Below are 57,671 nucleotides of genomic sequence, written 5' to 3' on the forward strand. Positions count from 1 at the left end.
CATGCTCTTCTCGATCACCTCAAAGCGTCCCCGTTTTTGCGCATGATCAAACTCAGGATTGATGGAAAAACCCAGATTCTTGCCCAGTACCTTGCCGTCCAAATCCTCCAGGCTGTAAAAAACGATAGGCCGCTCCGGGTTAACAAACACGCAATAGGTGCTCAGATGAATCGGCGGATCGAGAAAAATCGCATACGCCTCCCGCTCCGGCGTACGAAAAGCGGAGAAGCCGCCATCAATGGACCCCGCCGCCACCTCATGCAGCACTCTTTTCCAGGGATAGAGCTTGATATCGACCTTCCAGCCCAAACGACGCGCCATTTCTTCGACGATATCCACGTCCAGGCCTTTGACCTGATCGCCATCGCGCCATTCATATGGCTTGAAGTCCTCCTGTGAAGCCAGCACCAGCGACATTTCCGCCGCTGACGGCTGCATCAGTAGCGCGAGCAGCCCACTAAACACCAATACTGACAGTCTCATTTGGCCTTTTCTCCGCAATGATAATAGCGCCTTATCATCCTTTCGGCCGACCCTACCAACCCAAAAGCCTATTGTAGCTGATTCTTTTTTAATCTATTTATATAGCAACTTTACAAACGGTTACATATTTACAACAGACAACTTTATAACAGACAACCGGGATGTCACGAATGAGCGCATTCGACCACCGGCCGGCGGCGAGAAGAGAACAGTTATGCACGTAGTAAGCTACACCGAACCCCAACTCCCTGATTTACTGACGCTTTACGCAAAGACCTTGCTAAAGCGGGAGCTGACCTACACTCGCCTGCCCGAATTATGCGTTGAGGTTTTCGATATCACTCTTTGCCGCAGCCATCTGGAAAAATATCTGCACTTCTTTGAGTTTAGTCCGCAATACCGACAAACTGAACGCGCGCCCCTACCGTTTCTGTATGTTTTTACCCAAAAACCCCAGCTGACCCTGCTGACCCGGCCGGAATTCCCTCTCAAACTGCTGGGTCTGGTGCACCTGGGCGTCAAGTTTATCCAGCGTTTTCCAGTATGCGCCCAGGACCGATTGACTGTACGCGCGTATTTATCCGGTCAGGAAGAATGCGCGCATGGACAAAGCTTCACGGTGACGACGGAAATCTGGACCCGCGGTCAGGTGGCGGTGGAAATGGTCAATCATTACCTGAGCAAACGCCCTGGCAATCATCGCCCCGCCCGTAACGGACCACGCACGCCGTTTTCCGACGCGGCTCCGCAGACGACCTTCTATTTCGGCAGCGCCGATATTCGCCGTTATGCGCGACTGTCCGGCGACTTCAATCCGATCCACCTGTACCAGTGGACCGCGCGTCTGTGCGGCATGAAGAAACCGATAGTGCATGGCATGTATTCCGTCGGCAAAATCATGGGCTATCTGAGCAATCAGAATGAACGTGAGATTCGCCAGGCGTCCTTTAAGTTCACCCGTCCCGTCTACGTGCCCAATGACTTATCCTTGTGGACCCACGCTTTCGATAATCGCACCATGGTGACCCTGGGCAGCCGCTCCAACGCCCCCAGCGTCTCCGCCGAGATCGAATACAAGCTGGGCTGAACCTGCTCCGCCGCGTCCTGCGGCGGAATAATCCTGAAAAGTATGCTACTTAATTAATAGGCGTTATTTTTGATGCGCCGCATTGCGTCGCGCCGGCATCAACGGCGGAAAGCGCGCAAGGCCTTATTCCAACTTATTTTTTGCACCCGCTGTGGAGCCTTTATTCATGTCCAGCGAAGTCAACGATCTGGCGCATACGCTGTTCGCTTTTATAGAAAGCAGCGACGAAGCTTACGCCCTCTTCAACGACCAGGATCTTCTTGAGTACTGCAACGCCGCTTTCGCCCGGCTTTTCAATGCTGAATGCGACTTTCTCGCCGGTTTCAGCTTTCGTCGTCTGGCGGAACGTTGCTACGACACCCGGCAAGGGATTCACATTGAGTCCGACGATCTTGAGGGGTGGTTGCGATACGCACAGGAATTACGTCGCACGCGCCAGTTCCGCAGCTATGAGGTGGAGATCAGCGGCGGTCGCTGGTTCTTATTCTCGGAACAGATCGACAAACAGGGCCGCATGCTGGTGCGCGCCCGCGATCTCACCGCGCAGAAGCAACTGGAAGGCCGCATCAATCACGCCAACCAGAAGTTACGCCATATGGCGATGACGGATGAACTCACGCATGTCTCCAACTATCGCGGCTTTTTCGAAGCGGCGGAAGCGGAGGCGAATCGCTGCTGGCGCACCGGTGCGCCCATGACGCTGATGCTGCTGGACATGGACCATTTCACAAAGGTCAACGACAACTATGGCTATCCGGTGGGTGACGCAATATTGCGCCGCATCGCGGAAATGACCCGGGACGCGTTGCGTGAATACGATGTGTTTGGACGTATCGCCGGCGAAGAATTCGCCATTTTCCTCAGTCAGGCCAATGATAAGGTCGGCATGCAGATCGCTGGACGCCTCATCGAATCCATAGCCGACATGGTTTTCACCGGGCCCGAGGATGGCGATCCGGAAGTACGCGTCACCGCGTCTATCGGGCTGTGTATCGGAGAGTGCGATACGCCGTTCGAGCAGCTTTTCAAACAAGCGGAAGTGGCCTTGCAGCAGGCCAAAGATCAAGGCAGGAATCGTGTGGAGGTGTTCCACATGAAAAAAAACTGATAGTGGTTTTCCAGAATTAGAAAAAGGATCTGCGACCATCCGCCGTCAGTGTCGTGCTCCTTGCGCTTGTCATGAGATCGCAAAAAGGACCGCAAAGCGCGCGACGACATCAGATGGCCGCAGAAAACAGGGGGCTAGCCTCGTGTGAACGCCTCCGAGCCGGTCGCGGCGACATTATCCGCCGGCGCTTCCCAGCCGCCGCCCAAAGAGCGGTAAATTTCCACAACGCCTTTCATGATATCCGTCTCCGCCTGCATGGCTGCGTCTTCCGCCGCCAGACGGGTGCGCTCCGTGTCCAGCAACACCAGCAGGTCGATAAAGCCTTCCTTGTATTGCGCCTGGGCGATTTCCTGAGCCCGCGCGCTGCTCTCCACCTGCGCCTGCAAGTGCAGATAACGCTGTTGGCTCTGATGATAATTAACAAAGCTGAGCTGTGCGTCTTCCAAAGCCCTCAGCACTGTCTGTTGATAGTCTTCCAAAGCCGCTTCGTTCTGCGCCTCGGCCACTCGCACCCGCGCCTTCAGGGAAGCCCAATCCAGCACCGCCCAGTTCAGGCTGGGCGCCACGGACCAAGCGCCGGAGGAGGATTTCAGCAGTTCACTGCCGGAGCCGGAAATAAAGCCCAGGAAACCCGTCATCTCCACCTTGGGAAACAGGTCCGCCGTCGCCACGCCAACTCGGGCGGTGGCCGACGCCAAACGCCGTTCAGCGACGCGCACGTCAGGACGGCGACGCAACAAGGTCGCGGGGTCGCCAATAGCCAGCGCCGTGGCCACCTGGGGAATGGGCTGATAACTCAAGTCCATCGCCAGCTTGCCGGGCTCGGAGCCAGTCAGCACCGCCAGCCGATATTCATCACGGGCGATACGCGCCTCTAATGGAGCCAGAGTGGCTTGAGCGCCGGCATACTGCGCCTTACTACGCACCACATCCAGCTCTGCGCCGACGCCCGTCTTGTACTTGGCTTCCGTCAGATCCACGACGGATTTCAGATTCTCCAGATTGCGCTGCGCCACTTGAATCTGCGCCTGGGCGCCGCGCAAGTCCGCGTAGACGCGGACGACTTCGGCGATGATCTCCACCTGCACATTGCGTAACGCCGCGTCGCTGGACAGCGCTTCCGCCTCCGCCGCTTCGATCAACCGCGTCACGCGGCCGAAGAAGTCCAGATTCCAGCTCAGGTTGCCTCCAGCGGAATACTGCTCCACCTTGGCCGCGTCAGAGAAAGTCGGCGCCGACTTGGCGCGCGAAGCGCTGTATTCGGCGCCCACGCCGCCTTTCGGAAAGCGGTCGTCGCGACTGTCGTCAAAGGCAGCGTATGCCGCCTTCACATTGGCCCGCGCCTTGGCGATGTCATGGTTGTCAGCAAGGGCGAGATCCACCAGTTTCTCAATACGGGGATCGTTGAATTGTCCCCACCAGTTTTCCTCCATACGCTGGAAGTCGAACTGCTGCTGATTAAACGTCTGCAATTGCGCCGCAGGCTGTTCCGGAGCCTGATAATCAGGCCCCACTGTCATGCATCCCGCCATAGCCAGAGTCAGCGCGGAGACCAGGAAAAACTTCGCCTTACGCATGAGCCGCCTCCCCTTGCGCTGCGTCCTGTGGATCGCGCTTTTTCACCCAGCGACGAATCAGGTGATAGAACAACGGCGTCAGCAACAATCCAAAGATCGTTACCCCGATCATGCCGGAGAACACCGCAACGCCCATGGCGTGACGCATTTCCGCGCCAGCGCCGCTGGAGTACACCAATGGAGCCACGCCCATGATGAACGCCAGAGACGTCATCAGAATCGGACGCAGACGCAGGCGACAGGCTTCCAGAATGGCGTCCATCAGACTGAGACCCGCATCCTGACGCTCCTTGGCGAACTCCACGATCAGAATCGCGTTTTTGGTCGCCAGTCCCACCAGCACGATAAGTCCAATCTGGGTGAAGATATTGTTATCGCCGCCGGACAGAATCACCCCGGTCATGGCTGACAACAACGTCATCGGTACGATCAGAATAATCGCCAATGGCAACGACCAGCTTTCGTACTGCGCCGCCAGCACCAGGAAGACCAGCAGAACAACCAGCGGGAAGACGAATATTGCCGTGTTGCCCGCCAGAATCTGCTGATAGGTCAGCTCGGTCCACTCAAAGGTCATGCCGTTGGGCAACTCGTCTTTGAGCAGCTTTTCAATCGCCGCCTGGGCCTGACCGGAGCTGTAGCCCGGCGCCGGCGCGCCATTGATTTCCGCGGTGGGGTATCCGTTGTAGTGCATGACCCGATCCGGACCCGCCGTATGAGTGACGTTCACAAAGGAACCGATAGGAATCATGTCGCCCTGGCCGTTGCGCACTTTCAAGCGGCTGATCTGATCCGCTTCCTGACGGAAGTCATCCTCCGCCTGCACATTCACCTGATAGGTGCGACCGAACTGGTTGTAGTCGTTCACATACAGCGAGCCCATGTAGACCTGCATGGTTTCGAACACGTCGTTCAGAGACACGTTGTGCGACTTGGCTTTCTCGCGATCCACGTCTACGTCGATCTGCGGCACATTGACCTGGAAGCTGCTGAACAGGCCAGTCAGTCCAGGAGTCGCCCAGGCTTTCTGCACGATATTCTGGGTTTGCGCATACAGCTCGTTGTAGCCCATGCTGGCGCGATCTTCGACCTGCAGGCGGAAACCGCCGATGGTGCCCAGCCCCATGACCGGAGGCGGCGGGAATATCGCCACAAAAGCTTCCTTGATGGCGCTGTATTCGCCGTTCAACTGTCCTGCGATAGCGCCTGCGGACAGAGAGGGGTCCTTACGTTCTTCGAAGGGCTTCAGCGTCACGAATACGATGCCGCTGTTAGGGGCGTTCACAAAACCGTTCACGGACAAACCAGGGAACGCGACAGCGGATTCCACGCCGGGATGCTTCAGCGCGATGGCGGACATTTCCCGAATCACGTCTTCCGTACGATCCAGCGAGGCCGCGTCCGGCAACTGCGCGAAGGACACCAGATACTGCTTGTCCTGCTGCGGCACGAAGCCCACGGGCGTGGTCTGGAACTGATGATAGGTCAGGCCGATCAGACCGCCGTACACCACCAGGATCACCAGGCCGCCACGAATGATGCGCTTCACGCCCCAGGTATAGGCATTGGAGGCCTTCGCAAAGAACTTGTTGAAAGGCGCGAACAACCAGCGTCCAAGCAGGCCGTCGATCATGCGGCTCAGCAGATCTTTCTTGGCGCCATGCGGCTTCAGCAGCACTGCAGATAACGCCGGACTCAGGGTCAGGGAGTTGATGGTCGAAATGATCGTGGAAATCGCAATGGTCAACGCAAACTGTTTATAAAACTGGCCGGTCAATCCAGAAATAAACGCAGTAGGAATAAACACCGCGCTCAACACCAGAGAGGTTGCGATAATCGGACCGGTCACTTCTTTCATGGCCTGCTTGGTGGCGTCCACCGGCGTCATGCCCAGCTCGATATTACGCTCGACGTTTTCCACTACCACGATGGCGTCATCCACCACGATGCCGATGGCCAACACCAGTCCAAACAAGGACAGCGCGTTCAGAGAGAAACCGAACAGATACATCACTGCAAAGGTGCCCACCAGGGATACCGGCACCGCCACCAATGGGATAATCGAGGCGCGCCAGGTCTGCAGGAACAACACCACAACGATAACCACCAGCAGAATGGCTTCCAGCAGGGTTTGCACCACCGCTTTGATGGAGCCTTTTACGAAAACCGTAGGATCGTAAACGATGGAGTAGTCCACGCCTTCCGGAAACGACTTCTTCAATTCCGCCATGGTGGCGCGCACGTTGTCGGAAATCTCAATGGCGTTGGAGCCAGGGCGCTGGAATATCGGCAACGCCGCAGCGGGCTTGTTGTTCAGCAAAGAGCGCAATGCATAGGTGCTGGAACCCAGCTCCACGCGGCCGACGTCTTTCAAACGGGTCATTTCCCCATTCGGGCCGACGCGGACAATGATGTTTTCAAACTCTTCCGTGGATTCCAGGCGGCCTTTCACGTTGATCAGCAACTGGAAATCACTGGCGCTGGGAGATGGCGGAGCCGCCAGGGTGCCCGCCGCCACCGCGCGGTTCTGTTCACGAATGGCTTGCAGCACGTCGCTGGTGGTCAGATTCAACGCAGCCACTTTTTCCGGGTCCAGCCAGATGCGCAGAGAGTAATCTCCGGCGCCGAACACACGTACTGCGCCCACGCCTTCAATCCGCGACAGCGCGTCTTTCACGTTCAAGGTGGCGTAGTTCGCCAGGTAGAGCGTGTCATAACGGTTATCCGGCGACACCATGTGCACAACCATGGTCAGGTCCGGCGAGGATTTCTCCGTCGTCACGCCTAGACGCTGTACTTCATTGGGCAGGCGCGGCAAAGCGCGGCTGACGCGGTTCTGCACGTCCACCTGCGCTTCGTCCAGGTCTGTGCCCAAGGCGAAGGTCACCGTCAATGCCATGCGGCCGTCAGAAGACGCCTGGGAAGACATATAGAGCATGTTCTCCACGCCGTTGATCTCTTGCTCCAACGGCGAGGCGACAGTTTCAGCGATCACCTTGGGGTTGGCGCCGGGATAGGTGGCGTTCACCACCACCGTGGGCGGAACCACTTCGGGATATTCCGTAATAGGCAGCTCGAACACCGCCAATGCGCCGGCGATAAATATCATTATCGACAACACGCCGGCCAATATGGGCCGATGGATGAAATATTGCGACAGATTCATAACTGCTTACCTTTAGCCGCGAGGCTGTTCCAGTGCGGCGTTGGGAGAGGCTTTCGCCGGGGCGGCCGCTTGCGCCGCTTCCAGACGGGCCTGCTCCGTCAAATATTTTTCCACGATCTGTTGTTGCGCGTAGAAACGCTCCAGCGCAGCGGGCTCCGCCATGGCGGTTTCCTGCGGCGTCACTTCAGCACCGGGACGCACCCGTTGCAGCCCATTCACCACGATTTTCTCGCCAGGTTGCAGCCCCTTGCGGATCAGACGCAGGCCATCCACTTTCGGGCCCAGCTCCACCGGACGGTAGGTCACCTTGTTATCTTCGCCGAGCACCAGCACGAATTTGTTGCTCAGGTCCGTATTGATGGCGCGATCGTTGATCAAGATGCCTTCATGACGGCCACTGGCGATAATTCTGACGCGAGCGAACAGACCCGGCGTGAATTCATCGTTCTGGTTATCGAACACCGCCCGTCCACGAATAGTTCCAGTCTCCGGATTTACCCGGTTATCCAGGAAGTCGATGTAGCCGGTATGAGAATAGTCCTGCTCGTTCGCCAGACTCATCAGCGCAGGGTTATCGCCGTCACGGGCGCTGGGACGATCACCCCGGGCGACCTGATCGCGGTATTTCAGATACGTGCGCTCATCAGCGTCGAAATAGGCGTAAACCTTGTCCGTAGACACCAATGTTGTCAGCAGGCTCTGACCAGCCTGCACATAGTTGCCTTCAGTAATCACAGCGCGGGAGACGCGACCGGATATTGGCGCCGTCACTTTGGTGAAGCTCAGATTCAACTTGGCCGATTCAAGCGCAGCCCGAGTAGACTGCACCTGGGCGCGAGCCTGACTCAACTGGCTCTCGCGGCTGTCCACCTGCTCTACGGAAATCGCGTTCTGTTTTTTCAGGCTTTGCGCCCGCTTCATGTCGCGATCGGCAAGTTCCAGGCGCGCCTCGGCGCTGGCCAGGTCAGCGTTCAAGCGATTCACTTCCGCCTGAAAAGAGCGAGGATCGATTTCAAACAGCAGATCGCCTTTGTTGACTTGCGCGCCTTCTTCGAAGGTCACCTTATCGATGTAACCTGACACCCGCGGGCGCAACTCAACTGTTTGCGTCGCCTCCAGGCGACCGGTGAATTCGTCCCATTCCGTAACGGGCTCGTTCAGCACGGTGGCGACGTCCACCATTGGCGGCGCCATAGCGTGGCCTTGCTGTTGTGGAGGTTCAGCGGGCTGGCAGGCGCTCAACAGGACTGCCGCCGACACTGCCGCTCCGTATAGAATGAGAAATCTGGAAAATTTCATGACAAGCTCCTTTGACTGACAGGCGCACAATAACCGGCCTCTACTGACAACCTGCTGTCAGTAGCTCCGTTAGCGCCTCAGGTTTTTTGCGATGCTTGCATTCTGTTCGCAATCATTGATATCGTCTAATTTATATTTGATATTCGATACATCATTAATTTTTATATGAAGGCTCGATATGCGTAATATAGATTTGAATTTGCTCGTTATTTTCGACGCCATCATGACCGAGAATTCCATTAGCGGCGCGGCGGAGCGGCTTTCCATGACCCAGCCCGCGGTGTCCAATGCGGTGGCGCGTATGCGTCAGGTCTGGAACGATCCCTTGTTCGTGAAAAACGGGCGCGGCATCCAGCCCACCACCCACGCGCTCAGTCTATGGCACCAGGTGAGCGGCCCATTGATTCAACTGAAGGACGCCGTCAACCCGCAGGATTTCGACCCATCGTCGACTCGCAGACGCTTCCGCGTGGGCATGAGCGACATCACGACAGATCTGATCTGGCTGCCCATGCGCAGAATGGTGGAGACGGAAGCGCCGAACATTGATCTGCATGCGGTTCCCGCCAACGGCAATAACTCGGAAAGTATCCTGACCAACGGTGAAGTGGATATTATCGTGGGCGTGATGCAGGAGTTCCGCACTTCGTTCCGCAACGATTTTCTGTTTGAGAGCGATTATGTGTGCGCCATGCGCAAAGACCATCCATTGGCGGCAGAACCGCTGACCCTAGAGAAATATCTGAAGGCGGATCATTTGCTGGTGTCTTTAACAGGAGAAGCCACCGGTTTCGTCGATATTACGCTCAGTCAGCAGGGGTTGAGTCGTCGCGTGGCGATGACGGTGAATCATTTCGCCTCTGTGCCGGCGCTGTTGGAAGGCAGCGACCTGATTTCCGTCGTTCCCAATATGGTGATCGCCAAAGGCGCCAAATGCGGATCACTGCATGTCACCAAGCCGCCTCTGGAGATACGCCCCACCCCCGTGTCCATGATCTGGCACGCCCGCCATGATCGTGATCCCGGGGTGCTGTGGTTGAGAGAGAAGATCAAGTTTTTCACTATCGCCGAGTGGCTTAAATACCTGCCAAGCTGTTGTCCGCAGGTGTGTCATTTACATCAATGGAATGATGTCGAGGCGGAAGGGGAAACAGCCATCATGGACTGACCGCCATGGGCGGCCAGTCCGTCGGGAAATTACTTGTCGGAAGGTACGAACACCAGTTTGCCCGGCGCCACTTTCAAATCCATATTGGTCAGAGACATGAACTGTCCCGCCAAGTTAGCGTCATCCAAGCGGTACACTGGCATGGTCTCCAGCATTTGCGCCAGGAAGCGCATGGCGTTGTCCGTCACAGGCTTGAAATCGCCCTTGAAGTAAGGAGAGTCGATACGGCTGTCCAGCAAGCGCAGGCGACGGATATACACTGCTTTCTCCTGGCTGTTGTAATAGGGCGCGCCCTCTACTTTCAGGAAAACGCCCACCGGCAGTTTCGCCATCAGCGCGTTGACCGCGACTTCTCCGTTCAGCTCCAACACCGCTACATCACGGCCTTCCGGCCCCAGGGTGACATCCACTTTATCCAGCGCCAATGACAGTGGCGATCCGGATTCCAGTTGCTGGCGGTCATAGCGACTCACCTGCTCCTGCATGTAACTTTCCAGTGTGGCCTCGCTGATGCTGAAAGGCGATAACGCCGCACAACCACTCAACAGAGACATCAAAACCAATATCGGTAAAAACAGTTTTTTCATGTGGATTATTTCCAGAGTTCTTTGTCGTCCATCCTGCAATATGCCGACGCGGGGAGCAATAGCGTATATCCGCGTCATCCGCAGGGCGATGAATCAGTCCGGGATCAACCGCTTGCCCATGCTGATGGACTGATCCTCCAAATAGCCCAGGGCAGTATAAAACCCGATGGCGGCCAGATTATCCTTACGAATCTGTAAGTTTATTTTCGGACACCCCAGCGCCAGCAAACGCCTCTGCAGCTCATCCATCAATGCGCGCCCCCAGCCCGAACCCTGATGTTGAGGGTCCACCGCCAGGTAATTCACCCAGCCGCGATGCCCCTCGTAGCCGCCCATTACCGTCGCCGCCGGATGTCCACGCCACTCTCCCACCAGAAATAAATCAGGATCGACTTTAAGTTTGCGATGAATATCCTTGCGCGGATCGTTCCAGGGGCGCACCAAGTCGCATTTTTCCCATAAAACGACGACCTCGTCCTCATCTTTCAACTGGAAAGTTCTTATTATCAGTTCAGACTCATTACTGGTTACCATGATCAAACGTCTCCGCCGGGGATTGAACATGGCGCTTAAAACAACATAATCAGCAGCGGTATGCAAAATTTAAGGCTCGCGTGGACTTATAAAATCAGTCGCAGCATCGTCAGAGCGCTGGCTTACAGGCTGGCGCTGACCGAGCTGGATTTGCAGCGCTATCTCACCGCGCACTTCCCTATTGAAACCAGAAAATACCTGTTGGGAGTCAGGCTGCATGATCCCTGGGTGCGCCTGGACGACGCCCGCAATCGCATCGCCGTGGGAGCGAAGGTGGAACTGCAACTTCCCGGCGGCTTTATCTCCACTGGCGTCGTGGAGATGGAGGGCGTTCTCTCCTACTCGTCGCAGGAAGGCGCGTTTTATCTCTTCGACCCGCAAATCACCGACCTACAGCTACATCCCATCCCCGGCCGCTACCTTAAGCCAGCCCGCGCCGCCGTGCGTATTGCGCTATCCCGTTATGTCGCCGGCGCTCCGGTTTTCCAATTCCGCGTGGACAGCCTTCGCCACCGACTGGCGCGCGCTCTGGTGAAGAACGTCGAGGTGCGTCGCGGCAAGCTGCGCGTGCGCTTTCGGGCCTCACGACAAAACTACGAGACCTGAGTCAGCGGCGCCTAGGCTATACAGGTGATACATAGTCTCAAATTCACCGCTATATTGATTTGCAGGCCAAGCCGATAAGACCCTGACATAGACCCCTGAACCTAAGACATTCGACCGAATTGAAGGCATTCAGAGGTGGATGTATGGTTTATTATCTGAACACCAATAAATATAAAGGAGCCGCGGGAGCGCAGTCCCCTCTCGCCTTGGTGCACAGCCGACGGGGAGCAATCAGTACAACTAAGAAAAAGCTCTCTTTAATTAAAACAATCTCATGCAATGGAATCGACAATGAAACTGTGCAAAAAACCCCTGCTAGTAGGGATGATGACCGGACTGACGTTCGCCGCCAATGTCTACGCCAGCGGTCCCGACAATATTGAATCCTACCGTAGCATTACCGCGAAAATCGTGGGCGGAGAAGAAGCGTCTGAAGGCGAATTCCCGTTCATGGTGTACCTGCAGTACAACGGCGGACAATGGTGCGGCGCATCCGTAGTCAGCGACTACTATGTCCTCACCGCCGCTCACTGTACATCCGGACGCTCCGCCAGCAGCTTCAAGGCGGTTGTTGGTCTGCATCGTCAGAATGACATGAGCGACGCCCAGGTCATTCAGGTGACGGAAGTCATCAACCACCCGGGCTATAACTCCAACACCATGCAAAACGATATTGCGTTGTTGAAAGTCGCGCAAAAAATCGACGAGAAATACACCCGCATCACATTGGGCGCGCCCAACGATATCTATGACGGCCTCATGACCACAGTCATCGGCTGGGGAGATACGTCCGAAGGCGGCAATTCTCCCAACGCTCTGCAGAAAGTAGACGTGCCGGTCGTGTCTCTGGATGAGTGTCGCAGCGCCTACGGCAGCAGCAATATCCATGACCATAACGTCTGCGCAGGCCTCAAACAAGGCGGCAAAGATTCCTGTCAGGGCGACTCCGGCGGTCCGTTGTTCATCAACCAGGCGGGCGAATTCCGGCAATTGGGCGTCGTCAGCTGGGGCGATGGCTGCGCGCGGCCGAACAAGTATGGCGTCTATACGGCGGTGCCCAGCTTCGCCAGCTGGATCAACACTCATACCGGCGGAGATGACGGTGGTGACGACGGCGGCGATGATGGCGGAGATAACGGCGACGCCACCAGCCTGAGCAACGGCAAAGCCCTGACGGATCTGAGCGGCTCCGCCGGCAGCTCGAAATACTATGTGCTGGATGTGCCTGCTGGCGCCAGCGACATTTCCTTCAAGATTGCAGGCGGCTCAGGCGACGCCGACCTCTATGTAAAGGCGGGCGAGAAGCCGACTTCCTCCAGCTATGACTGCCGTCCCTACAAAAACGGCAATGATGAAACCTGCTCCGATCTGCCTGTTAAGCCCGGCAAATACTACGTCATGCTGCAGGGCTACAGCGCCTACAGCGGACTGAGCCTGACCGGTTCATACAGCGGCGGCGGTGATGACGGCGGAGACAACGGAGACGGCAGCGAAGGCAATGGCGTTGAAAGTGGTCTGAGCGGCGGTTCTGGCGAATGGCTGCATTTCAGCGACGTCATCCCAGAAGGCGTATCCACACTAACCGTTAAGATTTCCGGTGGCAGCGGCGATGCGGACCTGTACGTGCGCAAGGGCAGACAGCCCAGCGGCAGTCGTTTCCAGTGTCGTCCTTATAAAGACGGCAACAACGAGTCCTGCGACATTCCTAACCCTTCAGCCGGCGAATGGTTTATGAGCCTTCGCGGTTACACCGATTTCAGCGGCGTCACCCTGGAGTGGACCTCTCAATAATCTCTCTCAGGCGGCGCCCAAACGCCGCCTTTTCTCCTCCATCTCTCATGTTAGCGCCCTGTTCCGATACGCAAGTTTGCGGGAAGAGTGCGGCCGTCCGCCCCTGCATCGCCACGTTTTAGGTAGTTCAAAAGGCGTAGTTAATAAAAATTAACAAAATTAATGTTTTAGCAAAACCCAGCAACCACGCGCCCTCTCGGGCAGCACGCCTAAAAAACAAACAGCCACGGTAATTTACGCCAATTGGCGGAAGCGGGCCTCACGCCTACCCTGTATCCTCTCTTTTCAAGAGACGGGTAAATCGCCCGTTACACGACATCGTAAAAAATCTAAAAAAAGCGTGGAAATTGATGAAGCACTTTCAAGATAAAGTAGTTAGATCTCTAGTGACTGGCGCAGCGCTGGCGCTGAGTAATTCCGCCCTGGCGGCAGGTTTCCAACTTGTGGAGCACAGCGCGTCAGGTATGGGCCGGGCATACGCCGGCGAAGCAGCAATCGCCGATGACGCCAGTGTACTGGCGGCCAACCCGGCGGCAATGTCGCTGATCGAAAAAACCACATTCAGCGGCGCATTGAGTTATATCGATCCTAACGTTGAGGTTGATGGTGAAAGAAGCTTCACAGCATTCCCTCTACCCTCTCGCGATGCAGGCAAGGACAGTGCGGCGCCTAGCGCTTTAGTCCCTGCAGTTTATTTCGTTCACCCTCTTAATGATCAAGTAACTGTTGGTATCGGCGCATTCTCAAATTTCGGATTGGAGACTGATTACGGTGACAGTTTTGGCGCTAGCGATATCGCCAATAAAACCAGCATCACCACCGTCAATATCAATCCCAGCATCGCTTACAAGCTGAGCGACCAATTCAGCCTGGGCTTTGGTATTAACTACGTAAAAGCCGAGGCGGAGCTTTTATCTACTGTTCCTGATGGGGTTCCTGGATTGGCTCGAGCCAAAAACGTAGACCTTTCCGGCGACGGCGATGCTTGGGGCTGGAATGCAGGCGTACTTTGGAACCTCAGCCAGAATACCCGCTTGGGCCTGGCGTATCGCTCCAAGCTGTCCATCAAACTGGAAGGTGACATTAAGTCCGACACAATCCTCGCATTTAACGACAGCGGTTCGTTAACTGTAGATTTGCCCGACATTACTGAGCTGTCTCTGTTCCAACGTATAAACGACCAGTTCGCCGTTCACGCCAGCGTCACTTACATGGGCTGGGAGAACTTCGATAACCTGGAAGTTAAACTGAACAGCGGTGTTGACAAGGTACTGAAAGAAGAAAACTGGGACGATTCCATCCGCTATGCCCTCGGCGCAACTTATGATGTCGATAGCAACCTGACTTTGAGAGCAGGTCTGGCCCTCGACGAAACGCCTGTGGCGGAAGAGAATCGCAGCCTGAGCATCCCTGATGCAGACCGTATGTGGTACAGCATCGGAGCGACCTACAGAGTTAATGCTAATCTTAGCGTAGACGCAGGTTATACCCATCTGAACGGCGACAAGGTTTACCTGTCTGAAGAGTCCACTTTAGGTGAGTTCAACGGCTCCTCCGAAGGCGACGCCAACCTGTATTCCGTACAGTTGAACTGGGTATTGTAATCCCTTCCTTCAAAGCGCCTGTCTCACAGGCGCTTTACCTCTTTCTCTCTTTCCTCTCTCGTGGGCGACAGCCTTACTTCACATCCAATACTTCATTGGGATCAAGGAAGAACATTTTCTTCCAGCCCTGGGTGGCGTCGTCCGCTCGCCATGGGTAAGGAAGCAATGTCACAGCCGAGTAGTGCAAATGCGGCGGCTTGCCTTTTGCGTTGCCGGTATCTCCCACAGATCCTACCTTCGTTCCCGTGCGCACCAGATAGCCGGGATAAACCGACTGATCTTTGAGGTGAGCGAAGTAGTGTATTCGCCATTTTGGCCCCAACACCGCCACGACTTTCCCGCCCAAACCGAGTTCGCCGCGGAACACCACCACACCATAGGTGGGCGACACTACCGGCGTTCCCGCGTCAGCGAAAATATCAATCCCCTTATGCACGCCGGATTTACCCCAGGGCTCGTACCAGAAGGCATTGGGATGCCAGTCTTTACTGGTCGCTCCCTGCACCGGTATGGTCGGAGACTCCGGCGCCGCCATCCAGACAATGAATATTCCCAACAGAATTAACAGCGCGCGTTTCTTTTTCACAAGTCGTTCCCGGTTACATTTAGGCGGCTTCACTGGCGATAGCCAGGGAACCTCTGAAAAACGTTGGCGAGGCCGCCAGTGCAAGGAAAAGTCGGCGAAAAAGCGCACTTTATCGTAAATAAATGAGCATTTTGAGCCGACTTTTGACGCAGCAATGGCAACGCAGGTAGTTTTTCAGAGGTTCCCTAGGTCGCGAAGCAGGATAGTAGCGCAGACCTTACAAAGTCCCTGGACCAGGCGCAACCGAAAGTAGAGAGCGTCAGAGTTAACGCCGCCGCAATACGGCGACGTTAAAGAGAGGAAGTTAAGACCTAAGGCCGTGAGCCAGAATCTTCAGCCTTGCCAAGAAACAGGGTGACGCCGGCGTCGCGGATCTGCAGCCCTTCAATGGTGATCAAACCATTTGGGTCCGCCTTTGCCAACCCGCTCTGATAGATTTCCGAGGGGTTGTCCGGATTGGTCGCTTTATACAGATAAACGCCTTTCGGTTCCGCCTCGAAACTCTGCAGACCACGTAAGCTGACATCCGCCGTCAAAATGCTGGAAGGGGCGTTCGCCCTGCCCATCTGCAGGCACTCCCGCTCTGGATTAAAGCGAACGCACTTACGCAGGCTGCGCAGCTTCAACGTCATGCGAAAACGCACTGGCGTATCGACAATCGTATGCGTCTCCCACGTCAAATACCCATTGAGAACGCCCACTGCGTCGCCGTCCATCGGCGAACCGGAGCCAGGATTATCCGCGCCCTGTACATGGGTGAACACCGGGTAACTCTGGTTCTTGCGATAGGCGTAAATTGTGGAGAAGTCGATCATGGGGTCCCACTCGCCGCCCACGGGCGTATGGGTCTTACCGTTTTTGACGCGCTGGTCCCAAAAGAAATAGCCCAACTGCTTATTGGCTTCCATCGTCTGGTAGAACTCCGGTTTTTCATCCCAACTGACGACGTTGTCGTTCTTACCATTGATGACATACATAATCGGTAAGTCTACGCGGGCGTGATCCACCAGATAATTCAGGTTCAGACGGTCGTAAATCCATAATCCATCCGGGTCGACAAATACCGTACTGGAAGGCATATCCCCCCATAAATGATCGCCGTAGCAGCGCTCGGTTTCCCCAATATCCCATTGGTCGGACTGCTCGCTGTAGGAAGCGGAGAAATTGAATTTGGGAGCGCTGGCCATGACCGCCGCAAAGACGTCCGGCGACGCAACCGCCGTGAACAGAGCGCCGATACCGCCCATGGAATAGCCGCCGGCGTACACTCTGTCAGGATCAATGACTGACTTCAGTTCGCCGTCGTTCTTGACCAATAACCCCTTCAGCCAGCCAATAATATGCAGCACCCGCTGCCGACTGTAATCGCGGATAATCACTTGTCCGTTGCTATTACGAGGCAGCTCCTGCGCGCTGCAATTACGAATGCCGAGGCGATCAGGATAGCCGTACCAGAAGTCATTCACGAACTCTACCGGTCCTCTTTCACAGGAAGGTTGAGTGTCGTCTCCGCCACAGGCGTCGAGCAGGTTAGTGTTGAAGTCTTCCGGATAGTAGACAATCTCATCCTCGGCGGGATTATCAAAAGAGCCTGGCTTCACTTCAAATTCAGGGGTCTTGGTCGGGTCCGCCCTGCGCGGGTGGAAGCCGACAAACAAAGGCTGGCCGGTCTTGCTGAGATCGCCTTCAATGCCAAAGGTGAATGGAGAGCTGGGCGTGTTGGAGAAGGCTTTCTGCACGGCGGTGTCATAGTGCGCGCCCCAATGAGTAAAGTATCGCACGCCCCCTACGTTTTCCTGCAGAAAAGGCACGGTTTTCGCGACGCTCTCATTACTGACCGCGCAACCGAAGGAGACGTCCTCTACAGACTCCAGGCGCTGACCGCCGCGATTGGGAAATACGGCGTAATAAGCGATGGCGGTATCCTGCCTGATCGTGTGCACATACAGGCCTTCGCCTTTGGTCATCGGAAAGAACGGCGTGAGGAACGGTCGTCCCGATCTTCGCTTATTCAACCCTGAAGCGAATGCGGCATCGCCGAGCAGCTCGGCGTCTCCCACTAATACGGTCTGTGAAGCTTGATCCACCTGAAACGGCTGCGTTCCCCGATATATCTGATAGCGGACGCTGGGATCGTTGATTTCATTCCATTTGAGGAAAGTCTGGCCGTCGCCATAAGCGCAGACGAGGTCTGCGGCGAGGGCCGGGGCGGATATCATGGCGGTGATAAAAAAAGCGCCGACAACTTTCCTCAAAGCCAGACGTTCGCCTGACTTTTCCTGATCCATGTTCATAAATCATTCCCTTCTTGTTGTGATATGACATCATCGGTAAGACGCGTCGGAGATATCCAACCGTCTACAAAGGGAACGTAAACCGCAGACTGCGAACTTCTAACCTGGACCGGGTCGTCGCATCCATTACTACGTTAACAACTCATTCGTCACTGCTCAGTGGGCGGTCACAATATTACGTACGCATCCCACAGGGAGAGATTTCCTTCCTCCCCGGTCTCCGGGCCGTCGCCGTTCGCGTCCCCATCTGACCGACATCATGTTTCATTAACCAGGCAGACAAATAGCCTCCTTCTGTTTGTCTGCAACGACAGGGCCTGCACATGTCAGGTCCTGTCTCCCGCGGCTAAGCGCCGCGCAGGCGCATCCATGCGCCTCACTATTAACAAGAAGCTGACTTCTGGAACCGTTCCTTCGCGCCATCCTCAACGATTGGAAGATGTCCCCAGCCTCATCGCAATTGTAACGGGGTAAAATGATAATTCCACTCTTTTCAAAAGCTTAGCAAAGATCAGACCGATATCTGGAGACTCCGTATTTTTTACCCAAGCATTGACCGCAATCCCTCGCCTTTTCACTCGTCAGCGCGCCAACGCCTTGTCACCAGCCCTGTTTGGTCACCATCAGATAGAAAATACCCATAACGGCGATAAAGGCCGGCCAACCCAGCGCATACCAGATACGCATGTAGGCGCGGTGGGGATAATTGAATCCTGTCCCCTCCCGCACCGACGCTTCCGCTCCGCGGGCGACCTTTATCTGCAGCCAGACCACTGGCAGCCAACACAACCCCACCAAGACAAACAGCGCCAGACTTATCCCTATCCAGGGCGTGCTGTATGGAATATTCAACCAATGCAGCATCAGAAAACCGGTCAACGGCTGAATAATTACCGCCGGAGTGGTGAACAGCCAGTCCGCCAGCACCACGTTGCGTGCCACTACGGCGATAACCCGCACGTCGCCACTACAGTCCGCCCGCCACATGTAGAACGCCGTCCCCAGCCCCGTACCAAACAGCAAGGTGGAGGAAAGAATATGAATCAGTTTGATCAGGGGATACCACTCCATACGACAACGCCTCTTTCAACGCAGCTTTTCCACCACCAGAAATACGCTCAGCAGGCATAGCAGCGGTAAGTTCTTCAACAACCCGCCCAGAGGCTCCAGCCATACAGCCGGCGCCAGCAGGCCCAGCGCCAGCGTATATCCCAACGTGCACGCCAACATCAGCTGTCCCGCCAACGCCATATGACGACGGCTCAGCAAAAACGCCCCCAGCGCGAGGTCCACTGCGCTGGTGAACCAGACCATAGGACGCCATAGAAATTCGGGTAAGCCCATCGCCTTCAATATAGGCGAGAATGTCTCGGGTTGAGCGACGAACCCCGCGACGCCGGACAGCAGCCACACCACAACCAGCGTCAACCATATGGGCTCCCGCAACAGGTACAGTCTGGCGTGCCAGCGGTCCTGCACAAAACTGGCGGACGTTTGCAGATATCCCTTTACGGAACGCGGCGCATAGTCGAATTTTTCACAGGAGCATTCATAGGCTCCCGACTCGGCATAGTTACCCCGCTGCAACATGCCCCATACCGTATCATTAAGCGGACCGGCCCCCAGTCGACGCCCAATCCATGCCGCCAGCCCCACCAATGAAAGCGGAACCGAAACTATCCGCGCATCGGGAAACTTCAACCATCGCCTCACCAAGGTAAGATACTCTTTCAGCGTAACAACTTCCGGCCCGACGGTATACGCCACGCCACTGGCTTGCTCCAGACTCTGCGCATCGCCGGCGCCGGTCGCCGCCTGTGCAACCACGCACGCCAGATCCTCCAGCAGGATCGGCTGAATCTTCTGGTCGCCATCGCCAGGAACGAACAGCGCACCAGGTAAAGCCGCCAACGCCCGCAACAGAGAGGTGCCGCCATATGAGCCTCTCTCTGACAACACTACGGATGGCCGCAACACCACCGCCGTGGGTAGCGCCCGCATTAGGTAATCATCAAACTTGTGCTTGGAGGTGATAAAACCGCCATCCAGCTCCGTTCCCAGGGCCGAGATTTGCACAAATCGCTCTACGCCGTTCTGTATGCAGGCTTCCGCCAACGCTTTCGGCGCATCAAAGTGCACCAGCTCGAAGTCGCCCTTGTGCGTCTCCCGCAGGATGCCCGCACAGTTAATGACGGCGTCCACGCCGCGCAGCATCGGGGACCAGTCTTCCATTCGGGTGAGATTTTGCAAATCCGCCTGGATAAAACTGACTGCTCCAGATACGGGAATGTTCGCACGCCGCCGCGCCACCGCCACCACCTGACATCCCTGCTCCAGAAGTTTCTCCAGAACGACACTGGCGATAAACCCGCCTGCGCCAGTCAAAAGAATTTTCATGACCGCTTTCCTCCGTCGCTGAGCCGCGTCCACAACTCATGGCTGACTTTGGCTTGCAATACGTCGGCTACATCCGCAGTAAAACCCTTACTTTTCCCGTATTTTCCTACATAATCACGCCATTTTGCGTCATATTCGCGCCAGAACCGCTGCGCGGCCTCATCGAAGCGCCAGCCTTCGCCAATAACCAATCGATACATGGCGATAGCTTCATCACACCACCAGTTTTCGTTTAGCACGCGCCACAGAACGGACTCATCCTCACACTCCGGCATAACCGGGTTTTGCGCCCTGAGCCAGTCATCGATGACGGCGTCAATGAGCTGGGATTTGTCGGGAAAATGGTTGTATACCGTGGGTTTGGATACTTTGCAGGCATTGACCACCATATCGATCGATGTGCCCTTGAAGCCCTGCTCCAGAAAAATCCCTGTCGCCGTCTCAACAATAAAATCTCGCTTCGATGCTCTTGCCATGCTCAGAATTTCACTTTATTTTAACTAAACAGTTTAGTTTAATTTGAACTGTTTCCATTATGCCTTATGGGCCCGAATAATACAGGAGAAAATCGCCATGATCCGCAGCAACAACGGTATGTTCGGCAGCTTCGGCGGCCGTTACGCCCCGGAAATACTGACGCCCGCTCTGATGGAGCTGGAACGCCTATTTTTCAGTTTGCGCGACGATCCTGACTTTTGGCGAGAATATCAGACCCTGGCGCAGCAATTCAGCGGCAGGCCCACGCCTCTCACGCCCTGCGAACGCCTGTCTAAGGCGATTGGCGGCGCGCAAATCTGGTTAAAACGGGAAGACCTCAACCATTCCGGCGCCCACAAAGTGAATAACGTACTGGGCCAAGGCCTTCTGGTGCGGCGTATGGGCAAGCGCCGGGTAATCGCAGAAACCGGCGCAGGACAGCATGGGTTGGCCACGGCGATCATGGCCGCTCGCCTGGGTCTGGAGTGCCGCATTTATATGGGAGCGGACGACATTGAGCGTCAGTACGGCAATGTATTCTGGATGCGTCGCCTGGGCGCAGAAGTTATTCCGGTCGCCACCGGCGCTCGCACCTTGAAAGAAGCCATGGACGAAGCGCTGCGCGACTGGGCCGCCAGTTTCGAAGACACCCATTACGTGCTCGGCACCGCCTGCGGACCTGCGCCTTTCCCGGAGCTGGTGGCTTATTTCCAGAGTATTATCGGCAGAGAGCTACAGCAACAGGCTCTGTCCCAAATCGGTCGCAATCCGGACAGCGTCGTGGCCTGCGTCGGAGGCGGCAGTAACGCCCTTGGCGCGTTCGCGCCGTATATCGATCAAGGTGACGTCGAGTTGATAGGCGTAGAAGCTGGCGGACGCAGTCGCGAAGAAGGCCAGCACTCTATCCGACTTCAGGAAGGAACCGGCGAAGACGGCATCGCCCAAGGCTTCAAAACACTTTTCTTACAGGACGCCGACGGACAACTTGGACACACGCACAGCGTAGCGGCGGGACTGGACTACGTCGGCGTATCGCCGATCCTGGCCGACCTCACCCAACGCGGGCGATTGACGCCAGATTCCGCAACCGACGAGGAAGCCCTGACGGCGTTTGAGACATTACTACGCCACGAAGGCATCATCCCTGCGCTGGAATCCTCCCATGCATTGGCGGGCGGGTTCCGCCGCGCGGCCCAGATGTCGCCCAGCGAACATGTGGTGATTAATTTGAGCGGACGCGGCGACAAAGACATTTTCAATGTGGCCCGCGCTTTCCCGCATCCGGATTGGTCCGCCTTCCTGCAACGCGAGCTGGCTCGCCAACCGGATTTCACAACGCAAACAACGCAAGGGGAGAACGCCGCCGATGTTGCCTGAGAAAAAACCACAAGAACTGCTAGTCATGTCCCATGCGGTGGTGGGCTATCCCTCTCTTGAAGCCAACCTGCCTGCGATTGACGGATTGGTCGCCGCTGGCGTGAAAATGATCGAGCTGCAAATTCCATTCAGCGACCCGGTAGCGGACGGCCCGACACTGGCTCACGCCTGCCATGTCGCCCTCAAGAACGGCGGCGGCGTCAAACAAGCGCTGGCGCTGGCGGAGCAAGTCTCACGACGTCACCCACAGGTGAGCTTTCTATTGATGAGCTACCTCAACCCTCTCTACCGTTACGGCCTTGACCGTTTATTCACCGATGCGGCCGAAGCTGGCGTAAAAGGGTTGATCATCCCCGACCTGCCCGTGGAGGCCCTGGAGCCGCACTTGCCACTGCTGGATAAGCTTGATTTGGCGCCAATCATGATGGTGACGCCCGTGACGCCTCCCGAGCGCCTGCAACGAATCAGCGCCGCCGCCCGGGGCATGGTGTATGTCGTAGCGCGCACTGGCGTCACTGGCTCACAAACCCGCTGGGACGCCGAGTTCGATGACTATATCGCGCGCCTCAAGCGCTACACGGACCTGCCTCTCGCCGTCGGTTTCGGCGTGCGCAGCGCAGAGGATTTGCGCCAGTTACGAGGACGCGTGGAGGTAGCTGCGGTGTGTTCCCGCTACATAGAATGGCAAGGAAAACTAGGCAGTGACGCCGCCGCGGAACGCATGGCGGAGCTATGTGAGGCGGCGGGCGGAATGGAGGCGACGGCGTAAGCCGTCGCGCCGATCAAGGCTTACTCGCTTTCGCCAGAAAACGGTCCAGTTGATTGGCGAACTCCATGCGGTCGCCGTGGTTGAACGCCGCGGGGCCGCCAGTGTGTTCGCCGCTGCTGCGCATAGTTTCCATGAAGTCTCGCATCATCAGGCGCTGACGAATGTTTTCCTTACTGTAAAACTCGCCCCTGGGATTCAACGCATGAGCGCCTTTGTCTATCACTTCCGCCGCCAGGGGAATGTCGGCGGTGATCACCAGCTCGCCCTGTTCGACATGCTGCACGATATGGTTGTCCGCCACGTCAAATCCCGGCGCCACCTGCAAACTGCGGATATATTGCGACGGCGGCGTCTTAAGCGGCTGGTTGGCCACCAGAATCAAGGGAACTTTCACCCTTTCCGCCGCCCGAAACAGAATCTCTTTGATGACGTTCGGGCATGCATCGGCGTCTACCCATATACGCATGATTATTTCTCTTCAGTAAAACGTTAAAACACAGAGTCTAAGCGATGCCGCTCAGAAACGGAAAAGAAAGCTGCGTGCGCATAAGGACGGGGCTCGTAACGATATAAGGTAGTCGCAATTGATTATTTATTGATCTAAAATGGCCTGAGGCTATGGATTATAGAGGTACTTCATGGCGATCACGATTAACGGCCCGGCGCTACCTTCGCCGAACGACGCGCAAATTCAGCGGAGCTTCGCCCGCATCAGTTCAGGTTCGCGTATTAACAGCGCGGCTGACGACCCCGCCGGTCTGTCCATCGCCACCCGTATCAGCAGCCGTATCAGCGGTTTCTCCACCGCTATTCGCAACGCCGGCGACGGCATTTCCCTCTCTCAGACAGCTCAAGGCTCATTGGGCCAAGTTACCGACAATTTACAGCGTATCCGCCAACTCGCCCTGCAAGCCAGCAACGGCGTATACAACGACAGTGACCGCGCCGCCTTGCAGCAGGAAGCCGCACAGATTTTGGAAAGTACGCGTCAGTTGTTGAAGCAGTCCAACTTCAATGGCGTCAATCTGTTCGATTCCAGTGATGAACACCGTTTCCAGGCTGGCGCAGAAGGTGGAGAACAGATCGTTCTGGAAGGCCGTAATCTGGTGCAGGAGTTGAGCAACTTCGGTTTGGAAAGCCTGGATATCTCCAGCCAACAGGGCGCCATCAGCGCCGTATCCGTCATTGACGACAGCCTGCAAGCGACGGTTGATCGGGCGGCGCAATTCGGGGCCTTGTCGAACCGTTTCGAGGCTGGCATACGCGAACTGGAAACCGCGCATCTTAATGCGACCGAGGCGCGCAGCCGCATCGCGGATACCGATATCGCCGCTGAAAGCGCCAATCTGGCGACCCAAAAAATACTTACGCAAGCCCAGATAGCCATCCGCGCCCAAGCCAACGCGCAGGCGAGATTCGTTCTTAACCTGTTGTCCGGATAAGAATTCCCGCCTTTTCGAGGGAAGTACTATTACTGGTTTCGCCCTGGGTAATTTTCTACTAACATTTCGTTTTATCATTTGCGCACGAAAATAAAACGAACATGTCCGCTGACAAGCCTTTAAATGCGCGGCAAACCGCGATTCTCAAACTCATTGAAAAGAACGGCGTCGCCACTATAGACGAACTGGTGGAGGCCTTCGACGTCACTCCCCAAACGCTGCGACGGGATCTTAACCTGCTGGCGGATTACAATCTGATCCAACGCTTTCACGGCGGCGCCACCTCCATTACGTCTACGGAGAACCTGTCCTACCAGGACCGACAAATCCGCAATCTGGAGGAAAAGGAAGCCATCGCCCGGGAAATTGCGCTGCATGTTCCTGATCACAGCAGTATGTTCATCAATATCGGCACCACTACCGAAACCATCGCCAAAGCGCTGATGAACCACAAAGGTTTGCAGGTAGTGACCAACAATCTGCACGTCGCCAGTATGATGAGCCAAAAGGAAGACTTTCGCGTGATCGTCACCTCCGGCGAGGTTCGCGCGCGTGACGGCGGTATTGTAGGTGAAGCCACCATGGACTTCGTACAACAGTTTCGCCTGGACTTCGGCATCATCGGCATCAGCGCCATTGACGAAGACGGAGCCCTGCTGGACTACGATTATCGCGAAGTGCGAGTCGCCCAGGCGATCATCCAACAGAGCCGACATGTGTTTCTGGCGGCGGACCATTCCAAGTTCGGTCGCAGAGCCATGGTGCGCCTTGGCAGCATCACCCAGGCCAACATGTTCTTCACCGATCAGCGTCCCAGTGAAGAAATAGAAACCATGATGAAGAATCACGACGTACGCCTGCATATCTGTACGCCTTAACAGCGTCATCCGGGAACGGGCCAGGGAACGCCCGCTCGCCGTTACTACTTTTACTGCTCACAGACCTATCTTCGTTTTTTTTCTTTTCTCTCCGCATCGCGTCTATTCCGCCGCTACAGGGCAAGTAATCCACTTCCGACTATAGACCTGACGTTTTATTTTCTCTTCTTCGAAGCTATTCGAAGTCCGTTTTTCAGGCCGCCGCTAACTTGCTGAATTTAATGATTTATTTTCATTTCATTTCATCATGGCGCTCTAAAAAGCAGAAAATATTTAGAAACTGTCACAAAATAATTCGTAAATTTTCCTTTTATTTTCTTTTTTCTTTCGTTTAAACTTTAGTCAATTTTTAACCGCACGGAAAGGTTCCGAATAATGAGTGAGAAAATTTACGATCTTCTCGTAATCGGCGGAGGCATCAATGGCGTCGGCGTCGCCGTAGACGCCCAGGGCCGCGGATTGCAAACCGCCTTGGTGGAAATGCGCGATCTCGCATGGGCCACCTCTTCCGCAAGCAGCAAATTGATTCATGGCGGCCTGCGCTACCTGGAACATTACGAGTTCCGCTTGGTGAAAGAAGCGCTGAACGAGCGCGAAACGGTCTACCGCAAGGCGCCCCATATCGTAAAACCCATGAGGTTCCGCCTGCCTCATCGCCCTCACCTGCGTCCCGCCTGGATGATTCGCATCGGACTTTTCCTCTATGACATGCTGGGCAAACGCGACATTCTTCCAGGCAGCAAATTCATTCGTTTCAATCAGCCTGCCGCAGCGTTGAAACCAGAGATCACCAAAGGCTTCGAATACTCAGACTGCTGGGTGGATGACGCACGTCTGGTGGTGCTGAACGCAATGCAATTCCGTTCACTGGGCGGAGATGTTTTCGTACAGACCAAATGCGTGGGCGTATCCCAGGAAAAAGGCCTGTGGCATGTACAATTGCGCAATGAAGCCACCGGCGAAGAACACACCATGAAAGCCAAAGGACTGGTAAACGCCGCCGGCCCCTGGGTTAAAACGCTGCTGACGAAAGAAATGCATCGCAGTAGCCCACGCGGCATTCGCCTGATCAAAGGCAGCCACATGGTGGTTCCAAAACTACATGACGAAGATGAAGCCTTTATTCTGCAAAACGAAGATGGGCGTATTGTGTTCGTGATTCCTTATCTGGATGAGTTCTCCATCGTCGGCACCACGGATGTGGAGCACAAAGACGCGCCGGAAACCGTCGCCATTTCCAATGAAGAAATAGATTACCTTTGCGATATAGTGAACGCTCACTTCAAGAAGCAGATTTCACCCGCTGACGTCGTGTGGACCTATGCTGGCGTACGCCCTCTGTGCGACGATGAATCCGATTCCGCCCAGGCGATCACTCGCGATTACACCGTCGAGCTGGAGACTGAAGGCGAACTTCCGCTGCTCTCCATTTTTGGCGGCAAGCTGACCACGTATCGAAAACTGGCGGAGTCAGCTCTGAAAACTCTCAAGCCGTTCTACCCACAAATGGGCGCGCCATGGACTGCTGACAGCGTATTGCCTGGCGGAGATCTGCCCGGCACAGTCGCCAACTACAGCCAGGGGCTGCAGAATCGTTATCCATTCCTGACCGCCCGCACGGCAAAACGCTTCGCCACGACTTATGGCAGCCGCTGTGAGATGTTCCTGAAAGACGCGCAATCAGAAGCGGATATGGGTCAGAAGTTCGGAGAAGGCTTTTTCCAAAAAGAGGTGGACTATCTGCTAGAGTATGAGTTTGCGATGAACGCTGACGATATCCTGTGGCGCCGCACGAAGATGGGTCTGTTCCTGAATGAAGATCAACAGGCCGCCCTAGCGGAATACCTCGCGGGTAAGCGCCCCCGGGCCGCTGAGCCTTATCAGCCCATGCAAGCAAGCGCATGAGCGGGAGGACAAAACAGAGCGGATAGACGGAACTGACGGAAAGTAACGCAAGCGACCGAAAGGGTATTGAACAATAATAAGCAGACCGCGGCGGCCGGGTGTTAATTTCCAGACTGGCTTGCGTCGCCGTGGCCAAACATGAGAACGACGACTGTGAGCAAGTACATATTAGCAATCGATCAAGGCACGACCAGCAGCCGCGCCATTCTGTTTACCCGTGAAGGCCTGCCCGCATACAGCGTGCAACAAGAATTCGCCCAGCATTTTCCGAATGACGGATGGGTAGAGCACAACCCGCATGATTTGTGGGATACCGTCAAGCGCGTTTGCAGCGCCGTTATGAAAGAGGCCGGGATCTCCGGCCGCGACATCACCTGCATCGGCATCACCAACCAACGGGAAACCACTGTGGTGTGGGATCGTCACACCGGCGAACCCATTTATAACGCTATCGTATGGCAAGACCGCCGCACCTCCGCTTTCTGCGCCGAGTTGTATGAAAACGGTCGCGAGTCCATGGTCCGCGAGAAAACCGGACTGTTGCTCGATCCTTATTTTTCCGGCACCAAGATCCGCTGGATTCTCGACAATGTGGAAGGCGCACGGGAAAAAGCGGAACGCGGCGACCTCCTGTTCGGCACCGTCGATACCTTTCTTATCTGGAAGATGACCGGGGGCTCTGTGCACGCCACTGACGCCACCAATGCTTCCCGCACGCTTCTTTTCAATATCCATAGCCAGCAATGGGATGATGAGCTGCTCAATATGCTCAACGTGCCCAGCAATATGCTGCCGGTGGTGAAAGACAGCTCCGACGATTTCGGTATGACGGAGCATCAGTTCCTGGGGTCGGAAGTCCCCATCACTGGCGTCGCCGGCGACCAACAAGCGGCCTTGTTTGGCCAGGCCTGCTTCGCGCCAGGCATGTGCAAGAGCACCTACGGCACCGGTTGTTTCATGATCATGAACACCGGCGATGCGCCACTGGAATCCAACAATAAACTGCTCACAACCGTTGGCTACCGGCTTAATGGAAAACCCACTTACGCCATTGAAGGCAGCATCTTTATGGCCGGCGCCACCATGCAATGGCTGCGCGATGGCATCAGTCTGTTGAAAAGTGCCGGTGAAAGTATAGGGCATGCGGAACAAGTCGGACCGGACCATTCCGTATATCTGGTTCCCGCTTTTACCGGCCTGGGCGCGCCCTATTGGGAGCCCAATGCTCGCGGCGCCATCGTCGGTCTGACCCGGGACACTGGCATCGCCGAGATTGTCACGGCGGGCCTGCAGTCTGTGGCTTATCAGACTCGCGACCTGCTTGAAGCGATGAAGTCGGATGGCGTGGAAAATCTGGCGGCCTTACGCGTGGACGGCGGCATGGTGGTGAACGATTGGGCCATGCAATTCCTCGCGGATATTCTGGACGTGCGCGTGGATCGTCCCTTCGTCACCGAGACAACCGCTTTGGGCGCAGCGTTTCTGGCAGGTCTGAAAGCTGGCGTTTACTCGTCACTGGAAGAGGTGCAGGAACTTTGGCAATGCGAAAAGACATTCCCGCCAAGCATGGAAGAAGCCGTTGCCGACCGCCTTTACAAAGGCTGGCTCAACTCCGTGGAAGGCGTGCGCAATATGGCCAAGGCCGCCCACAAGAAGTAATTCCTTCAACAGGGTCTGCTGACGTTTCCTCAAGCAGACCCTCGTCATCCGCTGGGCGCAAGCCTAGCGGATATATTTATACACAGTGTTGCGACTAACGCCCGCCGCTTTGGCGGTCTGGCTGACGTTGCCACCGTATTCTCTGTATAACCTCACGATCTTCGCCTCCAACTCTTCTTTCGGATTGCGTATCGCCGGTCCATCACCGAAACCATCGATGTCTTCGTTCAGGCCATCGCCGTCTGGCTCCGCCAGACCAAGGCCATTGAGGTCGTCATAAAAATCATCAGGAATGTGCCAGTCTTCGATCGGGTCGCCATCCGCCATGGCCAGCGCCACGCTTAGAATGCTTATCAACTGGCGCACGTTGCCCGGCCAGGGGTGGTCCGCCAGCATAGCGAGCACGTCAGCGCTCAATGGATGATAGGTTTCCCCGGCGCTGCGAGTCAGTCTGCCATGCACATATTCGATCAGTCTGGCTTTATCCGCACGCTCCCGTAATGGCGGCAACTCCAGATTAAGACCGGAAATGCGGTAATACAGGTCTTCTCTAAACGCGCCCCGTTTGACTTCTTCTTTCAACACCCGGTTAGTGGCGGAGATCAATTTGATATCCACGGGGAAGGTTTCCGTGGAGCCCAATGGCGTCACGCAGCGCTCCTGCAGCACCCGCAACAGGCGCGCTTGCACTTTGAGGGGCATTTCGCCAATCTCATCCAAAAATAATGTGCCCCGGTGCGCCTTGCGGATCAGTCCGATGGAGCCTTTGTTGCTGGCGCCGGTAAACGCGCCTTTTTCATATCCGAATAATTCAGACTCCACCAGCTCCGCTGGAATGGCCGCGCAGTTCACCGCCACCAGCGGAAACGCTTTGCGGGAGCTGTGGTAATGCAGTGAACGTACGAAAATTTCTTTGCCGCTACCGGTCTCGCCATGGATCAGAATGGGAATGTCTTTTTCCATGATGCGGCTGGCCTGTTTCGCCATCCGCGCCACCCGTTCATCGCCATGCTCCAGTTCGTGAAAGGGAATGACGTCGTCCGGCAGTTCTTCCTCCACTATTACCGGCGCTGGCTTTTCCTTCTTACGATAATCTGGAGCGATAATCGCCGCCTGAGGAGGACGTTTAATCATCAAGTGCATGCGGTACTTGCCCAACGCGGAGACCTCCATCGGCATTCCCTCTGGATGATGCCGCAGTTCCCTCAGCTTGCAATTGAAGATGTCTTCGATGTTCGCCAAAGCCAGATCATGGGCCAGCATAACTTCCGCGCGACGGTTGGCGGAAATAATGCGACCTTCTTCGTCGATCACGACCAAACCTGACCACGGGCTTTCCAACGCAGCGATATTCGTGTTGAAAGTGATCAACAGGTGTTCACGCTGGAAGGCGTTGTGAATCAACCGGTTCTCCACACTCAGGGTCATCAGCTTGACCATTCCCAGGGTATGATCCTGAGGCAGATAAGCGTCGGAGGAAATGTCCAACACGCCCACCATCTCTTTCTGCGTGTTGAATATCGGCGCCGCGGAGCCGACCATGAAACGATTGGCGCGCAGGAAATGTTCATCCCTGCCCACCTGCACCGCTGCGCCCGTGGCGATCGCAGTGCCAATGGCGTTAGTGCCCGCCCCCACCTCCGTCCAGCGGTTGCCCACTACCAGACCATGCGCGCATTCCAACGGCGTAAAGCGCTGTTCGCCCCAGGTGTTCAGCACATGGCCGCGCCGATCCGCCAATACGATCAGGCAGTTGGAGTTGGACAAAATATGGTCGTAATAAGGCAACACCTCTTTCTGCGTGGTGTTCACCAATAACTGATGCTCTTCCAACAGCGCTGACACGTCGCCTCTTCTCAAAGCGCCGTATTGCGGAACGCTGTTATGAGTCAGCCCGTATTCTTTACAGCGACGCCAGGAATCCTCGATCAACTCCCTATGAGTTCGCGCCGTCCCCTCAGCGGCGAAGACTGATGCGTTTTTATTTTCATCTGAGTCCATAGGACCCTCGTCTTTCTGAATGGTGAGCTCGCATGAGTGTTCAATTCGGTGTTCAGGACAGTGTTCAACTGTTCACAAAACAGTCAACCTGTTCAATCATTGTTGTTAAGTGTGAACAGTTGTCAACACTTTTCGAAATGGAAAATTGTTGTCCAAGCGTTACCTTTCTTTCTCAGCGGCAGCGTTCGCCTCTGCAAATCATTGTTATACCTATCTAATTTGTTCAAGCGGCGACAAACGACGGATTTGCAAAAAAGTTGGCCCGATGTTTGTATATATACCTACTCGAAAAAAACAAATTGTTCAAAAGAACATTTACGAACATATTCAAACAAGAACAAAGGTGGGATTAGCAAGATGTCCCTTGAGCTTAGAAATGTCAGTCGTATTGTTGACGGCGAGACCTGGATTAACGATGTGAACCTCACATTGAAACCCGGCTCCTTCAACGTACTCCTAGGCCGCACCCTCGCCGGTAAAACCACCCTCATGCGTTTGATGGCGGGGTTGGATAAACCCAGCAGCGGCAAAATCTTCATGAACGGCGTAGACGTTACCGGCGTGCCGGTAAAAGACCGCAATATCTCCATGGTCTACCAGCAGTTCATCAACTACCCTAACCTGACCGTCTACGAAAACATCGCGTCTCCTTTGCGCCTCGCCAATATGAGCGAAGCCAAGATCAAGGAGCGGGTGCGTGAGACGGCGTCGATGCTGCACATTGAACCCTACCTGGACCGGCTGCCTCTGGCGCTTTCCGGCGGACAGCAGCAGCGCACGGCGATGGCCCGCGCCCTGGTCAAGGACGCCAACATGGTTCTGTTTGACGAGCCGCTGGTGAACCTGGACTACAAGCTGCGCGAAGAGCTGCGCCAGGAATTACGGGAGCTGTTCAAAGAACGCAACACCATCGCTGTCTACGCCACCACTGAGCCCAACGAAGCCTTGGCTCTGGGAGGCACGACGACAGTTATTCATGAAGGGCGTGTTCTCCAACACGGTCCGACCGCGGAAGTTTACCACCGTCCGCAGGATATTCTCACTGCGGAAATGTTCAGCGAGCCGCCTATCAACGTAGTTGAAGGCCTGGTGACCGACGAAGAAGTCACCTTCGACGAAACTGTTCATTTCCCGCTGAATCAGGATTTGCGCACCCTGAAGCCAGGGCGCTACAAGTTCGGCGTCAGAGCCTCCCATATCGGGCTGGTGCCGCAGAACGACGATGACCTGGAGTTATCCGTCAATGTCGATCTGGCTGAAATCAGTGGTTCTGAAACCTTCCTGCACGTTCGCAACGATCATATGAGCCTGGTGATGCACCTGTCCGGCGTACACGCTTACGACGTGGATGAGAGCATCAATATCTATTTCCCCACTCATAAATTGTATGCGTTCGATATGAGCGGACATCTGGTGCAAGCGCCGATAAGACGCGTTGGAGTTTAAGCCATGGCAGAAATCAGACTATCTCAGTTGGCGCATTCCTATGCGCCTGTCCCCCAAAGCGACGACGACTACGCCATCCGCAAGATGGACCATGTCTGGGAGCAAGGGGGCGCTTTTGCTCTGCTAGGCCCTTCCGGCTGCGGCAAGAGCACCCTGTTGAACATTATTTCCGGACTGCTGGCGCCTTCCGACGGCGACGTGCTGTTCGACGGCAAACGCGTTAACACGCTGCCGCCGGAAGCCCGTAACATCGCCCAGGTTTTCCAGTTCCCGGTGATTTACGACACCATGACCGTGTTCGATAACCTGGCGTTTCCCCTGCGTAACGTGAAAACGCCGGAACACAAGGTCAAAAGCAAAGTTCATGAGATCGCGTCCATTCTGGATCTGACGCCATTGCTGGATAAGAAGGCCAAGGGCCTGACCGCGGACGAGAAGCAGAAAGTCTCCATGGGACGCGGCCTGGTGCGGGATGATGTATCCGCTATCCTGTTCGACGAGCCCCTGACGGTGATTGACCCGCACTTGAAGTGGAAACTGCGCCGCAAGCTGAAGCAGATCCACGAGCAGTTCAACATCACCATGGTGTACGTCACCCACGACCAGTTGGAAGCCTCCACTTTCGCCGACAAAATCGCGGTGATGTATGAAGGCCAGATCGTGCAGTTCGGCACGCCCCGCGACCTGTTTGAAGCGCCTAACCACACCTTTGTCGGCTTTTTTATCGGCAGCCCGGGCATGAATCTGGTCAGCGTGGAGCTGACGGAGAATGGCGTCACCTTCGGCGGCGTCGAACTGCCCCTGCGGCCGAAGCTGATGGAGCGTCTGAAACAGATCCGCAGCAACAACGTCAAAATCGGCATCCGCCCCGAATTCGTCCATGTCTGGGATGAAGCCAACGACGAAGCCATGCAGGTTAACGTCAGGTTTGTGGAAGATCTGGGCACCTACAAAATCATGACCTTTTACCTCGGCGGCGTCGAAATGAAAGCGCGCCTGCAGGAAGACCAGAAAGTGCCGCAAGGCGTCGCTTTCATCAGCTTCCCGGATCAATGGCTCAAGGTCTATGTGGATGAATTCCTGCTGGAGGGCGACCAATGAACAAGGTAGAAAACAATAAGGCCTGGTTTCTGGTATTACCGGTATTCCTGATTGTAGCTTTCTCCGCCATCATTCCGTTGATGACGGTGGTCAACTATTCCGTGCAGGACATTTTTGACCAGAACACCGCTTACTTCGTCGGCGTCGAGTGGTTCAAGCAAATGCTGAACGACGCGCGTCTGCATGACGCTTTGGTGCGTCAGTTCCTGTTTTCCTTCGCCGTACTGCTGATTGAGATTCCTTTGGGCGTCGGCGTGGCGCTACTGATGCCGACCAAAGGCAAGGCCGCTTCCCTGAGCCTGATTCTCATCGCCCTGCCCCTGCTGATTCCCTGGAACGTGGTCGGCACCATCTGGCAGATTTTCGGTCGCGCCGACATCGGCCTCTTTGGCTGGGGCATCAACGCCATGGGCATTGACTATAACTACGCTGGCGACCCGGTGGACGCATGGCTGACCGTATTGTTGATGGACGTCTGGCACTGGACTCCGCTGGTGGCGCTGCTGTGCTACTCCGGTCTGCGCGCCATTCCTGAAGTGTATTACCAAGCTGCGCGCATCGACCGCGCCTCACGCTGGGCGGTGTTCCGCTTCATCCAGTTGCCGAAACTCACCAACGTACTGATCATCGGCGTGCTGTTGAGGTTCATGGACTCTTTCATGATCTACACCGAGCCGTTCGTATTGACCGGCGGCGGTCCCGGCAACTCCACCACCTTCCTGAGTCAGTCGTTGACCAAGATGGCGGTTGGACAGTTTGACCTGGGTCCCGCGGCAGCATTCTCCCTGATCTACTTCCTCATCATCCTGCTGGTTTGCTGGTTGTTCTACACCACCATCATGCACATCAGCCGCGACGACCGCTAATGAGGAGTAGGTAATGAGTCAACAAAACGTAAATCTGGCGGCCAACGTGGCCGCCGAAACAGGCGCCAGGGACTCCGCCAAAGCAACCAGAGGGGTAATGTCTATGTTCAGTCGCAGCAAATTCGGATTGGTGGCTTACATCGCCTTCGTGCTGCTACCGATCTACTGGCTACTCAATATGTCTCTGAAGACCAATGCGGAGATTCTGGGCGGTTTGAGCCTGTTTCCACAGGACATCACTTTTGACAACTACATCAAGATCTTCACTGATCCCAGCTGGTACATGGGGTATGTAAACTCCATTTACTATGTGTCTCTGAACATGATAATGAGCCTGTTGATCGCGCTGCCGGCGGCCTACGCCTTCAGCCGCTACAAGTTTATCGGCGACAAGCACATGTTCTTCTGGCTGCTTTCCAACCGGATGGCGCCGCCGGCAGTATTCCTGCTGCCTTTCTTCCAGTTGTATTCCTCTGTCGGCCTTTTCGACACCCATCTCGCCGTCGCGTTGGCGCACTGTTTGTTCAACGTGCCGCTGGCTGTGTGGATTCTGGAAGGCTTCATGAGCGGAGTGCCTCGCGAAATCGACGAAACCGCCTATATTGATGGATACAGTTTTCCGAAATTCTTCATCAAAATCTTCATCCCCATGATCCGTTCCGGCATTGGCGTCACAGCATTCTTCTGCTTCATGTTCTCATGGGTGGAGCTGCTTCTGGCGCGGACGCTGACCTCTGTGGACGCTAAACCCATCGCAGCCGTCATGACGCGGACCGTGTCCGCATCTGGTATCGACTGGGGTGTGCTCGCAGCCGCAGGCGTTCTCACTATAGTTCCTGGCGTATTGGTGATCTGGTTCGTCCGTAACCATGTCGCCAAAGGCTTTGCTTTGGGTCGTGTGTAAGGGGGTTTTGTATGAACTGGATGGCGTGGACTGTACCAACGGCTAGCTTCTTCACCACCATCGTGCTCATTCTGATTGCGATGACGGTTTGGGAGCTGAAGTCACCAAGTATTGAACGTAGAGGTTTTCTGCCGCTTTTGACCACCCGTGGCGACCGTCTCTTTATCGGGTTGCTCGGCAGCGCCTATATCCACCTGGCATTTGTGGGCTTCACCAGCATGGCGGTGTGGATAGCGACGATCATTTCCCTTCTTTGGATGGGAATTGTAATGAGGTGGGGGTAAACCGCCCCCTGCGTCATAGGGATTCAAATGGACTTTGCATGGAAGCCAACCAACTAACAATTAGAGAGGTAGACATGAAAAAAAATAATAAGGTTAAACTGCCCACCGGACCAATGAAGCTACGGCTGGCCAGCTTAGCTGCGGCAGTGGCGATGGTCTCAAGTAGTGCGAGCTGGGCGGACCAGTATAGTGACGCAGCGAAGAAATGGGTGGATAGCGAGTTCACCGCTTCAACGCTGTCGAAAGAAGAACAGATGAAAGAAATGGCGTGGTTCACCGAGGCGGCGAAGCGTTTCCGCGGTATGGAAATCAACGTTGCTTCCGAAACCATCACCACTCACGAGTACGAATCCAAAGTACTTGCGAAAGCATTTTATGAAATCACCGGCATCAAGATTAACCACGACCTGATTCAGGAAGGCGACGTGGTCGAAAAACTGCAGACTCAGATGCAGTCCGGCCGCAACATCTATGATGGTTACATCAACGATTCCGACTTGATCGGCACCCACTTCCGCTACGGAAAAGTTGTCCCTATCTCCGACATGATGGAAGGCGACGGCAAAGACCTGACTCTGCCGACCCTGGATCTGCAGGACTTCATCGGCCTGTCCTTCACCACTGGGCCAGACGGTAAAATCTATCAGCTACCAGACCAGCAGTTCGCCAACTTGTACTGGTTCCGCTATGACTGGTTCCAGCGCGACGACCTGAAGAAAAAGTTCAAGGAAATCTACGGCTATGAGCTGGGGGTTCCCAAGAACTGGTCGGCCTATGAGGACATCGCTGAGTTCTTTACCGACAAGGTCAAAAACATCGACGGTCAGCGCGTTTACGGCCACATGGATTACGGCAAGAAAGACCCCTCCCTGGGCTGGCGTTTCACTGACGCCTGGTTCTCCATGGCGGGCGCGGGCGACAAAGGACTGCCTAACGGACTTCCCGTTGACGAATGGGGCATTCGCGTCGACGGTTGCCGTCCAGTGGGCTCCAGCGTAGAACGCGGCGGCGCCACCAATGGCCCGGCGGCGGTTTACGCCACCACTAAATACGTAGATTGGCTGCGTAAGTACGCGCCGCCTGAAGCACAGGGCATGACCTTCTCTGAAGCCGGTCCGGTTCCAGCGCAAGGCAACGTCGCTCAGCAAATCTTCTGGTACACCGCATTTACCGCGGACATGACCAAGCCTGGTCTGCCAGTAGTTAACGCAGACGGCACGCCGAAGTGGCGGATGGCGCCATCTCCCAGAGGACCTTACTGGGAAGACGGCATGAAGCTGGGCTATCAGGACACCGGTTCCTGGACTTTCTTGAAGTCCACTCCGGATGATCGTCGTCTGGCGGCATGGTTGTACGCGCAGTTCACCGTAGCCAAAACCGTTTCGCTGAAGAAAACGCTGGTGGGTCTGACTCCTATCCGCGAGTCCGACATCCTGTCTGAAGACATGACCACTGTGGCGCCGAAACTGGGCGGTCTGATCGAGTTCTATCGCAGCCCGGCCCGTACTCAGTGGACGCCTACCGGCACCAATGTGCCTGACTATCCGAAACTGGCCCAGTTGTGGTGGCAGTTCATCGCGGAGGCCGCCAACGGCGAGAAGACTCCGCAGCAAGCCTTGGACGGTTTGGCGGAAGCACAAGACCGAGTACTGCAGCGCCTCGAACGCGCCAATGTACAGGGCGAGTGCGGTCCCAAACTGAACGAGAAGAAGGACCCGAGCTATTGGCTGAATCAGCCTGGTTCTCCGAAAGCCAAACTGGCTAACGAGAAACCTAAAGGCGAGACCGTCAGCTATGACGCTCTGATCAAGTCCTGGGAGGACGCACGCAAGTAATTGAAACCTGCCCTCAGCGTTTCAATATCCTGGGAGTTTGCCGCTTCTCACTTTGAGAAGCGGCTTTTTTTCGTTCTAAGGGAGGAAATTTCTGAGATATCGATGGCGGTGGCCTGTTTGCGCCATAGCGTCATATAGCGCTCCACCAGACTCTCCGGCGCTTTCTTATCCACCAGCTCACGCAGTCGCTTATTCAGGAAATCAATCAGTTCCGGATTGTGACAAGGAGATTTTTTCGACACGGTGTAGTAAAGCCCTTCCGAGCTGATAGGGGTCGGCAAATGCTCGATCTCACCTTTGAACCCCCTGACCTCGCCGATAGCGTAGCCCTGATACAACTCATAGATCACATAGTCAGTGCGCCCCAGCAACAGGCGCTCAAACGCAAACTCAATTGAACGGACTTCTTCAATGTTCAATTGGCGCTCAGCGAATTCATCAAACTCCTGGCCAAAGCTGTTGTTGATCAGAGTATCGCCATGGCGATCTTTGAGGTCCAGCCAGCTGTTCATTGGAAAGGCTTTGCCTTTTTTTACAAAAATGACGTTGGGCATAATCATCATGGGCGGCTTGATATAGTCCATATAAGTCTGCCGCTCTTCGGTGATAAAGGCGCCGGTAAGCATATCCACCCGTCCCAGTTGCGCCTCCACCTGGGCCCGGGACCAGGGGCCGACATAACGTGATTCGACTGTGATGTTTTCCGGCTCCAGCGCGATCTCCAGCAACCTTACGGCTACTCCGATGAGCTGATCCGGGTTATCGCGATCCCGCCATAAAAATGGCGGATATTCGGGATTGCCGGTCACATTCAGCGTATCGCACACTCCCACGGAAGCGGCGGAGGCTGAGGTAGCGGACAACAACAGTGCTAACGCCAGACCGGCAAGGCGACGAGGCGTACGGCTATAGCGGTGAAAACGAGGTGGTGCGCCCATAATTCCCCAAATAAAGCCTTGATGATTTAATTAAATAGTAGTCGATAAATCCCATTCCCGCGTCGGACCTGGTTGGGCCCCCCCCCCAAAAGGACATTTCCACGCTATCGTCGCCCCAGCTACTTATTGATAATCATTTTCATTTGTGTATGATTATTGTTTTTCGTCTTTGATCCCCAAATTAGTCTTGCGGCCCGGCGATCCACTCCATCGCAACAGCGTTTCAGCGCCGGACGCAAAGGGAGGCGTAGTGGAACTTCTTTCTGAATACCTTGATCTCACCATTTTCGGCATCCTGGGCCTGATGAGCTTCACCGTCGTCTGGCTGTCCATTGAGCGCTGGCTGTTCATGCGCGCCCTGTCGCTGCCGGATTATCAGAATTTCGATCGACTCACCGTCGACCTGACCAAGCACCTCACCACTATTTCCAGCATCGGGGCCAACGCCCCTTATGTTGGCCTGTTGGGCACCGTCGCCGGCATTCTGCTGACCTTTTATCAGATCGGCCAAGGCGGCAATGTGGAAGTGGGCGCCATCATGAGCGGTTTGGCGCTGGCGCTGAAAGCCACCGCCCTGGGCCTGCTGGTGGCGATCCCCACCCTGATGATTTACAACGCGCTGACCCGCAAAGTGGAAGTCACACAGGCGCTATGGCGCGCCGACAGAGATACCCGCCAGGGGAGCTAGGCCCACGATGAAAAAGTTTGATCAGATCAACGTCATTCCGTTTATCGACATCATGCTGGTGCTCCTGGCCATCGTGCTGACCACCGCCACCTTCGTGGTGCAGGGTAAAATCCCCATTGAACTGCCCAGTGCGGAAAACGTTTCCAACAAGTCCGCGCCGGAACACGCGGTCAATATCGTTATCGACAAGGAAAATCTTTACTACTACCAGGATGAAGCCGCGTCTCTGGAACAATTGGAAAGTCGCCTGAAAGCGCTGGGGAAATCCAGCCCGATCACTCTCAAGGTCGACAGTCAGGCGGATTTCAAAAGCTTTGTAGCAGTCGCCGACCTGTTGCAGAAATATTCACTGACCAATTTCTCCGTACTCGCCAGTCGTAACCAATGAAACGCCATATCATCGGAATCACCGTCGCCCTGTGTCTGCACGTATCGCTCGCAGCCTGGCTGATTTCCGGCGTCTCATCGCCAGCGCCGGCTCCCATCGCCGCCGCGCCAGTGTCCCTGGTGCTGTCGCAAATGCGCATCGTCGAGCAACAGGTAGAGGCGAAGCAACCGGAAGCGGAGCCAGCGCCGGAAGTGGAAGAGGTGGTGGAAACCGAACAGCCGGTCATTGAAGAGCCCGAGCCTGAAATCGTAGAGGAAACGCCTACACCGGTAGAGACGCCTCCCGAGCCTAAGCCGGAGGTGGCCAAGGTGGAAAAGCCGGCAGAACCCAAGAAGCCGATTAAGAAAAAGCCTGAGCCGAAAAAAGTCGTCGAAAAGGTGAAGACGCCGCAGCCCACCAAAAAAGAGGAAGTCGCCAAAGTCGACCCTGAACCCAACAAGGAAGTGGCGGAAAACCCCGTTCCTTCACCAGACCCGCATACGGATATCTCCACGGCTCCAGCCATTGCGGAGCAGCTGCAGCTAAGCTCAGCGCAGATCGTCAGTATTGAACAGGCCTATATCAATGCGTTGCAACTGGCCCTGGAGAAGAACAAGAGATACCCGCTGAGCGCCAAGCGCCGCCGCCAGGAAGGCACCAGCACGGTGGAGTTCACTATTACGAAGAGCGGCGATATTGCGGAAGTGCGTTTGCGGGACAGCTCCGGTATTTCCCGTCTGGACGAAGCCGCCGTCAAAGCGTTGGTCACCTTGGCCCAGTTCCAACCTATTCCGGATGAGCTTGAGCGCACCCATTGGAAAATGGCGGTGCCGATTCGGTTTCAGTTGAATTGATTTGGCGTGATAAAAAATAAGGTGGAGCCGGCTACCGCCGTCCACCTTACTTCCACTCTGTCCGAGTTAAATACGACCCGACTCAGCGCGCTCAGTCCTCGTCGTACCCCTCAACGCCATCCGACTTGTGAAAGCCCACTGGCGCATAGTGAGATACATTGCGAATCTCCGCGACGAAGTCATAAGCGTCGCCAGGGAAATAAGAACGCGTGAACTCGATGGGAACGCCATCTTCCAACAAGCCTAAACGCTCGATATAGAGAACGGCGCTGTCCACAGGAATATCCAGCAGCTTGGCGCGGGTTTCATCAATGGAAATAGCGCGCAGACGCTGCAACGCTTTAACCGGACGCAGCCCTTTTTCCGCCAGCGCTTCATACAGCGACCCGGTGACTTCAAACGGATTGTCCAGAAACTGCCGCGGTATCGTCGCCACTTCCAGCCCCATGGGTTTATCATCCGCCAAACGCAGACGATGGAAACGGACTACTTCACTATCCACCGCCAGTTTCAGCGCCACGCGTTCATCTTCGTGGGGCACGCCAACGGAGCGATCCAGCCAGCGTGAGCCCGGCTTTTTGCCGCGCTCCTGCATGATCTCAGAGAAGCTCTTGAGATAGTTCAGCGGCTGTTCCACGCGCTCGGTCACAAATGTTCCCGCACCCTGGCGCTGGGTCAGCAGGCCTTCTTCCACCAGATCGTCGATGGCGCGCCTCACCGTGACGCGGGAAACTTTCATGGCGGCGGCGATTTCGCGCTCCGCGGGCACCACATCGCCGGCGCGTAATACGCCGGCGTCCACCGCCTCGCGGATCTTGGTCTGCAATTGCAGATACAACGGCGCGGAATGCCGCGAGATTTGCTCCGGAATTCCGAAGATTTTGGTAATCAGACTGTCTGGTTTGCTCATAGCGTCTTGACGTAGGTTCTTAGCAGTAGATTTGCTTTTTGAGCTGCGAGAAGACGCTAGCATAGCAGAAACTTGAATAAAGTCAGGTATTTCCACCGGCTGCCTGCCTAATCATGGCAGCCGCCGGCGCATCGGCTTCCGCTGCCGTTAATCGTTTGAAAGCCAGTCCCTGCGCATTGAATACATGAACATTCTGCGGTTGATAGTCAGCGTATATCTCTTCGCCCACTTTCACTTCCGTTTCGCCGTCTCCACGCACGACAACTTCAGATCCATCCGTCAATGTCATGTATATATAACTGACTTCACCCAAATGCTCGACCAGGTTAATTTTTCCTTTTAACCGGCCTTCGCCGTGAAGGCTTTCCTGCAAATGTTCAGGTCTCACGCCGACCGTCACTTCTTCGCCAACAGCAATGGCGCCGCTTTCCACGCGGGCTTCCACTTCAACGCCGTCAGCCAGTTTCACATAAATGGAGCCCTCTGTTTTTACAGAGACTTTCCCTTTCATGAAGTTCATTTTCGGCGAGCCGATGAAGCCGGCGACAAACTGCGTGCGAGGATGACGATACAGCTCCAGAGGCGAACCGCATTGCTCCACCCTGCCCTTGTTCATCACCACGATCTTATCGCCCAGGGTCATGGCCTCGACCTGATCATGGGTGACGTAGATGATGGTTGCGTCCAGGTCTTTGTGCAGCTTGCCGATCTCCACCCGGGTTTGCACCCGCAAGGCGGCGTCCAGGTTGGACAACGGCTCGTCGAACAGAAACACATTAGGATCGCGCACGATAGCGCGCCCTATCGCCACCCGCTGACGTTGACCGCCAGACAATTCCCGGGGCAAACGCTCCAGCAGATGATCGATCTGCAGAATCTTGGCGGCGTGCTCCACTTTTTCCCGCACGAAGTTCTTGTCCTTGCCGGAGATTTTCAGGCCAAAAGCCATGTTCTTGAACACCGACATGTGCGGGTACAGAGCGTAGGACTGGAACACCATGGCGATGCCGCGCTTGGCGGGCGGCTGATGATTCACCACTTTGTTGTCGATCAGCAGTTCGCCGCCGCTAATGTCCTCTAAACCGGCGATCAGGCGCAGCAATGTGGATTTACCGCATCCGGACGCGCCTACCAACACCACGAACTCGCCGTGCTTGATGTCCAGATCTATGCCGTGCAGGACATTGACCTGGCCGTAACTCTTCTTAATCTGTTTAAGTTGTACGTCAGCCATTACTCACCTCTTGTCCGACATAGCCCCGCCGGTGCGCCGGAACGCAGGCCACGAATATAGATTACGCCGCTCATTTCACCGCTCCCGCCGTCAGGCCGCGAATCAATTGGCGTGAAAAAACGAGATACAGCACCAGCACCGGCGCAATCGCCAGCGTCAGGGAAGACAGTACTGCGTTCCAGTCCGTCACAAACTGACCGATAAACTGCTGCACACCCAATGTAATGGTCTGCGTGCTTTCGCCAGGAGCCAGAATCAGCGGGAACCACAAATCGTTCCAGATAGGAATCATGGTGAACACCGCCACTGTCGCCATCGCCGGACGAATCAAAGGCAGCACGATCTGGAAGAAGATTTTGTACTCGCTGACATTATCGCAGCGGGCCGCCTCTTTCAGTTCTTTCGGAATGGTGCGGATGAATTCCGACAGGATATACACCGCCAGCGGCAGCCCTTGTGCGATGTACACCAAGACAAGGGAGGTGCGGGTGTTCACCAGATCCAGGTCCACCATCAGCTGCAGGATGCTCACCGTGCCCAGACGAATCGGAATCATGATGCCCATGGCGAATAGCGCCGCGATAAACAGCGCGCCGCGAAATCGGTATTCCGTCAACGCCCAGGCCGCCATGGCGCCGAACAGCAACACGAAGAACAGCGACAACACTGTCACGATCAGGCTGTTGAAGAAAAACACATCGAACGAGGAGCGCGCCAGCACTTCCTCAAAACCGACCAGCGTGAAGCTACTCGCGTCCGGCAACCCGAGCGGGTCGTTAAAGATCGCCTTACGGGTTTTGAATGAGTTGATCAGAATCACCAGAATCGGGAACAAAGCGATGACGGTGTAGGTCAGCAACACTGCGTGCACCATCAACTTTTTACCGAGATCCGGCTTTAACGTCAGTTTATTCATACCGCTCCAAGGCATAGTCAGCGTCATCTTGTTTAGCATAGTTCGCCTCCCCGTTACAGTTGGAAGCGCTGGATGCGCCGTTGTACGAAGAACAGGTAAATCGCCACGCCGATAAGGATGATCAGAAACATCAGCGTCGCCACCGCCGCGCCCATGGTGGGGCTACCCTGCTGCAGCTGGAAGCCGAAGAAGGTGCGGTAGAACAAGGTGCCCATGATGTCCGTGGAGAAATTGGGGCCCGCCAGCGCGCCTTTCACTGCGTAGATCAGTTCAAAGGCGTTGAAGTTGGCGACGAAGGTCAGGATCGACACCATGCTGATGGTGGGCAGCAACAAAGGCAGTTTGATATTCCAGAAGATCTGCCAGCTATTGGCGCCATCCACCACGCCGGCGTCATTAAGATCCTCAGGAATATTCAGTAGTGCGGCGTAAATCAGCATCATGGGAATACCGACGAACTGCCACACGGAAATCAACGACAGCGTCACTAACGCCGTGCCTTCTTTCCCAAGCCAGGCGTCGAAATAATCGCCCAGCCCGATGTTGTACATGAAGTCTTCGGAAATCCCCCAAAGCGGGCTCAGCAATAACTGCCACACAAAGCCGACAATCACCACCGACAACATGGTCGGCATGAACAGCAGCGTACGATAGGTTCCACTCAGGCGCAGCCGCGGCGAGCTCAACAGCAGAGCCAGCAACAGACCAATAGGGTTCTGCAGCAGCATGTGGATAATGAAGAACATTAAATTGTTTTTCAGGGCGTTCCAGAAAGGCTCCGACCAGACCTCGCTAAACAGGAGGTTGGCGTAATTCTGCATACCGACAAAAAAGGTGGCGCCGCTTTCGTCTTCACTAAAAAAGCCCAGTCTTAGCGTATCCAGCAACGGGTATACGCTGACAGTCAGATAAATCAGCAGTCCGGGTCCCAGAAAGACCAGGATGTGCCATGGAAAAGGTTTGCGTATATCAGAGTGAGTCATAATAGCTACACCAAGCCGGTGAGAGACGGAAAGCCCGCCCCGGTTTGCCTTTGCACAGGCGATAATGCGTCTGCGGCTGTGTTTATTATGCGCCCGGCGCTCCTTATCACGGAGCGCCGGGGCGGGATCTTCACTAACGGAAGATTACATGTGCGGCTGATACCAGGTTTTCAGGCCTTTTTCGACTTCTTCCGCCGCCGCTTTGGGCGCCATGGAGCCGTTCAGCACTTGCACGGTCACGTTCCAAAGCTGGTTTTCCATATTGGGCGTGCCGCGAGACAGAATCTGGTAAGAGTTGCGAATGGTCTGTTCGCACTGTCCGCGCCAGCTCAGGAATTCGCTCGCCACAGGATCTTTGATGGAAATCTTGTGGTTGCCCAGCGGGAAGAAGCCTGGCAGCTGGTTAGCATAAAGCTCTGCGAACTCCGGACCCGCCATCCAGGATAGGAAAATACGGGCTTCCTTCTTGTTGGCGGATCCTGCGTTCAGACCCATGCCGATATCAGTGTGATCGCTGATGTAGCAGGTTTTCTGGCCATCTGGAGTTGGCGGAGGAAAGGCGCCGAATTCAAAGTCGGCCTGCTCGTTAAAGGTGGTGATATCCCAGGAGCCGGCGGGATAGATAGCGCCGCGTCCCAGGGTGAACAGGTTCTGCGAATCCGCATACTTCTGCGCTTGATAGCCCCGGCCCAGGAACGGTTTCCATTTCGCCAGATGCTCCCAGACTTTCACGTATTCAGGGTCGGTCAGTTTCTCTTTGCCGTCGATCAGGGCCTTGCGTCCTTCTTCCCCTTTCCAGTAGTTGGGACCGACATTCTGGAAGCCCATGGTGGCGGCTTCCCACTGGTCAGCAGTGCCCATTACCAGCGGTGTATAGCGGGATTCATCCTTGATCTTCTCCAGCACCTTGAAGAAATCGGACTCCGTCTTGGGTACGGACAAACCAAGTTCTTTGAAAATTTCCTTATTGTAGATATAACCGTGAATGACCGAGGCCATTGGCAGACAGAATACATCTTTACCGTCGTCAGTGGACCATGCGGTTTTGGCGACTTCAGGGAAGTTATTCATGCCTTCAAGATCGTTCAACTTCTCCAGATTGCCCTTCTGATAAAGAGCCAGGGACACGTCAAACGGACGGCAGGTGATCAGATCGCCAGCCGTGCCCGCCTGAAGCTTAGCCTGTAGAGCCGAGTTGTAATCTGCGGGAGGTGTAGGGGTAAAAGTGACTTTGATATCGGGGTGACTTTTGTTGAAGGCGGGAATGATAACGTCGTTCCAGACTTTGGCGTCGTCGTTGCGCCAGCTTTCGATGACCAGCTTGTCGCCGGCTTCTGCAGTTAATGTCGTCAGGGCGAAGACGCCCAACCCGATCTTCGCCGCATGGCGAAACGCACCCTTTATTGTTAAAAAGCTCATCGCTTGTTTCTCCCATAGAGGTTGTTAGTGATTCAACAGCTCGTACTCAATACCGGAGAATAATTGGTATTTTTATTTGACAATACCAATATAAACCCATTGCAAAGTGGTAATCAAGCCTTCCTAGCGCTGAAATTTAATACCTTTGTCCAAAAATGGCGCCTTTATCTAAATTTGGGGCTGTTATTCGTCCGCATGTGCGCTTATTATATTAATGGTATTAAAAAGGTATTGTCTTCGATCGAACGTCCCGGATGCTTGCTTCAGAGGGCGTTGAATCAGCAGGAGATCTTATGCGCGTCATCATCGCAGATTCCCCGGAAGCAGTGGCCCGGATGGGCGCCGAACAGTGCATTCGTTTATTACAGGACAAACCGGCTGCGGTCTTGGGTCTCGCCACAGGCAGCACGCCCATTGCATTGTATGCACACTTGATTCAGCGGCGCCAGCAGGGAGAGGTGAGCTTCCGTCAGGTACGCACCTTTAATCTGGACGAGTACATTGGTATTGCCCCGCAACATCCGCAAAGCTACCGTAGCTTCATGCAGAAGCAGTTATTCGACCACATTGATATTCTTCCCGAGAACACTCATATCCCTAGCGGCATGGGCGATCCCATGGCGGAGTCCCGCGCCTATGAAGATAAAATCCATAGCGCCGGCGGCATTGATCTGCAGATACTGGGGCTTGGCCGTAATGGTCATATCGGTTTTAATGAGCCCACTTCCAGCCTGAGCTCTCGCACCCGCGCGAAAACCCTGACCCAGGAAACCATTCGCGATAACAGCCGCTTTTTTTCCGCTGACGAAGAGCAGCCGCATCTGGCCATCACCATGGGCATTGGTACGATCCTCGATGCGCGCAAAGTCATGCTGCTGGCGGCAGGCGCCGCCAAAGCGGATGCGGTCAAAGCCATGGTGGAAGGGCCAATCAGCGCCATGCACCCGGCTTCCGCCTTGCAGATGCATCCGTCCGCGCTGGTGATCGTGGACACGGAAGCCGCCTCCAAACTGGAGTTGATCGACTATTATCGTTGGGTGCAGAGCGAAACTTTACGCGTACAGGGGGCCTATTTGTGACGCAGCAACCTATGTATCTCGGCGTCGACGGCGGCGGCACCTCCTGTCGCGCCAGACTCTGCGCCGCCGATGGCCGCCTCCTCGGCGAAGGCTTCGCTGGCGGCGCCAATCCGCGCCTGGGCCTTGACTTCGCCTACGCCAATATTATGCTGGCCACCCGTCAGGCGCTGACGGCGGCGAATCTGGATGACGAGGCGCTGCCTTATATTCACGCGGGCTTTGGTCTGGCGGGGGTCGCGCAGAAGAAAGAACGGGAACTGGTATTGAACCACCCTCACCCGTTCGCGGATCTGGCCCTGCTTACCGACGCTCATACCGCCTGTCTGGGAGCCTTCAACGGCGCCAACGGCGGCATATTAATCATGGGCACCGGCTCCTGCGCCGTAGCCACCATAGATCATGAATTTCATATACTGGGCGGCTGGGGTTTCCCGGTATCGGATTGCGGCAGCGGCGCCTGGCTCGGCCTGAACACGCTGCGTCACTCCCTGCTGGCGTTCGAAAGACTGCAGCCGGCCTCGGCGCTGACCGACGCCGTCATGCAGCGCTTCGACAACAACCAGGAAAACGTCGTGGCCTGGATGGATCAGGCCAAACCCAGAGATTACGCCGCTTTCGTTCCACTGGTGTTCGAGCACGCCCGCCTGGATGACCCCGTCGCTACGCAGTTATTGGCGAAAACCGCCGATGAAGCGGCGTTGATGATTCGCGGCCTGATTAATCTGGGCGCGCCCGCCGTCTGCATCATGGGGGGCCTGAGCGAAGCCATTGTTCCCTGGTTGCCGCGGGATATTACGCCTTACCTGACCTCTCCTTTGGGGGACGCGCTGGACGGCGCCATCTTACTGATCAAACAGAAGTCCGAGATAAGCGAATGCTAACAGCCTTAACTGATGGCCGGATTTTTACCGGCGAGACCCTACTCTCGCAACAAGCGTTAATCATCGAAGGCGGACGCATTCACAGCATCACGCCCGAGCATCAAATTCCCGCAGATGCGGTCCGTCTCTCTCTGAATGGAATGTTGTTGGCCCCAGGATATATCGATGTTCAGGTCAACGGCGGCGGCGGCGCTCTGTTCAACGACAATCCCAGTCCAGCGGTGCTGCGGGAAATGGGCGCCGCCCATCGACGCTACGGCACCACCGCTTTCATGCCGACGCTGATCACCGACACCCGCGACAAAATGGAAGCTGCGGTGCGCGCGGTGGAAGCCGCATTACGCGAAGGCGCGCCGGGGGTGCTCGGCATTCATTTGGAAGGACCTTATCTGAACGTCGCCCGCAAAGGCGTTCATCGGGAATCGGTTATTCGTGAACCAGAAACCGACGCCCTGCAGTTGCTCAGCAGCCTCGGCGACATCGGCGTCACCATCGTCACCCTGGCGCCGGAAAAAGTGCCGGAAGGCTTTGTACGCAAACTGCGGGAGCGCGGCGTTCACGTCTGCCTGGGACATACCGCCGCCAGTTATGAGCAGGTTCATCAGGCACTGGCGGAAGGGGCGACAGGTTTTACTCACCTGTTCAACGCCATGACGCCGCTGCGCAATCGCGACCCTGGCGTCGTCGGCGCCGCGCTGGATGACGCTGACAGCTGGTGTGGCCTGATCGCGGACAATCATCATGTGCATCCGGCCACCATGCGTATCGCCCTGCGCGCCAAGGCCCAGGGAAAAATCATGCTGGTCACCGACGCCATGCATTCTGTCGGCATGCCGGGTGAAGAGTTCGAGTTGCTGGGCGAGAAACTGGTGCGCTGTAACGGTCGACTGGCGACGGAACAAGGCGTGCTGGCGGGATCAGACCTGGATATGGCCACCGCCGTGCGTAATACCATCAGCGCCATTGGCCTCGACGTAGAGGAAGCGCTGCGTATGGCGTCGCTGTATCCCGCGCAATTCCTGGGTATTGATAACGAGTACGGCCGTATTGCGCCGGGATATCGCGCTGATTTGGTATTGTTGAATGACCAATTAGAGGTCGAGGGAACCTGGATAGGCGGGGTGAAAGACTAAATACCTGGAGCGCCCCGCTGACGCCCCTTACCACCCATGTAGACTCTCAGGATGAGTGACGTCAGAAGATAGAACTGCTGGTGTAATGAGTGAGTAACTCCAGCGCCTTCTGGCCCAGCACCGAGTTGCCGTAGTTATCAAGTTCCGGCGACCACACCGCAACGGAGAAATAGCCGGGCAACACCGCCACAATGCCTCCTCCCACGCCGCTCTTGGCAGGCAACCCCACCTGATACGCAAAATTACCGGCGGCGTCGTACAGCCCGCAAGTCAGCATCAAGGCATTGACCCGTTTGTCCATGCGTTCGCCATGAAACTGGGTACGGAAACTGGATTTACCTTTATTGGCCAGACTCTCAGTGGCGCGCGCCAGATCCAGACAGCTCATCGTCATCGAACACTGCTTGTAATAACTGTCGAGCACCACATCCACTTCACCTTCCAAATTACCCAGCGCCTTGAGTAAGTTAGCGATGGCGGCGTTGCGATATCCCGTACGCGCTTCAGCAACATAAACTTCCGGGTCGTACCGGTTGAATACATTACCGGACAGCGACGCCATGAACTGCTCCAGACGTTTCACCGGCGACGCACTGTGATTAACGATGGTGTCGGCCACCACAATGGCGCCGGCGTTGATAAAAGGATTACGCGGAATGCCGTTTTCATTCTCCAACTGCAACAATGAGTTGAAGCGCATACCGGAAGGTTCGCGTCCCACCCGCTTCCATAAGTCGTCGCCCACGATGTCCAAGGCCAGCATAAGGGCGAACAGTTTGGAGATACTCTGAATGGAAAAAGGCGTCGAGGCTTGGCCCACCGTAAATTCATCACCATCGACAAAGCGAATCGCCATGCCGAACTGGCGCGGATTCACCCTCGACAGCGGAGGAATGTAATCCGCCGTCTTACCTACGCCATACAAAGGCGTCACCTCAGAATAAATACGCTCAAGCAATGCAGGGAGTTCGGACTTCTGTAACTTCATGGACTCAGCAATGTCAGGTTAATGTGCCGGGCCGAAAAATATAGGCGCCGCATCCAGCCCAGACAATGCGCGGATGTACGCAGTGCCGGGCGCTTAACTTATGCTAGGTCCCAGGTTGAGTCATTGCCAGTCCCTGGCGGCAAATCCTATCAGTTAAACTTTTTGGTCTTGCTGATCCGTCTGTACTGCAACGTCTGCTGTCGACGGCTTGGGCGGCTCCGCAAAGTGAAGTCTGGCGCCATGCAAGGTCTTCTCTTTGCCCGTTGAGCCGTATTTAGAGTCAGACAATATTTCCGTCTGATTGCCTGAATAAGAAGAAAGCCTGGATGTTTCCGCTAAGTAGCTTTCTTTGATGTCGCCTATCGCCCCCAGCCAGCCATATGAGGTATCGGAACCGGCGCGCTGCGTCGCCACTGCGTCCTGGTTATAAAATATATCTGACTCGATTTTGACGCCCTTTGTCTCCAAGTGAGCTTTCAGAGAGACAGTGAACGCTTCCAGGCGCCCTTTACAACCATCACAGGGCCCCTCGTTGCCATGAAACTCCAAGCGAACAACATCTCCCTTTTGTAAATTGCCGCTGCCAATAATCTTGCTCTTCACCAAGTCTTGCATCTGCGACAACATCAACGCCTCAGCGTCCTGTTTGGAGACATTAGCTTCAAATGACGGAGTGTTGCGGGAATTATTCCCTTTATGAATATCTCCTCGTCCCGTTCCCCAGGCATCCTCTTTAGTGAGCGCCGTATTATCCTTAACCTGATCTTTGGTGTAAGTCTTGGCCGGACTATCCGACGAACCGCCAGCATCCCACATTTTAGTTTTGGTCTGCCCCCGTTCAGAAATCTTCTCCATGACTTGCGTATGGGCAACCGACTTCTGCAGTTCCGCGCCATTTCTAATGACGCTGACTCTGCCTTGCGACGTTATTCCCACGCCCTGGGAATGAGATTTTTCCAAATGACTCAGTTCCATAGAGTCTGAACGGCGCAGAGTGGGTAAAAGGTTATTCAGCGCGGTTTGACTCATTGAGCCTGCATTATCCGGAGCCGTGTTGGCGCTGGGTGGCGAGGCGCTCAAACCGGCATAAGGGTGTGAGGCCTTAGTAGTCGCATGCGTTACTACTTCCGGGGTCGCCCCGGTTTGGGTCTGAACAGATTGCGTTGAATGACTGACTTGCATAGCTTTATGCCTCCAGAACGCTTAAAAACGTTGGTAAAACATGGGTGGCTTATGCTCTGGCGCAGCCGTTTCCGCAAAAAAGTTATCCTGCAGTTCCTTATAGCTGTGGGTGGCGTAGGTAATGAAATTATTCAGGATATTGCCGAACAGATCCTTGTCTAGAAATGCGACGGGAAAACTGTACTGCAGATATATCCGGTCCTCCCGGGTATCCAGACTAAATACGGCGCCGAGATTGTTATGAAAGTAGAAGTTCCCTTCCAGCAGATGCTGCTGCAATTCCCGACGCTGATCATTCAGTTTCGGCATGAACTGCATTGGACTGGCGATAAACACCAGAGCGCCGTGCTCAGGCGCTTCAATCAGAAATTTGACGCCTTCAGGGTTTTCAAAAGCGCATATTCCGTTTTCATTCAGTTTCAGAAACGACAGATTCAACTGGCTGGCGAGATCTGACAGTAACGCGTTGACGGTTTCCCGGGTAGACATAGTAGTGATCCTGCAGGTTGAATGAATATGAAGATCAAGAAATACGGGCGACAGTCTTAGCGGCTGTCATGGCGACTTTCTTGTTTTCTTCTCCCACGGTAGGTCCATCTACGACGCACATGATTGGAAGCACATGCGGACTAATAACCAGTAAGAAACATCTTGCAGGGCAAAGTTGCGCGCTTGAAAACGCGATGGAAAGCTGACAGGCAGCTTGAATCGATATCTCAATTTATCGATTGAAAAATGAAAGGAGTCCGGAATGTCTCCGGGCTCCTTTTGAATGTGGAACACAGTTCGCACTGGGTGATTAAGATCAATCGGCGTTAAGTACCGAGTCGGCGACTCCCTGTGGCGTTTCCGCGTAGTGCGAGAACGTCATGGAGAAGCTGGCTCGTCCTGCCGTCATAGTGCGCAGGTCGCCGATATAGCCGAACATTTCCGCCAGCGGCGCTTCCGCGTTGATGACGCAGGCGTCGCCTCGGTCCGCTTGGTCGAGGATCGAACCACGACGTCGCATGAGGTCGCCAATACAGTCGCCGACGTGGTCGCGAGGCGTCACAATCTCAACCGCCATCACGGGCTCCAACAGTCTGGGCGCCGCCTGCGCCATGGCTTCCTTGAAGGCTTCCCGTCCGGCAACGCTGAACGCCAGCTGCGACGAATCCTGCGCGTGGTAGGAGCCGTCCAGCAACACCGCCTTGAAGCCGCCACTGGGATAACCGCCCAGTATGCCAGAGCGTGCAGCCTGTCTGACGCCGTCTTCCACTGCGGGAACATATTCCCGCGGGATGGCCGCGCCGACGATTTGGCTTTCAAACTCGATGCCGTCACCGGCGATGGGTTCAAAGCGCATGCGCACTTCCGCGAACTGACCGGGTCCGCCTTTTTGCTTCTTGTAGACATAGTCCACAGCAGCCAGTTGCGTGATCGTCTCCCGATACGCCACTTGCGGACGCCCAACAGTCACAGCGATGTCAAAGTCCGTGTGTAGCCGATCCACCACAATTTCCAGATGCAGCTCGCCCATGCCCGACACCAGCGTTTCTCCTGCTGCGCCCGTGCTGAGGCGCAAACTGGGATCTTCGCCGACAATCGCACGCAATGCTTCACCCAGACGATCCTGATCCTGTCTGGATTTAGGCTCGATCACGATCACGATATCCATAACCGGTTCCGGCGCATTGATGCGCTCCAGCACCAAAGGCGCTTCCGGGGCGCACAATGTATCACCGGTCTGCGTGTGCTTCATGCCAACCAGCGCTACGATGTCGCCAGCGCCGATACGGTCTCGCGTCACTTTACGGTCCGCGTGCATTTCGCATATACGGCCAATGCGTTCATATTGACCGACATTGGCGTTCAACACCCGCGAGCCTGCTGCAAGCGAACCCCGATAAACCCGTGCATACGTCAAAGCGCCGTGTTTATCGTTCACCACTTTAAAGGCCAATGCAGCAAATGCGCCTTCGATGTCCGCTTCCACAACCTGAGCGCCATCGACAGTTTCCACGCCTTTCACATCCTGCGGCGAAGGCAGGTAATCAACCACCGCGTCCAGCACCATCTGCACGCCTTTGTTCTTGAATGCAGACGCGCACAACACAGAAACGAATGCGCCACTGACAACGCCCTGACGAATCAGTCGTCGCAGATCATCAGTCTGCAAGGCGTCCCCGTTGAACCAGCCTTCCAGGAGTTCATCATCCAGCTCAACCAGGGTTTCTTCCAGTTGCGCCCGATATTGCGCAGCCTGTTCCTGATACTCAGGCGTAATGTCTTCGGACGAATATTTCCAGCCGTCATCCGTGTTCCAGCGATGCAGGGTCATGGTCGTCAAATCGATCAAACCGACATAGATTTCATCGACGAAGACCGGCAAGTGAATTACCAACGGCCTGGCGCCAAGCCGGTCGCGAATCATGTTCACCACGCGTAAATAATCAGCGCCGATGCGGTCCATTTTATTGACCAGACATATGCGCGGCACGCCGTACTGATCCGCCAATCGCCAGTTGGTTTCCGATTGCGGCTCAACGCCGGATACGGAGTCGAAAACCACGACTGCGCCGTCCAACACGCGCAACGAGCGATTCACTTCGATGTTGAAATCGATGTGACCAGGCGTATCAATAATATTGATGCGATGATCCCGCCAGCCCACTGTAACCGCCGCGCTGGCGATAGTGATGCCTCGTTGGCGTTCCTGAACCATATGATCGGTGACGGTTCCGCCATGATGCACTTCGCCCATACTGTGCAGAGCGCCAGTGAAGTGCAGCAACCTTTCGGTCAGGGTGGTTTTGCCTGCGTCAACGTGAGCGATGATGCCGATATTTCTTAACTTTTGAAGTTTCATAACAAACCTCTAAAAACCTGAAGTCTTTCTTCCGGACAGGTTTTTCTGAATACGCCCGGAAGGTTTTACTCCCAGGGCGCAAGAGGCGTCATGGGAGCGTTAAGTTGTTTCCCGGTCTTTTGGCGTTCCGCGCTTACCCAAAACAAAAACAGGACGAACAAGCGTGGAAAAAGTGAAAGCTCCAAGGGATAGGCGCGAGAACTCCGGCCCTTGGGCTGGGACTATTGCTGCGATGTACTTGTCGTAAGTTCTCATAACGAAACCATTGCTTGGCGATGTTGAATAAGCGTCCGAAATTTTTCGGAACCGAAAACGAAAAAACCCCGGGAGGCGAAGGCCTACCGGGGGTTTTTCACACTGCAACCGGAGGCCTATACGCCTCCGCCAGCTATAGCGAAGGCTATGACTTCAATACCAAAATGCACGCGCTGTCGCGAACGATGGTGATCGCTCCGACACGGCCGCTGATGCTGGTAGTGGTGAATGTCATAACCTTGCTCTTCAGATAAATTCGTTTAGTGGGCGCGGATACTAACAAGCCTTTGTTTAGTATTCAATCCGCTTTTATCGAGAAAATGACAACGTCCAGAAACGCAAAAAGCGGAGCCAGAAAACCGACTCCGCTGTAGCGATGGGCTTATTGCGCTGCGTTGGCCCTGACTTCGTCGAAGGTCCATTCTTTCATCAAATCGCCATTACGGAAGACTGTGACCAGTTGATCTTCCCGATTGCCCAGATCCTGCCGGCGCACTGTCTGAAAGCCGCCATCCAGGCCTTTAACCAGCGCCAGAAGTCCTTTCTTAGAACGCTTGCCCTGATCGGTGATAGGATCTTTGTAAACATCTCTCCAGATGCCTTTCACGCATATTGCAGACGCTTTCATCGCGAATTTCAACGTATCCCGGTTCACCTTCTGAAGCAGCTCTCCACCCATGCCGAAAGCAATATTTTCAGCGCTTTGCTTGCGCGCTTTCATCGCCGCCAGAATGGCTTCGATCGTGTGCAAAGAGATGCCGTCGCCTTGAATCACCCGGATGCACGCAGGCAATACCCGGTATCCTTTGCTGTTGACGGTGAAGCCGAATTTCCGCATCAGTCGTTCGATGGTTTCGGTCACAATCGCTACAGGATCGCCACTGTCAGGACGCACTACCAAGGTGCCGCCACTGCGCTCAATCTTGGTTTTCAACGCTTCGCCCCAGAGGTTGTCGATAGCGTTCCACAAGTCATAAGAGTCGCTGACCACCGCCACCAGTTTGCCAGGCTCGGCGAACTGTTCCAGCATGTTGGCGTAGGCGTCCACTTCCGCTTCTTTGCCCCAGCTGGTAATGGTGCTGTGCTCCGCCGCTGGGATTGAAAAGCCCGCCATATCAGCGCCGTAGTAGCGTCTCGCCGCCATGATGCCGCTAACAGTGTCAGTGCCCATGAAGTTCACCAAGTGAGCGGCCCCGCCAATCGCTGCGGTTTCTTCAGAACTCGCGCCGCGAGCGCCGAAGTCGTGCAGTTTAAATGGCAATCCTTCGATAGTGTCCGCCGTTTCTTCCAGGTAACGCTTGATGATGTTGCGGCAGCTCCAGGATACGGTGGCGACCGTAGTCGGATACCAGACCGCTCTCAACAAAGCCGTTTCCACATAGCTGGTCAACCAGGCGCAGTTGCGGTCAGTGTTGATCACCTGCACCATCACGTTTTTCACATCCATGACAGTCCCTTCCGGCGCGGCCTGGATTTCTATCGGCAGATAACCCTCGTGCTTGTCCAAAATATAGCGCCAGCCTTCTTCATTGAAGGGAACGCCGTGGGCTTGATACACCAGCTTGGCTTCTTCGATATCGTCCGCGGTAATCGGCTTGGTCAGGTACTCTTTGATGAACATCTGCAAGCCGAAGAACACTGCTTTTTCAAACGCGCCGCCGCGTGATTCGATGTAGCTGGAAACCTGCGTGGCGCCAGCTGGGTACTGCAGGTAGTGAGAGGTTTTATAAGAATCTACGTTTAAGATAATGCTGTTTTTCATGACGGAAATCCTCCGGTCAATGTTTGGGTAAAGGGTGTTGCGGTCTATCCGCGTCCCTCGTTTGTCTTAATAATTTTCCGGTTATATACCGGTCATTTCCTGAATGATGAAGTAGTGATCTTCATATAATTTGCCTGGGTCCAGTTCCGCCAGCGGCACCCACATGGCCTGTCTGGCGTCATCGCCGCCTTTCACTTTCGGCAGCTCGCTGCTTGGCTCCAGCTCAATATGAAATGCATGAGTGATAGTGCGTCCTCTGGCTGAACGATGAGGATCATCGAACACTTGCTGCGCTTTGATTGAGCCCCTCAACACCGGCGCCGGCACTTTCAGTCGGGTTTCTTCCCGCAACTCTCTCAGGCATGCATCCAGTAATTTTTCATTCTGATCTACGAAGCCTCCCGGCAACGCTAACAACCCTTTACCGGGACGCGCTTTGCGCTCCACCAGCAGCACATGTCCGCTTTGTACGATAACCGCATCGACCGTTACGAAAGTAGGCGCATAGGGCGCGGCGCTCCAGGCGCGTTTGTACTTGGCGATGAAATCATGTTCGTATTTGATTTCCTCATAGTCTTCGCTGAGACAGAATTTCGCCAGTTTCTCCCGCACCGCTGTCGGCAACACCTGCGCGGCTTCGTCGCTATCCAGATAATTCAAGCCACCGCGACGATCCGTCTGGTTAACGCCGAAAATCGCTTCTCTCACCGGCGTGGCGCTAATGCCATCCACGTTTTCTACTTCAACATTCCCCCATTGAGGGAACAACTTCAGGTAGAAAGAGCTGTGGTCCTTGCTGTGGCCAATCAAACCCACCTTGGCGGATTTGTGCGGCATGCCGTGATGAGCGGTGACCAGTCCCTGAACCGTGGACTGTACGTTTCTGACCCAGATCTCATCGTTGTAGACAATGTCCATCAGCGGCGCGATATGTACGCGTTGGCTATTTTCTTTGCTGAGGGCGCTGCGCACCATGTCTTCGCGTTCGCTGACGCTCCAGGGGTTGCGTGTGGAGCGGGGCTGATGCGCCGATCCGCATAAGACGATCATTTGACGCGCTTTACGCAGTCCCTGTTCAATCACCGCAAGGTGGCCGCGATGAAAGGGTTGGAAACGTCCGATAAATACTAAAAAGTCGTATTCGAAATTTTGCATATCAGCAATCTCCTTGCTGTGGTTGACGGGAACCCGGTCTTTCCAGGTCCGCTTAAATCTTTTTCTCCGTGGATTCATGAGTCCCATGAACCCTGTCGATGGACATATAGTGTCATAATGCCACTAAGTGGTCAAGCTCTTTTTTTATCCTCTTTCAGAACTTTCGTGACCTGCCGGATTCTCGCTTCCACATCGCCTTCCAACAGCACAAAATCAATCTTTCTGCGCTCCAGCTCCGCAATGATTTCCCGCTGAAAATCTCCGCGATTCACTTCCCCAGAACGATCCCAGGTATCTTCGTAGGGGATATCGTCAGCGCACAAAAATACGCGGTCGTATCTTTGCGCCGCCGCGTCCGCCAAGCGTTCGAGCTCGGGCAATGCGAACCCATGATAATAATGAGCGAAATGACGCGTCGTCAGGGCATTGGTGTCTACAAACAAATAACTATCGCTATCCAGCAGCAGGTTCTCTTCCCGTTGCAGATGACCTTCTGCGATCTCCACCAGTTGCTTGGGGGTCAGACGTCGCTCAATCTGATTTTCCTCCCAATACTCCCGTCCGTACTCCGGCATCCATTGCGTATTAAAGCGCGCCGCCACCGCCTGCGCTAACGTGGTTTTACCGGTAGACGGAGCCCCCAGAAACACTACTTTCTTCACCAGGTCCCGGTACACCAGCGGATGCAGCCAGTCTCGGGCGGCGAAGGGGTTATTACGCACCTGAGTCGCGGCAATGGGTACGATCTTTCTGGCTTCATCCACTCGACAGTCCTGCGCGTTGAGATAACGGCTGACATGATCGCCGTAGAATTCACTGCAGAAAAAATGAGTCACCCTTCTGCCAGC

50 protein-coding genes (2 of these 50 cut by a window edge) are annotated in these 57,671 nt (G+C 55.2%); 24 read left to right on the forward strand and 26 right to left on the reverse strand.

The genetic code is table 11. The features are described from left to right. Positions 1-483, reverse strand: the 5' portion of a protein-coding gene (locus ACQYWX_RS30175) for a substrate-binding periplasmic protein (protein WP_431687385.1). It extends 270 nt beyond the left edge of the window; only the first 483 of its 753 coding nucleotides appear in the window; it begins with the start codon at positions 481-483; its stop codon lies beyond the left edge, outside the window. Between the two features lie 214 nt (positions 484-697). On the opposite strand from ACQYWX_RS30175, the gene ACQYWX_RS30180 reads away from it, so the two are divergent. Beyond that, complete coding sequence (locus ACQYWX_RS30180) at positions 698-1,570, forward strand: MaoC/PaaZ C-terminal domain-containing protein (protein WP_216736638.1); 873 nt, start codon at positions 698-700, stop codon at positions 1,568-1,570. A gap of 166 nt (positions 1,571-1,736) precedes the next feature. Beyond that, positions 1,737-2,678 (forward strand): GGDEF domain-containing protein, encoded by a 942-nt coding sequence (locus tag ACQYWX_RS30185; protein ID WP_431687386.1) that lies wholly within the window; start codon positions 1,737-1,739, stop codon positions 2,676-2,678. A gap of 134 nt (positions 2,679-2,812) precedes the next feature. Here ACQYWX_RS30185 and ACQYWX_RS30190 read toward each other — a convergent pair whose 3' ends face one another. Genes ACQYWX_RS30190 through ACQYWX_RS30200 form a run of 3 tightly spaced genes read right to left on the reverse strand, consistent with a single transcriptional unit; the run spans position 2,813 to position 8,720 of the window. After that, positions 2,813-4,255 carry an efflux transporter outer membrane subunit gene (locus tag ACQYWX_RS30190; RefSeq protein WP_431687387.1) on the reverse strand — a complete coding sequence of 481 codons (1,443 nt, stop codon included), beginning with the start codon at positions 4,253-4,255 and terminating at the stop codon, positions 2,813-2,815. Continuing rightward, complete coding sequence (locus ACQYWX_RS30195) at positions 4,248-7,421, reverse strand: efflux RND transporter permease subunit (protein WP_431687388.1); 3,174 nt, start codon at positions 7,419-7,421, stop codon at positions 4,248-4,250. Before ACQYWX_RS30195 ends, ACQYWX_RS30190 begins: the two co-directional genes overlap by 8 nt. 12 nt (positions 7,422-7,433) lie before the next feature. Continuing rightward, positions 7,434-8,720, reverse strand: coding sequence for an efflux RND transporter periplasmic adaptor subunit (locus tag ACQYWX_RS30200; protein ID WP_431687389.1), 1,287 nt, complete (start codon positions 8,718-8,720; stop codon positions 7,434-7,436). A 178-nt stretch (positions 8,721-8,898) separates the two neighbouring features. Between ACQYWX_RS30200 and ACQYWX_RS30205 the strand changes: the two genes are divergently transcribed. After that, positions 8,899-9,888 (forward strand): LysR family transcriptional regulator, encoded by a 990-nt coding sequence (locus ACQYWX_RS30205; protein ID WP_431687390.1) that lies wholly within the window; start codon positions 8,899-8,901, stop codon positions 9,886-9,888. Between the two features lie 29 nt (positions 9,889-9,917). On the opposite strand, the gene ACQYWX_RS30210 is transcribed toward ACQYWX_RS30205, so the two are convergent. Then, positions 9,918-10,475 carry a DUF1439 domain-containing protein gene (locus ACQYWX_RS30210; RefSeq protein ID WP_127974268.1) on the reverse strand — a complete coding sequence of 186 codons (558 nt, stop codon included), beginning with the start codon at positions 10,473-10,475 and terminating at the stop codon, positions 9,918-9,920. 93 nt (positions 10,476-10,568) lie between these two features. Continuing rightward, entirely contained in the window at positions 10,569-11,009 is a 441-nt protein-coding gene (locus ACQYWX_RS30215; RefSeq protein WP_431687391.1) for a GNAT family acetyltransferase, read from the reverse strand. Between the two features lie 60 nt (positions 11,010-11,069). Between ACQYWX_RS30215 and ACQYWX_RS30220 the strand changes: the two genes are divergently transcribed. The 3 genes from ACQYWX_RS30220 (at position 11,070) to ACQYWX_RS30230 (ending at position 15,010) form a co-directional block, all read left to right on the forward strand. After that, positions 11,070-11,615, forward strand: a complete 546-nt coding sequence (locus tag ACQYWX_RS30220; RefSeq protein ID WP_431687392.1) for a DUF1439 domain-containing protein — start codon at positions 11,070-11,072, stop codon at positions 11,613-11,615. 291 nt (positions 11,616-11,906) lie between these two features. Beyond that, the gene (locus ACQYWX_RS30225; RefSeq protein ID WP_216736647.1) at positions 11,907-13,406 is read left to right on the forward strand and encodes a trypsin-like serine protease; all 1,500 of its coding nucleotides are present in this window, start codon (positions 11,907-11,909) and stop codon (positions 13,404-13,406) included. Between the two features lie 350 nt (positions 13,407-13,756). After that, positions 13,757-15,010, forward strand: a complete 1,254-nt coding sequence (locus ACQYWX_RS30230; protein ID WP_431687393.1) for an OmpP1/FadL family transporter — start codon at positions 13,757-13,759, stop codon at positions 15,008-15,010. A 73-nt stretch (positions 15,011-15,083) separates the two neighbouring features. Here the strand turns inward: ACQYWX_RS30230 and ACQYWX_RS30235 are convergent, their stop codons facing one another. The 5 genes from ACQYWX_RS30235 to ACQYWX_RS30255 all read right to left on the reverse strand — a co-directional run bounded on the left by ACQYWX_RS30235 (position 15,084) and on the right by ACQYWX_RS30255 (position 20,763). Then, positions 15,084-15,596 (reverse strand): M23 family metallopeptidase, encoded by a 513-nt coding sequence (locus tag ACQYWX_RS30235; RefSeq protein ID WP_431687394.1) that lies wholly within the window; start codon positions 15,594-15,596, stop codon positions 15,084-15,086. A 311-nt stretch (positions 15,597-15,907) separates the two neighbouring features. Next, complete coding sequence (locus ACQYWX_RS30240) at positions 15,908-17,890, reverse strand: alpha/beta hydrolase family protein (protein WP_431687395.1); 1,983 nt, start codon at positions 17,888-17,890, stop codon at positions 15,908-15,910. Positions 17,891-18,490: 600 nt separating this feature from the next. Further along, complete coding sequence (locus ACQYWX_RS30245; RefSeq protein WP_431687396.1) at positions 18,491-18,961, reverse strand: DUF2269 family protein; 471 nt, start codon at positions 18,959-18,961, stop codon at positions 18,491-18,493. Between the two features lie 15 nt (positions 18,962-18,976). Further along, positions 18,977-20,287 (reverse strand): NAD(P)H-binding protein, encoded by a 1,311-nt coding sequence (locus tag ACQYWX_RS30250; protein ID WP_431687397.1) that lies wholly within the window; start codon positions 20,285-20,287, stop codon positions 18,977-18,979. Further along, complete coding sequence (locus ACQYWX_RS30255; RefSeq protein WP_431687398.1) at positions 20,284-20,763, reverse strand: TetR/AcrR family transcriptional regulator; 480 nt, start codon at positions 20,761-20,763, stop codon at positions 20,284-20,286. Before ACQYWX_RS30255 ends, ACQYWX_RS30250 begins: the two co-directional genes overlap by 4 nt. Positions 20,764-20,860: 97 nt before the next feature. Between ACQYWX_RS30255 and trpB the strand changes: the two genes are divergently transcribed. After that, positions 20,861-22,141 carry a tryptophan synthase subunit beta gene (gene trpB / locus ACQYWX_RS30260; protein ID WP_431687399.1) on the forward strand — a complete coding sequence of 427 codons (1,281 nt, stop codon included), beginning with the start codon at positions 20,861-20,863 and terminating at the stop codon, positions 22,139-22,141. After that, positions 22,131-22,910: a tryptophan synthase subunit alpha gene (trpA, locus tag ACQYWX_RS30265; protein ID WP_279500799.1), complete on the forward strand. Its 780-nt coding sequence runs from the start codon at positions 22,131-22,133 to the stop codon at positions 22,908-22,910. The genes trpB and trpA overlap by 11 nt, the downstream gene beginning before the upstream one ends. A 13-nt stretch (positions 22,911-22,923) precedes the next feature. Here the strand turns inward: trpA and ACQYWX_RS30270 are convergent, their stop codons facing one another. After that, a complete protein-coding gene (locus ACQYWX_RS30270) occupies positions 22,924-23,376 on the reverse strand; it encodes a YaiI/YqxD family protein (RefSeq protein WP_127974280.1) in 453 nt (150 codons plus the stop codon). A gap of 172 nt (positions 23,377-23,548) precedes the next feature. On the opposite strand from ACQYWX_RS30270, the gene ACQYWX_RS30275 reads away from it, so the two are divergent. The 4 genes from ACQYWX_RS30275 (at position 23,549) to glpK (ending at position 28,794) form a co-directional block, all read left to right on the forward strand. After that, positions 23,549-24,352, forward strand: coding sequence for a flagellin (locus tag ACQYWX_RS30275; RefSeq protein WP_216736657.1), 804 nt, complete (start codon positions 23,549-23,551; stop codon positions 24,350-24,352). Positions 24,353-24,453: 101 nt separating this feature from the next. Beyond that, positions 24,454-25,230, forward strand: a complete 777-nt coding sequence (locus ACQYWX_RS30280) for a DeoR/GlpR family transcriptional regulator (RefSeq protein ID WP_216736658.1) — start codon at positions 24,454-24,456, stop codon at positions 25,228-25,230. A 375-nt stretch (positions 25,231-25,605) separates the two neighbouring features. Further along, on the forward strand, positions 25,606-27,135 hold the full coding sequence (gene glpD / locus ACQYWX_RS30285) for a glycerol-3-phosphate dehydrogenase (RefSeq protein ID WP_431687400.1): 1,530 nt from the start codon (positions 25,606-25,608) through the stop codon (positions 27,133-27,135). Positions 27,136-27,288: 153 nt separating this feature from the next. Further along, positions 27,289-28,794, forward strand: coding sequence for a glycerol kinase GlpK (glpK, locus tag ACQYWX_RS30290; protein ID WP_431687401.1), 1,506 nt, complete (start codon positions 27,289-27,291; stop codon positions 28,792-28,794). Positions 28,795-28,857: 63 nt separating this feature from the next. Here the strand turns inward: glpK and ACQYWX_RS30295 are convergent, their stop codons facing one another. Further along, complete coding sequence (locus ACQYWX_RS30295) at positions 28,858-30,795, reverse strand: sigma-54-dependent Fis family transcriptional regulator (RefSeq protein ID WP_431687402.1); 1,938 nt, start codon at positions 30,793-30,795, stop codon at positions 28,858-28,860. 357 nt (positions 30,796-31,152) lie between these two features. Between ACQYWX_RS30295 and ACQYWX_RS30300 the strand changes: the two genes are divergently transcribed. The 6 genes from ACQYWX_RS30300 to ACQYWX_RS30325 all read left to right on the forward strand — a co-directional run bounded on the left by ACQYWX_RS30300 (position 31,153) and on the right by ACQYWX_RS30325 (position 37,231). Beyond that, a complete protein-coding gene (locus ACQYWX_RS30300; RefSeq protein ID WP_431687403.1) occupies positions 31,153-32,241 on the forward strand; it encodes an ABC transporter ATP-binding protein in 1,089 nt (362 codons plus the stop codon). Between the two features lie 3 nt (positions 32,242-32,244). Next, positions 32,245-33,342: an ABC transporter ATP-binding protein gene (locus ACQYWX_RS30305; protein WP_279500790.1), complete on the forward strand. Its 1,098-nt coding sequence runs from the start codon at positions 32,245-32,247 to the stop codon at positions 33,340-33,342. After that, on the forward strand, positions 33,339-34,208 hold the full coding sequence (locus tag ACQYWX_RS30310) for a carbohydrate ABC transporter permease (RefSeq protein WP_279500788.1): 870 nt from the start codon (positions 33,339-33,341) through the stop codon (positions 34,206-34,208). The genes ACQYWX_RS30305 and ACQYWX_RS30310 overlap by 4 nt, the downstream gene beginning before the upstream one ends. Positions 34,209-34,305: 97 nt before the next feature. Continuing rightward, entirely contained in the window at positions 34,306-35,112 is an 807-nt protein-coding gene (locus ACQYWX_RS30315; protein ID WP_253938299.1) for a carbohydrate ABC transporter permease, read from the forward strand. 11 nt (positions 35,113-35,123) lie between these two features. Then, positions 35,124-35,396 (forward strand): DUF2160 domain-containing protein, encoded by a 273-nt coding sequence (locus ACQYWX_RS30320; RefSeq protein WP_041599056.1) that lies wholly within the window; start codon positions 35,124-35,126, stop codon positions 35,394-35,396. 74 nt (positions 35,397-35,470) lie between these two features. Continuing rightward, on the forward strand, positions 35,471-37,231 hold the full coding sequence (locus ACQYWX_RS30325) for an ABC transporter substrate-binding protein (RefSeq protein WP_279500785.1): 1,761 nt from the start codon (positions 35,471-35,473) through the stop codon (positions 37,229-37,231). A gap of 47 nt (positions 37,232-37,278) precedes the next feature. On the opposite strand, the gene ACQYWX_RS30330 is transcribed toward ACQYWX_RS30325, so the two are convergent. Beyond that, positions 37,279-38,169, reverse strand: a complete 891-nt coding sequence (locus ACQYWX_RS30330) for a substrate-binding periplasmic protein (RefSeq protein WP_216736666.1) — start codon at positions 38,167-38,169, stop codon at positions 37,279-37,281. A gap of 250 nt (positions 38,170-38,419) precedes the next feature. Here ACQYWX_RS30330 and exbB point away from each other — a divergent pair, with 250 nt between their 5' ends. The 3 genes from exbB to ACQYWX_RS30345 are packed head-to-tail and all read left to right on the forward strand — an operon-like array spanning position 38,420 to position 40,078. Beyond that, entirely contained in the window at positions 38,420-38,857 is a 438-nt protein-coding gene (gene exbB / locus ACQYWX_RS30335) for a TonB-system energizer ExbB (protein ID WP_279500783.1), read from the forward strand. Between the two features lie 7 nt (positions 38,858-38,864). After that, positions 38,865-39,245 carry a TonB system transport protein ExbD gene (gene exbD / locus ACQYWX_RS30340; protein WP_305902158.1) on the forward strand — a complete coding sequence of 127 codons (381 nt, stop codon included), beginning with the start codon at positions 38,865-38,867 and terminating at the stop codon, positions 39,243-39,245. Continuing rightward, positions 39,242-40,078 carry an energy transducer TonB gene (locus ACQYWX_RS30345; RefSeq protein WP_431687404.1) on the forward strand — a complete coding sequence of 279 codons (837 nt, stop codon included), beginning with the start codon at positions 39,242-39,244 and terminating at the stop codon, positions 40,076-40,078. The genes exbD and ACQYWX_RS30345 overlap by 4 nt, the downstream gene beginning before the upstream one ends. A 91-nt stretch (positions 40,079-40,169) precedes the next feature. On the opposite strand, the gene ACQYWX_RS30350 is transcribed toward ACQYWX_RS30345, so the two are convergent. The 5 genes from ACQYWX_RS30350 to ACQYWX_RS30370 all read right to left on the reverse strand — a co-directional run bounded on the left by ACQYWX_RS30350 (position 40,170) and on the right by ACQYWX_RS30370 (position 45,540). Further along, positions 40,170-40,988: a GntR family transcriptional regulator gene (locus ACQYWX_RS30350; protein ID WP_431687405.1), complete on the reverse strand. Its 819-nt coding sequence runs from the start codon at positions 40,986-40,988 to the stop codon at positions 40,170-40,172. 82 nt (positions 40,989-41,070) lie between these two features. Next, entirely contained in the window at positions 41,071-42,222 is a 1,152-nt protein-coding gene (locus ACQYWX_RS30355; protein WP_216736671.1) for an ABC transporter ATP-binding protein, read from the reverse strand. Between the two features lie 70 nt (positions 42,223-42,292). Further along, positions 42,293-43,177 carry a carbohydrate ABC transporter permease gene (locus ACQYWX_RS30360; RefSeq protein ID WP_253938288.1) on the reverse strand — a complete coding sequence of 295 codons (885 nt, stop codon included), beginning with the start codon at positions 43,175-43,177 and terminating at the stop codon, positions 42,293-42,295. A 14-nt stretch (positions 43,178-43,191) separates the two neighbouring features. Beyond that, positions 43,192-44,121 (reverse strand): carbohydrate ABC transporter permease, encoded by a 930-nt coding sequence (locus ACQYWX_RS30365; protein WP_431687406.1) that lies wholly within the window; start codon positions 44,119-44,121, stop codon positions 43,192-43,194. 144 nt (positions 44,122-44,265) lie between these two features. Continuing rightward, positions 44,266-45,540, reverse strand: a complete 1,275-nt coding sequence (locus ACQYWX_RS30370; protein WP_216736673.1) for an ABC transporter substrate-binding protein — start codon at positions 45,538-45,540, stop codon at positions 44,266-44,268. A gap of 293 nt (positions 45,541-45,833) precedes the next feature. On the opposite strand from ACQYWX_RS30370, the gene nagB reads away from it, so the two are divergent. Genes nagB through nagA form a run of 3 tightly spaced genes read left to right on the forward strand, consistent with a single transcriptional unit; the run spans position 45,834 to position 48,633 of the window. Then, positions 45,834-46,619: a glucosamine-6-phosphate deaminase gene (gene nagB, locus ACQYWX_RS30375; protein WP_216736674.1), complete on the forward strand. Its 786-nt coding sequence runs from the start codon at positions 45,834-45,836 to the stop codon at positions 46,617-46,619. Further along, positions 46,616-47,500, forward strand: coding sequence for a BadF/BadG/BcrA/BcrD ATPase family protein (locus ACQYWX_RS30380; RefSeq protein ID WP_241566929.1), 885 nt, complete (start codon positions 46,616-46,618; stop codon positions 47,498-47,500). Before nagB ends, ACQYWX_RS30380 begins: the two co-directional genes overlap by 4 nt. Continuing rightward, positions 47,494-48,633: an N-acetylglucosamine-6-phosphate deacetylase gene (gene nagA / locus ACQYWX_RS30385; RefSeq protein WP_431687407.1), complete on the forward strand. Its 1,140-nt coding sequence runs from the start codon at positions 47,494-47,496 to the stop codon at positions 48,631-48,633. The genes ACQYWX_RS30380 and nagA overlap by 7 nt, the downstream gene beginning before the upstream one ends. 61 nt (positions 48,634-48,694) lie before the next feature. Here nagA and ACQYWX_RS30390 read toward each other — a convergent pair whose 3' ends face one another. The 7 genes from ACQYWX_RS30390 to ACQYWX_RS30420 all read right to left on the reverse strand — a co-directional run. Continuing rightward, positions 48,695-49,621, reverse strand: a complete 927-nt coding sequence (locus tag ACQYWX_RS30390; RefSeq protein WP_431687408.1) for a glutaminase — start codon at positions 49,619-49,621, stop codon at positions 48,695-48,697. A gap of 153 nt (positions 49,622-49,774) precedes the next feature. Continuing rightward, entirely contained in the window at positions 49,775-50,803 is a 1,029-nt protein-coding gene (locus ACQYWX_RS30395) for a hypothetical protein (protein ID WP_279500759.1), read from the reverse strand. 21 nt (positions 50,804-50,824) lie between these two features. Beyond that, positions 50,825-51,292, reverse strand: coding sequence for a CesT family type III secretion system chaperone (locus ACQYWX_RS30400; RefSeq protein ID WP_431687409.1), 468 nt, complete (start codon positions 51,290-51,292; stop codon positions 50,825-50,827). A gap of 316 nt (positions 51,293-51,608) precedes the next feature. Next, on the reverse strand, positions 51,609-53,651 hold the full coding sequence (gene fusA / locus ACQYWX_RS30405) for an elongation factor G (protein WP_431687410.1): 2,043 nt from the start codon (positions 53,649-53,651) through the stop codon (positions 51,609-51,611). Between the two features lie 637 nt (positions 53,652-54,288). After that, positions 54,289-55,668, reverse strand: coding sequence for a nicotinate phosphoribosyltransferase (locus ACQYWX_RS30410; RefSeq protein ID WP_431687411.1), 1,380 nt, complete (start codon positions 55,666-55,668; stop codon positions 54,289-54,291). Between the two features lie 81 nt (positions 55,669-55,749). After that, positions 55,750-56,823, reverse strand: coding sequence for a bifunctional nicotinamide-nucleotide adenylyltransferase/Nudix hydroxylase (locus ACQYWX_RS30415; protein ID WP_431687412.1), 1,074 nt, complete (start codon positions 56,821-56,823; stop codon positions 55,750-55,752). Between the two features lie 131 nt (positions 56,824-56,954). Then, positions 56,955-57,671, reverse strand: the 3' portion of a protein-coding gene (locus tag ACQYWX_RS30420; protein ID WP_431687413.1) for an AAA family ATPase. 297 nt of this gene lie beyond the right edge of the window; the window shows 717 of its 1,014 coding nt (coding positions 298-1,014); the start codon falls outside the window, past its right edge; its stop codon occupies positions 56,955-56,957.

Source organism: Hahella sp. NBU794 (assembly GCF_050749805.1).
Taxonomy (GTDB): Bacteria; Pseudomonadota; Gammaproteobacteria; order Pseudomonadales; family Oleiphilaceae; genus Hahella.

Coding starts and splice junctions, on each gene's coding strand:
- ACQYWX_RS30180 (WP_216736638.1), top strand. CDS start 698: ATGCACGTAGTAAGCTACACCGAACCCCAACTCCCTGATTTACTGACG.
- ACQYWX_RS30185 (WP_431687386.1), top strand. CDS start 1,737: ATGTCCAGCGAAGTCAACGATCTGGCGCATACGCTGTTCGCTTTTATA.
- ACQYWX_RS30190 (WP_431687387.1), bottom strand. CDS start 4,255: ATGCGTAAGGCGAAGTTTTTCCTGGTCTCCGCGCTGACTCTGGCTATG.
- ACQYWX_RS30195 (WP_431687388.1), bottom strand. CDS start 7,421: ATGAATCTGTCGCAATATTTCATCCATCGGCCCATATTGGCCGGCGTG.
- ACQYWX_RS30200 (WP_431687389.1), bottom strand. CDS start 8,720: ATGAAATTTTCCAGATTTCTCATTCTATACGGAGCGGCAGTGTCGGCG.
- ACQYWX_RS30205 (WP_431687390.1), top strand. CDS start 8,899: ATGCGTAATATAGATTTGAATTTGCTCGTTATTTTCGACGCCATCATG.
- ACQYWX_RS30210 (WP_127974268.1), bottom strand. CDS start 10,475: ATGAAAAAACTGTTTTTACCGATATTGGTTTTGATGTCTCTGTTGAGT.
- ACQYWX_RS30215 (WP_431687391.1), bottom strand. CDS start 11,009: ATGGTAACCAGTAATGAGTCTGAACTGATAATAAGAACTTTCCAGTTG.
- ACQYWX_RS30220 (WP_431687392.1), top strand. CDS start 11,070: ATGCAAAATTTAAGGCTCGCGTGGACTTATAAAATCAGTCGCAGCATC.
- ACQYWX_RS30225 (WP_216736647.1), top strand. CDS start 11,907: ATGAAACTGTGCAAAAAACCCCTGCTAGTAGGGATGATGACCGGACTG.
- ACQYWX_RS30230 (WP_431687393.1), top strand. CDS start 13,757: ATGAAGCACTTTCAAGATAAAGTAGTTAGATCTCTAGTGACTGGCGCA.
- ACQYWX_RS30240 (WP_431687395.1), bottom strand. CDS start 17,890: ATGAACATGGATCAGGAAAAGTCAGGCGAACGTCTGGCTTTGAGGAAA.
- ACQYWX_RS30245 (WP_431687396.1), bottom strand. CDS start 18,961: ATGGAGTGGTATCCCCTGATCAAACTGATTCATATTCTTTCCTCCACC.
- ACQYWX_RS30250 (WP_431687397.1), bottom strand. CDS start 20,287: ATGAAAATTCTTTTGACTGGCGCAGGCGGGTTTATCGCCAGTGTCGTT.
- ACQYWX_RS30255 (WP_431687398.1), bottom strand. CDS start 20,763: ATGGCAAGAGCATCGAAGCGAGATTTTATTGTTGAGACGGCGACAGGG.
- trpB (WP_431687399.1), top strand. CDS start 20,861: ATGATCCGCAGCAACAACGGTATGTTCGGCAGCTTCGGCGGCCGTTAC.
- trpA (WP_279500799.1), top strand. CDS start 22,131: ATGTTGCCTGAGAAAAAACCACAAGAACTGCTAGTCATGTCCCATGCG.
- ACQYWX_RS30270 (WP_127974280.1), bottom strand. CDS start 23,376: ATGCGTATATGGGTAGACGCCGATGCATGCCCGAACGTCATCAAAGAG.
- ACQYWX_RS30275 (WP_216736657.1), top strand. CDS start 23,549: ATGGCGATCACGATTAACGGCCCGGCGCTACCTTCGCCGAACGACGCG.
- ACQYWX_RS30280 (WP_216736658.1), top strand. CDS start 24,454: ATGTCCGCTGACAAGCCTTTAAATGCGCGGCAAACCGCGATTCTCAAA.
- glpD (WP_431687400.1), top strand. CDS start 25,606: ATGAGTGAGAAAATTTACGATCTTCTCGTAATCGGCGGAGGCATCAAT.
- ACQYWX_RS30295 (WP_431687402.1), bottom strand. CDS start 30,795: ATGGACTCAGATGAAAATAAAAACGCATCAGTCTTCGCCGCTGAGGGG.
- ACQYWX_RS30300 (WP_431687403.1), top strand. CDS start 31,153: ATGTCCCTTGAGCTTAGAAATGTCAGTCGTATTGTTGACGGCGAGACC.
- ACQYWX_RS30305 (WP_279500790.1), top strand. CDS start 32,245: ATGGCAGAAATCAGACTATCTCAGTTGGCGCATTCCTATGCGCCTGTC.
- ACQYWX_RS30310 (WP_279500788.1), top strand. CDS start 33,339: ATGAACAAGGTAGAAAACAATAAGGCCTGGTTTCTGGTATTACCGGTA.
- ACQYWX_RS30315 (WP_253938299.1), top strand. CDS start 34,306: ATGTCTATGTTCAGTCGCAGCAAATTCGGATTGGTGGCTTACATCGCC.
- ACQYWX_RS30320 (WP_041599056.1), top strand. CDS start 35,124: ATGAACTGGATGGCGTGGACTGTACCAACGGCTAGCTTCTTCACCACC.
- ACQYWX_RS30325 (WP_279500785.1), top strand. CDS start 35,471: ATGAAAAAAAATAATAAGGTTAAACTGCCCACCGGACCAATGAAGCTA.
- ACQYWX_RS30330 (WP_216736666.1), bottom strand. CDS start 38,169: ATGGGCGCACCACCTCGTTTTCACCGCTATAGCCGTACGCCTCGTCGC.
- exbD (WP_305902158.1), top strand. CDS start 38,865: ATGAAAAAGTTTGATCAGATCAACGTCATTCCGTTTATCGACATCATG.
- ACQYWX_RS30345 (WP_431687404.1), top strand. CDS start 39,242: ATGAAACGCCATATCATCGGAATCACCGTCGCCCTGTGTCTGCACGTA.
- ACQYWX_RS30350 (WP_431687405.1), bottom strand. CDS start 40,988: ATGAGCAAACCAGACAGTCTGATTACCAAAATCTTCGGAATTCCGGAG.
- ACQYWX_RS30355 (WP_216736671.1), bottom strand. CDS start 42,222: ATGGCTGACGTACAACTTAAACAGATTAAGAAGAGTTACGGCCAGGTC.
- ACQYWX_RS30360 (WP_253938288.1), bottom strand. CDS start 43,177: ATGCTAAACAAGATGACGCTGACTATGCCTTGGAGCGGTATGAATAAA.
- ACQYWX_RS30365 (WP_431687406.1), bottom strand. CDS start 44,121: ATGACTCACTCTGATATACGCAAACCTTTTCCATGGCACATCCTGGTC.
- ACQYWX_RS30370 (WP_216736673.1), bottom strand. CDS start 45,540: ATGAGCTTTTTAACAATAAAGGGTGCGTTTCGCCATGCGGCGAAGATC.
- nagB (WP_216736674.1), top strand. CDS start 45,834: ATGCGCGTCATCATCGCAGATTCCCCGGAAGCAGTGGCCCGGATGGGC.
- nagA (WP_431687407.1), top strand. CDS start 47,494: ATGCTAACAGCCTTAACTGATGGCCGGATTTTTACCGGCGAGACCCTA.
- ACQYWX_RS30390 (WP_431687408.1), bottom strand. CDS start 49,621: ATGAAGTTACAGAAGTCCGAACTCCCTGCATTGCTTGAGCGTATTTAT.
- ACQYWX_RS30395 (WP_279500759.1), bottom strand. CDS start 50,803: ATGCAAGTCAGTCATTCAACGCAATCTGTTCAGACCCAAACCGGGGCG.
- ACQYWX_RS30400 (WP_431687409.1), bottom strand. CDS start 51,292: ATGTCTACCCGGGAAACCGTCAACGCGTTACTGTCAGATCTCGCCAGC.
- fusA (WP_431687410.1), bottom strand. CDS start 53,651: ATGAAACTTCAAAAGTTAAGAAATATCGGCATCATCGCTCACGTTGAC.
- ACQYWX_RS30410 (WP_431687411.1), bottom strand. CDS start 55,668: ATGAAAAACAGCATTATCTTAAACGTAGATTCTTATAAAACCTCTCAC.
- ACQYWX_RS30415 (WP_431687412.1), bottom strand. CDS start 56,823: ATGCAAAATTTCGAATACGACTTTTTAGTATTTATCGGACGTTTCCAA.